At 65.3% G+C, this 54,939-nt stretch carries 58 protein-coding genes (1 of these 58 only partly in view); 35 read left to right on the top strand and 23 right to left on the bottom strand.

Annotated features, from left to right (window positions below; genetic code table 11):
• On the bottom strand, positions 1 to 108 hold the start of the coding sequence (locus CBW66_RS23640) for an NYN domain-containing protein (protein ID WP_086139576.1). Its footprint begins 1,392 nt before the window's first position; only the first 108 of its 1,500 coding nucleotides appear in the window; the start codon lies at positions 106 to 108; its stop codon lies beyond the left edge, outside the window.
• Between the two features lie 111 nt (positions 109 to 219).
• A complete protein-coding gene (locus CBW66_RS23635) occupies positions 220 to 1,359 on the bottom strand; it encodes a dienelactone hydrolase family protein (protein WP_230492270.1) in 1,140 nt (379 codons plus the stop codon).
• A gap of 217 nt (positions 1,360 to 1,576) precedes the next feature.
• On the opposite strand from CBW66_RS23635, the gene CBW66_RS23630 reads away from it, so the two are divergent.
• Positions 1,577 to 1,948: a flagellar basal body protein gene (locus tag CBW66_RS23630; protein WP_086139575.1), complete on the top strand. Its 372-nt coding sequence runs from the start codon at positions 1,577 to 1,579 to the stop codon at positions 1,946 to 1,948.
• A 16-nt stretch (positions 1,949 to 1,964) separates the two neighbouring features.
• Here CBW66_RS23630 and CBW66_RS23625 read toward each other — a convergent pair whose 3' ends face one another.
• A complete protein-coding gene (locus CBW66_RS23625) occupies positions 1,965 to 2,573 on the bottom strand; it encodes a TetR/AcrR family transcriptional regulator (RefSeq protein WP_086139574.1) in 609 nt (202 codons plus the stop codon).
• 140 nt (positions 2,574 to 2,713) lie between these two features.
• Between CBW66_RS23625 and CBW66_RS23620 the strand changes: the two genes are divergently transcribed.
• The 3 genes from CBW66_RS23620 to CBW66_RS23610 are packed head-to-tail and all read left to right on the top strand — an operon-like array spanning position 2,714 to position 5,595.
• Positions 2,714 to 3,775: a sugar phosphate isomerase/epimerase gene (locus CBW66_RS23620; RefSeq protein ID WP_086139573.1), complete on the top strand. Its 1,062-nt coding sequence runs from the start codon at positions 2,714 to 2,716 to the stop codon at positions 3,773 to 3,775.
• 12 nt (positions 3,776 to 3,787) lie between these two features.
• On the top strand, positions 3,788 to 4,672 hold the full coding sequence (locus CBW66_RS23615; protein ID WP_086139572.1) for an alpha/beta fold hydrolase: 885 nt from the start codon (positions 3,788 to 3,790) through the stop codon (positions 4,670 to 4,672).
• Positions 4,669 to 5,595, top strand: coding sequence for an alpha/beta hydrolase (locus CBW66_RS23610; protein ID WP_086139571.1), 927 nt, complete (start codon positions 4,669 to 4,671; stop codon positions 5,593 to 5,595). The genes CBW66_RS23615 and CBW66_RS23610 overlap by 4 nt, the downstream gene beginning before the upstream one ends.
• Positions 5,596 to 5,683: 88 nt before the next feature.
• Here CBW66_RS23610 and CBW66_RS23605 read toward each other — a convergent pair whose 3' ends face one another.
• Positions 5,684 to 6,223, bottom strand: a complete 540-nt coding sequence (locus tag CBW66_RS23605; protein WP_086139570.1) for a molybdopterin-dependent oxidoreductase — start codon at positions 6,221 to 6,223, stop codon at positions 5,684 to 5,686.
• A gap of 27 nt (positions 6,224 to 6,250) precedes the next feature.
• Entirely contained in the window at positions 6,251 to 8,245 is a 1,995-nt protein-coding gene (locus tag CBW66_RS23600; RefSeq protein ID WP_205701175.1) for a TonB-dependent siderophore receptor, read from the bottom strand.
• 282 nt (positions 8,246 to 8,527) lie between these two features.
• On the opposite strand from CBW66_RS23600, the gene CBW66_RS23595 reads away from it, so the two are divergent.
• From CBW66_RS23595 to CBW66_RS23560, 8 genes are all read left to right on the top strand, one after another.
• The gene (locus tag CBW66_RS23595; protein WP_086139594.1) at positions 8,528 to 9,352 is read left to right on the top strand and encodes an IclR family transcriptional regulator; all 825 of its coding nucleotides are present in this window, start codon (positions 8,528 to 8,530) and stop codon (positions 9,350 to 9,352) included.
• A 38-nt stretch (positions 9,353 to 9,390) separates the two neighbouring features.
• Positions 9,391 to 10,545 (top strand): acyl-CoA dehydrogenase family protein, encoded by a 1,155-nt coding sequence (locus CBW66_RS23590; RefSeq protein ID WP_086139569.1) that lies wholly within the window; start codon positions 9,391 to 9,393, stop codon positions 10,543 to 10,545.
• Positions 10,546 to 10,556: 11 nt separating this feature from the next.
• Complete coding sequence (locus tag CBW66_RS23585) at positions 10,557 to 12,095, top strand: class I adenylate-forming enzyme family protein (RefSeq protein ID WP_086139568.1); 1,539 nt, start codon at positions 10,557 to 10,559, stop codon at positions 12,093 to 12,095.
• Positions 12,096 to 12,155: 60 nt separating this feature from the next.
• Entirely contained in the window at positions 12,156 to 13,322 is a 1,167-nt protein-coding gene (locus CBW66_RS23580; RefSeq protein WP_086139567.1) for an ABC transporter substrate-binding protein, read from the top strand.
• 93 nt (positions 13,323 to 13,415) lie between these two features.
• Positions 13,416 to 14,288, top strand: coding sequence for a branched-chain amino acid ABC transporter permease (locus tag CBW66_RS23575; protein WP_086139566.1), 873 nt, complete (start codon positions 13,416 to 13,418; stop codon positions 14,286 to 14,288).
• Positions 14,285 to 15,259, top strand: coding sequence for a branched-chain amino acid ABC transporter permease (locus tag CBW66_RS23570; RefSeq protein ID WP_086139565.1), 975 nt, complete (start codon positions 14,285 to 14,287; stop codon positions 15,257 to 15,259). The genes CBW66_RS23575 and CBW66_RS23570 overlap by 4 nt, the downstream gene beginning before the upstream one ends.
• Positions 15,252 to 15,965, top strand: coding sequence for an ABC transporter ATP-binding protein (locus CBW66_RS23565; protein WP_086139564.1), 714 nt, complete (start codon positions 15,252 to 15,254; stop codon positions 15,963 to 15,965). The genes CBW66_RS23570 and CBW66_RS23565 overlap by 8 nt, the downstream gene beginning before the upstream one ends.
• 4 nt (positions 15,966 to 15,969) lie before the next feature.
• Entirely contained in the window at positions 15,970 to 16,671 is a 702-nt protein-coding gene (locus CBW66_RS23560; protein WP_086139563.1) for an ABC transporter ATP-binding protein, read from the top strand.
• Positions 16,672 to 16,710: 39 nt separating this feature from the next.
• On the opposite strand, the gene CBW66_RS23555 is transcribed toward CBW66_RS23560, so the two are convergent.
• Entirely contained in the window at positions 16,711 to 17,709 is a 999-nt protein-coding gene (locus tag CBW66_RS23555; protein WP_086139562.1) for an HDOD domain-containing protein, read from the bottom strand.
• A 168-nt stretch (positions 17,710 to 17,877) separates the two neighbouring features.
• Here CBW66_RS23555 and CBW66_RS23550 point away from each other — a divergent pair, with 168 nt between their 5' ends.
• Positions 17,878 to 18,462: a DinB family protein gene (locus CBW66_RS23550; protein ID WP_086139561.1), complete on the top strand. Its 585-nt coding sequence runs from the start codon at positions 17,878 to 17,880 to the stop codon at positions 18,460 to 18,462.
• A gap of 1 nt (position 18,463) precedes the next feature.
• Here the strand turns inward: CBW66_RS23550 and CBW66_RS23545 are convergent, their stop codons facing one another.
• On the bottom strand, positions 18,464 to 18,856 hold the full coding sequence (locus CBW66_RS23545) for a VOC family protein (RefSeq protein WP_086139560.1): 393 nt from the start codon (positions 18,854 to 18,856) through the stop codon (positions 18,464 to 18,466).
• An 81-nt stretch (positions 18,857 to 18,937) separates the two neighbouring features.
• Here CBW66_RS23545 and CBW66_RS23540 point away from each other — a divergent pair, with 81 nt between their 5' ends.
• From CBW66_RS23540 to fghA, 7 genes are all read left to right on the top strand, one after another.
• Positions 18,938 to 19,480 (top strand): GNAT family N-acetyltransferase, encoded by a 543-nt coding sequence (locus CBW66_RS23540; RefSeq protein WP_086139559.1) that lies wholly within the window; start codon positions 18,938 to 18,940, stop codon positions 19,478 to 19,480.
• Between the two features lie 80 nt (positions 19,481 to 19,560).
• Positions 19,561 to 21,135, top strand: coding sequence for an oleate hydratase (locus tag CBW66_RS23535; RefSeq protein ID WP_086139558.1), 1,575 nt, complete (start codon positions 19,561 to 19,563; stop codon positions 21,133 to 21,135).
• 126 nt (positions 21,136 to 21,261) lie between these two features.
• Positions 21,262 to 21,513: a hypothetical protein gene (locus CBW66_RS23530; protein ID WP_086139557.1), complete on the top strand. Its 252-nt coding sequence runs from the start codon at positions 21,262 to 21,264 to the stop codon at positions 21,511 to 21,513.
• On the top strand, positions 21,510 to 21,755 hold the full coding sequence (locus CBW66_RS23525) for a hypothetical protein (RefSeq protein WP_086139556.1): 246 nt from the start codon (positions 21,510 to 21,512) through the stop codon (positions 21,753 to 21,755). The genes CBW66_RS23530 and CBW66_RS23525 overlap by 4 nt, the downstream gene beginning before the upstream one ends.
• A 163-nt stretch (positions 21,756 to 21,918) precedes the next feature.
• Complete coding sequence (lepB, locus tag CBW66_RS23520; protein WP_086139555.1) at positions 21,919 to 22,590, top strand: signal peptidase I; 672 nt, start codon at positions 21,919 to 21,921, stop codon at positions 22,588 to 22,590.
• A 48-nt stretch (positions 22,591 to 22,638) separates the two neighbouring features.
• Positions 22,639 to 23,502 carry an NAD-dependent protein deacetylase gene (locus CBW66_RS23515; RefSeq protein ID WP_086139554.1) on the top strand — a complete coding sequence of 288 codons (864 nt, stop codon included), beginning with the start codon at positions 22,639 to 22,641 and terminating at the stop codon, positions 23,500 to 23,502.
• Between the two features lie 56 nt (positions 23,503 to 23,558).
• Positions 23,559 to 24,425 (top strand): S-formylglutathione hydrolase, encoded by an 867-nt coding sequence (fghA, locus tag CBW66_RS23510; protein WP_086139553.1) that lies wholly within the window; start codon positions 23,559 to 23,561, stop codon positions 24,423 to 24,425.
• Positions 24,426 to 24,434: 9 nt separating this feature from the next.
• Here fghA and CBW66_RS23505 read toward each other — a convergent pair whose 3' ends face one another.
• From CBW66_RS23505 to CBW66_RS23490, 4 genes are all read right to left on the bottom strand, one after another.
• Positions 24,435 to 25,100, bottom strand: coding sequence for a dienelactone hydrolase family protein (locus CBW66_RS23505; RefSeq protein WP_086139552.1), 666 nt, complete (start codon positions 25,098 to 25,100; stop codon positions 24,435 to 24,437).
• Positions 25,101 to 25,261: 161 nt separating this feature from the next.
• Complete coding sequence (locus CBW66_RS23500) at positions 25,262 to 27,580, bottom strand: xanthine dehydrogenase family protein molybdopterin-binding subunit (protein WP_086139551.1); 2,319 nt, start codon at positions 27,578 to 27,580, stop codon at positions 25,262 to 25,264.
• On the bottom strand, positions 27,573 to 28,040 hold the full coding sequence (locus CBW66_RS23495) for a (2Fe-2S)-binding protein (protein WP_086139550.1): 468 nt from the start codon (positions 28,038 to 28,040) through the stop codon (positions 27,573 to 27,575). The genes CBW66_RS23500 and CBW66_RS23495 overlap by 8 nt, the downstream gene beginning before the upstream one ends.
• Positions 28,041 to 28,081: 41 nt before the next feature.
• Positions 28,082 to 29,380, bottom strand: coding sequence for a cytochrome c (locus CBW66_RS23490; RefSeq protein ID WP_086139549.1), 1,299 nt, complete (start codon positions 29,378 to 29,380; stop codon positions 28,082 to 28,084).
• Between the two features lie 195 nt (positions 29,381 to 29,575).
• On the opposite strand from CBW66_RS23490, the gene CBW66_RS23485 reads away from it, so the two are divergent.
• The 7 genes from CBW66_RS23485 (at position 29,576) to CBW66_RS23455 (ending at position 35,620) form a co-directional block, all read left to right on the top strand.
• Complete coding sequence (locus tag CBW66_RS23485) at positions 29,576 to 31,228, top strand: Na+/H+ antiporter (protein WP_086139548.1); 1,653 nt, start codon at positions 29,576 to 29,578, stop codon at positions 31,226 to 31,228.
• A gap of 193 nt (positions 31,229 to 31,421) precedes the next feature.
• The gene (locus tag CBW66_RS23480; RefSeq protein WP_230492271.1) at positions 31,422 to 32,003 is read left to right on the top strand and encodes a YfiR family protein; all 582 of its coding nucleotides are present in this window, start codon (positions 31,422 to 31,424) and stop codon (positions 32,001 to 32,003) included.
• An 8-nt stretch (positions 32,004 to 32,011) separates the two neighbouring features.
• A complete protein-coding gene (locus tag CBW66_RS23475) occupies positions 32,012 to 33,271 on the top strand; it encodes a diguanylate cyclase (RefSeq protein WP_170932986.1) in 1,260 nt (419 codons plus the stop codon).
• A gap of 16 nt (positions 33,272 to 33,287) precedes the next feature.
• Positions 33,288 to 33,791 carry an OmpA family protein gene (locus tag CBW66_RS23470; RefSeq protein WP_086139546.1) on the top strand — a complete coding sequence of 168 codons (504 nt, stop codon included), beginning with the start codon at positions 33,288 to 33,290 and terminating at the stop codon, positions 33,789 to 33,791.
• A 2-nt stretch (positions 33,792 to 33,793) separates the two neighbouring features.
• Positions 33,794 to 34,294, top strand: a complete 501-nt coding sequence (locus CBW66_RS23465; RefSeq protein WP_230492272.1) for a gluconokinase — start codon at positions 33,794 to 33,796, stop codon at positions 34,292 to 34,294.
• A 67-nt stretch (positions 34,295 to 34,361) separates the two neighbouring features.
• Positions 34,362 to 34,679 carry a DUF3144 domain-containing protein gene (locus CBW66_RS23460; RefSeq protein ID WP_086139545.1) on the top strand — a complete coding sequence of 106 codons (318 nt, stop codon included), beginning with the start codon at positions 34,362 to 34,364 and terminating at the stop codon, positions 34,677 to 34,679.
• Positions 34,679 to 35,620 carry an acyl-CoA desaturase gene (locus tag CBW66_RS23455; RefSeq protein ID WP_086139544.1) on the top strand — a complete coding sequence of 314 codons (942 nt, stop codon included), beginning with the start codon at positions 34,679 to 34,681 and terminating at the stop codon, positions 35,618 to 35,620. Before CBW66_RS23460 ends, CBW66_RS23455 begins: the two co-directional genes overlap by 1 nt.
• Here the strand turns inward: CBW66_RS23455 and CBW66_RS23450 are convergent.
• The 5 genes from CBW66_RS23450 to CBW66_RS23430 form a co-directional block, all read right to left on the bottom strand.
• A complete protein-coding gene (locus CBW66_RS23450; protein ID WP_086139543.1) occupies positions 35,593 to 36,135 on the bottom strand; it encodes a gamma carbonic anhydrase family protein in 543 nt (180 codons plus the stop codon). The two genes, CBW66_RS23455 and CBW66_RS23450, sit on opposite strands and share 28 nt — an antisense overlap.
• A 35-nt stretch (positions 36,136 to 36,170) precedes the next feature.
• Positions 36,171 to 36,914: a CPBP family intramembrane glutamic endopeptidase gene (locus tag CBW66_RS23445; RefSeq protein ID WP_086139542.1), complete on the bottom strand. Its 744-nt coding sequence runs from the start codon at positions 36,912 to 36,914 to the stop codon at positions 36,171 to 36,173.
• A gap of 84 nt (positions 36,915 to 36,998) precedes the next feature.
• Positions 36,999 to 38,204, bottom strand: coding sequence for a benzoate/H(+) symporter BenE family transporter (locus CBW66_RS23440; protein ID WP_086139541.1), 1,206 nt, complete (start codon positions 38,202 to 38,204; stop codon positions 36,999 to 37,001).
• A gap of 95 nt (positions 38,205 to 38,299) precedes the next feature.
• On the bottom strand, positions 38,300 to 39,775 hold the full coding sequence (locus tag CBW66_RS23435) for a PLP-dependent aminotransferase family protein (RefSeq protein ID WP_086139540.1): 1,476 nt from the start codon (positions 39,773 to 39,775) through the stop codon (positions 38,300 to 38,302).
• Entirely contained in the window at positions 39,772 to 40,722 is a 951-nt protein-coding gene (locus CBW66_RS23430) for a hypothetical protein (RefSeq protein WP_086139539.1), read from the bottom strand. The genes CBW66_RS23435 and CBW66_RS23430 overlap by 4 nt, the downstream gene beginning before the upstream one ends.
• A gap of 149 nt (positions 40,723 to 40,871) precedes the next feature.
• Here CBW66_RS23430 and CBW66_RS23425 point away from each other — a divergent pair, with 149 nt between their 5' ends.
• The gene (locus tag CBW66_RS23425; RefSeq protein WP_086139538.1) at positions 40,872 to 41,336 is read left to right on the top strand and encodes an META domain-containing protein; all 465 of its coding nucleotides are present in this window, start codon (positions 40,872 to 40,874) and stop codon (positions 41,334 to 41,336) included.
• A 19-nt stretch (positions 41,337 to 41,355) separates the two neighbouring features.
• Here the strand turns inward: CBW66_RS23425 and CBW66_RS23420 are convergent, their stop codons facing one another.
• A complete protein-coding gene (locus tag CBW66_RS23420) occupies positions 41,356 to 41,775 on the bottom strand; it encodes a hypothetical protein (RefSeq protein ID WP_086142959.1) in 420 nt (139 codons plus the stop codon).
• A gap of 138 nt (positions 41,776 to 41,913) precedes the next feature.
• On the opposite strand from CBW66_RS23420, the gene CBW66_RS23415 reads away from it, so the two are divergent.
• Positions 41,914 to 42,624 (top strand): HAD-IA family hydrolase, encoded by a 711-nt coding sequence (locus CBW66_RS23415; RefSeq protein ID WP_086139536.1) that lies wholly within the window; start codon positions 41,914 to 41,916, stop codon positions 42,622 to 42,624.
• On the opposite strand, the gene CBW66_RS23410 is transcribed toward CBW66_RS23415, so the two are convergent.
• The 5 genes from CBW66_RS23410 to ssuE all read right to left on the bottom strand — a co-directional run bounded on the left by CBW66_RS23410 (position 42,581) and on the right by ssuE (position 47,050).
• Complete coding sequence (locus CBW66_RS23410; protein ID WP_086139591.1) at positions 42,581 to 43,411, bottom strand: ATP-binding cassette domain-containing protein; 831 nt, start codon at positions 43,409 to 43,411, stop codon at positions 42,581 to 42,583. The genes CBW66_RS23415 and CBW66_RS23410 overlap by 44 nt on opposite strands.
• A 17-nt stretch (positions 43,412 to 43,428) precedes the next feature.
• Entirely contained in the window at positions 43,429 to 44,220 is a 792-nt protein-coding gene (gene ssuC / locus CBW66_RS23405; protein WP_086139535.1) for an aliphatic sulfonate ABC transporter permease SsuC, read from the bottom strand.
• A 1-nt stretch (position 44,221) separates the two neighbouring features.
• Positions 44,222 to 45,382 (bottom strand): FMNH2-dependent alkanesulfonate monooxygenase, encoded by a 1,161-nt coding sequence (gene ssuD, locus CBW66_RS23400; protein WP_086139534.1) that lies wholly within the window; start codon positions 45,380 to 45,382, stop codon positions 44,222 to 44,224.
• 12 nt (positions 45,383 to 45,394) lie between these two features.
• Complete coding sequence (locus tag CBW66_RS23395) at positions 45,395 to 46,330, bottom strand: sulfonate ABC transporter substrate-binding protein (RefSeq protein ID WP_230492274.1); 936 nt, start codon at positions 46,328 to 46,330, stop codon at positions 45,395 to 45,397.
• A 99-nt stretch (positions 46,331 to 46,429) separates the two neighbouring features.
• Positions 46,430 to 47,050, bottom strand: a complete 621-nt coding sequence (gene ssuE, locus CBW66_RS23390) for an NADPH-dependent FMN reductase (protein ID WP_086139533.1) — start codon at positions 47,048 to 47,050, stop codon at positions 46,430 to 46,432.
• A gap of 255 nt (positions 47,051 to 47,305) precedes the next feature.
• On the opposite strand from ssuE, the gene CBW66_RS23385 reads away from it, so the two are divergent.
• The 5 genes from CBW66_RS23385 (at position 47,306) to CBW66_RS23365 (ending at position 52,326) form a co-directional block, all read left to right on the top strand.
• On the top strand, positions 47,306 to 48,520 hold the full coding sequence (locus CBW66_RS23385) for an acyl-CoA dehydrogenase family protein (RefSeq protein WP_086139532.1): 1,215 nt from the start codon (positions 47,306 to 47,308) through the stop codon (positions 48,518 to 48,520).
• 30 nt (positions 48,521 to 48,550) lie between these two features.
• Positions 48,551 to 49,378: a MetQ/NlpA family ABC transporter substrate-binding protein gene (locus CBW66_RS23380; RefSeq protein ID WP_086139589.1), complete on the top strand. Its 828-nt coding sequence runs from the start codon at positions 48,551 to 48,553 to the stop codon at positions 49,376 to 49,378.
• A gap of 3 nt (positions 49,379 to 49,381) precedes the next feature.
• A complete protein-coding gene (locus CBW66_RS23375; protein ID WP_086139531.1) occupies positions 49,382 to 50,773 on the top strand; it encodes an LLM class flavin-dependent oxidoreductase in 1,392 nt (463 codons plus the stop codon).
• Positions 50,774 to 50,855: 82 nt separating this feature from the next.
• Complete coding sequence (gene bla, locus CBW66_RS23370; protein ID WP_086139530.1) at positions 50,856 to 51,758, top strand: subclass B3 metallo-beta-lactamase; 903 nt, start codon at positions 50,856 to 50,858, stop codon at positions 51,756 to 51,758.
• 88 nt (positions 51,759 to 51,846) lie between these two features.
• On the top strand, positions 51,847 to 52,326 hold the full coding sequence (locus CBW66_RS23365) for an META domain-containing protein (protein ID WP_086139529.1): 480 nt from the start codon (positions 51,847 to 51,849) through the stop codon (positions 52,324 to 52,326).
• A gap of 98 nt (positions 52,327 to 52,424) precedes the next feature.
• Here CBW66_RS23365 and epsC read toward each other — a convergent pair whose 3' ends face one another.
• A complete protein-coding gene (epsC, locus tag CBW66_RS23360) occupies positions 52,425 to 53,363 on the bottom strand; it encodes a serine O-acetyltransferase EpsC (RefSeq protein ID WP_086139528.1) in 939 nt (312 codons plus the stop codon).
• A gap of 189 nt (positions 53,364 to 53,552) precedes the next feature.
• On the opposite strand from epsC, the gene CBW66_RS23355 reads away from it, so the two are divergent.
• The gene (locus CBW66_RS23355) at positions 53,553 to 54,728 is read left to right on the top strand and encodes a multidrug effflux MFS transporter (RefSeq protein ID WP_086139527.1); all 1,176 of its coding nucleotides are present in this window, start codon (positions 53,553 to 53,555) and stop codon (positions 54,726 to 54,728) included.
• The last annotated feature ends 211 nt before the right edge of the window (positions 54,729 to 54,939 follow it).

The following is a 54,939-nucleotide window of genomic DNA, read 5'->3' as shown; positions in this document are numbered from 1 at the left end:
GATGGGCTTGATATCGAATTTTTCGTAATTTGCATCTCGCACGCCGAGCGCGACGTTCTCGAAGTCGCAAAACACGGCCATGCTGAGGTTTTCTGGGGATGACGCCATAAGGGTGAATTCTCGCTGATGATAAGGGCGGATGGGGAGCGCAAGGCTTCCCTTTTCCCCTAGTATATTCGCCCATCCCCCGTTTCGGCGACAACTATCGTGCGCGGCGGCCTATTGCGCCCCGCCGGCGGCGCCCGCGCTGGCGCCGCCGACCGGCCAAACAACGCTTTCATCGACCGAATACAGCTGGCACGGCAGGCTGCTGCGGCGCTGGCACGACGCCAGCGCGCGCACGTCGGGGCTTTCGCCCTCCTCGGCCCAGCCCCAGGCCCCGCTGGCCGACAGGGCAAAGGCGCGCGGCGCGGTTTTCTCGAGGAAGTCGCGGTAGGCCGCGCGGCCCTGCTCTTCCAGGTAGGGCACGGCGGCGATATCGTCCTGCGGCGCGAAATGCGTGGCGGGCGGCGATGGCGCATCGGCCACGCGGTAGACCTGGCGCACCGGCATGCCGATCTTCTGCAGGAAGCGTTCGGTGGCCGGCAGCCACACGGCCACCCCGTCGCGGCTGCCCAGGGTCAGGTGGGCATCGCGCTTGAACGGGCCGTAGGCGAGCAGTTGCGCCTGCCCGCCAGATCCCGTGAATGAGCGGAACAGGCGCTGCGCCAGGACCGGCCCGAAGTAGGAATCGTTGGCGCCATACAGCCACAGGCTGGGAATGTGGTTGTAGGCGCCCAGGGTGGCGAAGGTCTTGGCCAGCGCCCCTTGCCAGTCGCAGCCCGGCATGTCGACGCGCAGGCCGCCGGAAAAATTGAGCACGCCGCGCACGCCGGGCACCATCCGGGTGGCCAGCGCCAGCGCCGCCATGCCGCCATACGACTGCCCCGCGACGACGATGCGCTGCGGGTCGACCCAGCTCTGGCGGCGCGCATACGCCAGCGCGGCCAGCATGTCGCGCGCCTGGCCCTGGGCGTTGCCCAGCATGTCGCAGCCGGCATCGCGGTAGGCGCCCGTGGAGCGGGCAAAGCCGGCGCGCATGGGCAGCATCACGGCATAGCCGCGGCGCACGAATTCGGTGGCCATATAGATAAAGCGCTCGCGCTGCTGCAGCCGGGCGGGACCGGCCTGCTTGCCGTGGTTCATCAGCAGCAGCGGGAACGGGCCGGGGCCGGGGGGACGGAACACCGTCGTTTCCAGCGTCTCGCGCAAGCCGTCGCCGGCCGGCACCATGATCACCTGCTCGTTCAGGCGCGCATCGAGCGGTAGCTGCGAGGGAACAAGCTGGGCTTTCAGGGGCAGGCAAGGCAGGCTGAGCAAAAAACCCAGCAAAATGGGGCGAAGCAGGTGGAAAATGACGGACTCCGTGGATGACTTCCCTGCCAGTCTAGACAGTGAAATGCCACAGAACAATATAAAAAAATTACGTGACGCACCTATTTTTTGCGGCAAGCACCTGCGGAAAAAATTGTTGCTTTAGACCACCACACTTTTTCCGCTGGCGGGAGTAAACTGGAAGCCTTCTGAAGGAGTCGCCATGTCCATATCCGCCCTTACCACCGGCACCTCGGGGCTGACCGCCAACCAGCGCGCGCTGGATGTGGCCGCCAACAATATCGCCAATGCAAATACGCCGGGCTTCCAGCCGCAACAAGCCCAGTTCCAGGAAGCCAGCCCGGCCGGCACGGGCGTCACCCTCTCTGTCGAAGGGCGCAAGCTGGCCGCCACGGAAAGCGTCAGCGGCGCCAATGCGACCGCGGCCAAGGCGGCCGAAAGCCGGCCGAACGGCGTCGGCCTGGCGTCGGAGCTGACCGATAACCTGGTCTACAAGGCCGGTTTTAATTTATCGGCGAATGTCGTCAAGGCGGCCGACCAGGCACTGGGCAGCCTGATCGACGTCAAGACTTAAGCACCGTCACTAGCGCTTAGATAGTCTGTTTTTGCATTTCCAGCGCCAATGGCGCCATCGCCGGCGCAATCAGCGCCAGCAGCCGTTCGGCCGGAATGCCGTCGCGCGCCTGCACCGACAAACCGTGCAGCAAGGCCGCATAATAATCACCCAGCGCCTGCACGTCCGCCTCCGCTTTTAACTCTCCCGCCAGCTGCGCCGCGCGCAGGCGCTCGATGACGGCTTGCGTGCGCGCGCGGCGGTGCTGCGCCAGCCAGTCGGCGATGCCCGCGTTTTCCGCGCTCGTGTTCGTGGCGGCCGTGACCACCATGCATCCTTGCGGCTGGCCGCTGCGCGTGTACAGCAGCACGGCTTCTTCCAACATGCGCGCCACCGCGTCGCGCACGTTCAGGCTGGCCGCCAGCGCGTGCACGGCAAACGCGCCTTCTCCCGTTTCGTACAATTCCACGGCTTCGCGGAACAGCTGCTCCTTCGAGCCGAACGCCGCATAGATGCGCGCCGAGGCGATGCCCAGCGCCGCCACCAGGTCGGCCATCGACACCCCCTCGTAGCCGCGCGTCCAGAACGCGTCGCGCGCTTTTGCCAGCGCCAGCGCGCGGTCGAATTCCCTCGGTCTTCCTGCCATTTTGATCCTCTGCTTGCGAAGTGGCGGCCAGTATAACGCCTGGCGCCCGCGGCGCGTTCCCGATTTATTTTGCATCACGGGCTTGACCGCGCCAACAATTTCGCCTATTCTTTGTCAATCGACAAACAATAGGAACCGATATGAAAACCATCCAAGGACCAAGCCTGCACCTGGCACAATTCGCCGCCGACACGGCGCCCTTCAACACCCTGCCCGCCATCGCCGAGTGGGCGGCCGGCATGGGCTTCAAGGCCCTGCAGATTCCCGCCTGGGATGCGCGCCTGTTCGACGTGGCGCAAGCGGCGCACAGCCAGCAATATTGCGACGACCTCGTTGCCATGCTGGCGGGCCACGGCCTCGTCATCAGCGAACTGACGACGCATATCCTGGGCCAGCTGGTGGCCGTGCACCCGGCCTACGACGCGCTGTGCGACAGCTTCGCCCCGGCGCACCTGCACGGCCAGCCGGCCGCGCGCACCGAATGGGCCATCGAACAAGTGAAACTGGCGGCCATGGCCTCGAAACGCCTGGGCCTGACCGACATGGGCACGTTTTCCGGCTCGTTCGCCTGGCCCTACCTGTTCCCCTTCCCGCAGCGCCCGCCCGGCCTGATCGAAGCGGCCTTCGACGAACTGGCGCGCCGCTGGCTGCCCATCCTCGACGTGTGCGAGGAACAGGGCGTCAACCTCTGCTACGAAATCCACCCGAGCGAAGACCTGCATGACGGCATCAGCTTCGAGATGTTTTACGAGCGCGTAGGCCGCCACCCGCGCTGCAAGATGCTGTTCGACCCCAGCCACTTCGTGCTGCAGCAGCTCAATTACCTGGAATTCATCGATATCTACAAGGACCATATCCGCATGTTCCATGTGAAGGATGCGGAATTCAATCCGACGGGGCGGCAAGGCATCTACGGCGGCTACCAGTCGTGGGAAAACCGCGCCGGGCGTTTCCGTTCGCTGGGCGACGGCCAGGTCGATTTCAAGGCCATCTTCTCGAAAATGGCGCAGAACGATTACGCGGGCTGGGCGACGCTGGAATGGGAATGCTGCCTGAAGGACCAGGAGGTGGGCGCGCGCGAAGGCGTGGCCTTCATCAATGCCCACATCATTCCCGTCACCGACAAGATCTTCGACGACTTCGCCGGCGCCCCCGTCAGCGCAGAGCAGATCAATACCCTGCTGGGCATCCAGCATCACTAAACAAGGACAAACATGAACGATTTTACTCAGGCATTCACCCACGACTACGTGCGCCTCGACGGCCAGCGCCTGCATTGCGTGATCGCTGGTCCCGCCACCGGCAAACCCGTGCTCTTGATCCCCGGCTGGCCGCAAACCTGGTACGCCTGGCGCCACGTGATGGCGGCCCTGGCCGCCCAGGGCTACCAGGCCATCGCCATCGACCCGCCGGGCAGCGGCCACTCCAGCCGCCCGGCAGATGGCTACGACACGGGCACCGTGGCGGCCACCCTGCACCGCGCCATGCTGGCCCTGGGCCACGCGCAATACGATGTGGTCGGTCACGACATCGGCATGTGGGTCGGCTATGCGCTGGCCAGCGATTTCCCGCAGGCCGTGACGAAACTGGCGCTGACGGAAGCCGTGATTCCCGGTCTGGCGCCGGCGCCACCGATTTTTGTCGCGCCGTCCGACAACATCTTCCTGTGGCACTTCATGTTCAACCAGGTGCTCGATTTGCCGGAAATGCTCACGGCGGGCAAGGAGCGCGAATACATCCGCTTCATTCTCGACCGCTGGTCGTACCGCCGCGACAAGGTGGCCGTCGACGTGTATGCGGACGCCTACGCCACGCCGGGCGCCCTGCGCGCCGGCTTCGCCTACTACCGCGCCATACCCGAAACCATCCGGCAAAACCTGGAACGGGCGAAAAAGAGCCTGGCCATGCCCGTGCTGGCCATCGGCGCCGACCACGCGACGAATGACGCGCCCCTGCTGACCATGCAGGGCAAGGCGGACATCCTGCAAGGCGCCATCGTCGCCGAATGCGGCCACTTCATCATGGAAGAACAGCCGGAAGCGTTCATCGCCCACCTGCTGCCCTTCCTGGCCGGAGAAAAGTCAGGAAACAACGCATGAGCCTCGATCCGCTGATCGCCGACTGGCTGGAAGAGATAAAGGATGCGCCGCCGCCCGCCTCGCTGGCGGACCTGCGCGCGGCCACGGAAACGGGCTTGCGCCAGCTGCATGGTCCCTTGGAAGACGTCGCGTCGATCAAGGATTACGTGCTGCCGGGCGAGCATGCGCTCACCGTGCGCGCTTACGTGCCGGCCGGTGCGGACACGGAAAAAGCCCTGCCGGCCATCGTCTTCGCGCATGGCGGAGGATGGTGTCTGTGCTCGCTGGACCTGTACGACAACCCGTGCCGCGCGCTGGCCAATGCCACCGGCTGCGTAATTTTTTCCGTCGACTACCGTCTGGCGCCCGAGCACAAGTTTCCCGTGCCGCTCGATGACTTCTACCGGGCAGTCTGTTGGGTCGCCGAACATGGCGCGGCGCTGGGCATCGATGCGAAACGACTGGCCGTGGGCGGCGACAGCGCGGGCGGCAACCTGGCGGCGGCCGCCGCCCTGATGGCGCGCGACCAGGCCGGCCCCGCGCTGGCGCACCAGCTGCTGCTGTACCCGGCGCTCGATTTCGCCTTCGACACGCCGTCTTACCAGCGCTATGCGGAAGGCCATTCGCTGACCCGGGAAGCGATGCGTTTTTGCTGGTCGGCCTACCTGAACGAACCGGCCGATGGCGACAATGCGTACGCGGCGCCATTGCGCGCCGCCTCGCTGAAAGGCTTGCCGCCAGCGACAGTGCTGGTGTGCGAATACGATCCGCTGCATGACGAGGGCGAGACGTATGCGCGGCGCCTGCGCGATGAGGGCGTGGCCGCGCAATGCGTGCAGCTTGACGGCATGATCCATGCGTCCATCCACATGCCGGGCCTGACGCCAGCGGCGCGGGGATTGTTCGACGTGGCGGGACTGGCGATGAAAAAAGCGCTGCGATAGTAGACAGGAAAGGTAAAAAAACGCTGCCGGGGATGGCTCCACGGCAGCGGTTTTCGTCATTGCGTCAATCAGTCACAGCTTCACAGCGTCACTCCACCAGCTTGCGCACCTCGATGGCGTTCAGCCACTTCACATGGCGCGGACCCGTGCGGATATCCTTCGCCGAGATGAGGGCGATCTCGCCATCGCCGTCGTCGAGCGCCTTGCCGTTCTTTTCGTAGTAGACGATCACGCCTTCGCCAGCCGGAGAGTTATACAGCTCGCCCCAGGAAAACACCACCGCATAGCCATCGGTGGCCGTGGCGATGATGGCGATCTTCTTTGCGTCGTTGTGACCGGGCGCATCGAGCGCCGCCTTGTCGAGGATATCGCGCAGGCGCACGCCCTTGTAACTGGTGATGGTTTCGGCCTTGTCGCCGTTGTGGCGCGTGACGGCGATCTCTCCGCCGTTCGCGGGCGGCAACTGGCGCAGGTCGGCCACCTTCAGGGTCAAGGGCGTTGCCACCTTGCCCGTCACGGCCAACGCATGGCTCATGTTGTCGCGCGCAGGCGCGGGAACGGCGGACCACGCGGGCGCCGCGGCCAGCAACGCCACCGAGGTAAAGCCAGCCAATATTTTCTTCAACATGCTGTGTCCTTTCATGACAGTGATAAATCAGAACTGGTATTGCGCATTGGCCAGCCACGTGCGGCCCGCGCTGGGGAAACCCTCGGCCAGCGCGACATTGCGGTCGCCCAGGTTGCTCACGCCCGCTTCCAGGCTCAAGGCCGGCAAGGGCCGGACCACGGCTTTCAGGTTCACGGTGGCAAAGCTTTTCAATTCCAGCGTGTTCGAAACCCAGCGGCCGCTGTTCGCTTCCGCGATGGCCACCACGTCGACCTGGCGCGCCGCGTGCAGCACGGCGTGCGCCGTCAGCTTGTGGCGCGGCACATCCGTCAGGCGGATGGCGCGGTCGCTGATATTTTTCATGTTCGTGTACGTGTAGTTGCCGCCGAAATCGAGCCAGGCGCCGGCGCGGCCGCGCACGCCCAGTTCCACGCCTTTGATGTGCGCCCTGCCCGCATTCCGCATCTGCGCACGCACACCAGCCACATTCGCCACGCTCTGTATCTTGTCCTTTACGTCGCTGTAGAACACGGCGGCATCGAGCGCCAGCCCGCGCACGTTTGCTTGGTAGCCCAGCTCATAATTCATTGCCTCTTCCGCGCGCAAGGCCGGATTTTCGATGTACGTGCCCAGGCGCTGCGAATAGCGGTCCTTCAGGGTCGGCAGGCGCGACTTGCGCGCCACGGTGGCATATACGCGCGACTCTGGCGCCAGCTTGTGGAACAGGCCCGCCTGCAGGTCGTTGGCCGACTGATCGCCCGGCAAGGTATACCCATTGCCGGCGCTGTAGACGGTGTCCGGGCGCAGCGCGTTGCGCGAGGCGCCCAGCGACAGCTCCGTTGCCGCATTGAGGGCGATGCTGTCTTCCGCGCCCAGGGTCCACAGCGCATCCTTGTACCAGGTGGTGCGCACGCCTCTGGCGTCGAGTTCCTGGTGCTCGTCGGCCTTGTAGCTGGCCACAAAACGCAGGCTGTGCGCGGCCAGTCGGAACGATTCAAGTTCCACCGCACCGCCATTCGTGCGGTCGTTATAGATGCTGCGCCCGCCACTGACGCTGCCCTGGCCACTCGTCTTGATGGTGCTGTAGCTGCCATTGGTGAACGAGGTGATTTCATTGTCGTAGCTGTCGTGGTACAGGCGCAGTTTCAGGCGTTCCTGCTGGCCCAGACGGGTCTGCGAGACGACATACACGCTCTCCTTGTTCCAGTAAGGCCACTGCCAGTAGCGCGCGCCCACGGGATTCGTCGATGGCGGCTGGCCCTTTTCGCCATGCTGCTTGTAGTAGCTCAGTGCATACTCGTCGCCGCCCGCCGGCGTGTAGCCGACCTTGAACGACAGCTTGCGGTCCTTGCGATACGCGTTGTTGCGCATGCCGCCGTCTTCCGTGGCCGTGGGGCGGAAATCGGACGACAGGGGAAAACCGTCGCTGTCGATATACGACACGCCCGCCTGCAGATACCACAGGCCCTGGTTCGTTCCCACGTTGGCCGACACCTGGCGCTCGCTGCCCGAGCCGAATCCGACGGAGCTGTCGCCTTCCATCAAAGCCGTCGGTTTGCGCGACACCAGGTTGATGGCGCCGCCCAGGGTATTGCCGCCATACGCCACGGAACTGTAACCCTTGGCCACCTGGATGGCGGCAAGGTCGCTGGTGGTGAAACGGTTGAAATCGACGTAGCCGTCATACGGCACGTAGACGGGAATGCCGTCGATGTACAGCGGCACCTGGCGCGCATCGAAGCCGCGGATGGCGACGGTTTTCTCGTTGCGCGCATTGGTCGACAGCGACACGCCGGACAGCAGGTTCAGGGCGTCGCCCACGTTGTCGCGGTTGAAGCGGCGCATCTCGGCACGGCTCACTTGCGCCCCCACCTGCTGTTCCATTTGGCCTGCCTGCTCGCGCTGGCCGATCACCGTCACCGTGCCCAGCACGAACGGCGCAGGCTCATCTTTGCCTGCTGTCTGCTGCGCCTGCACCGTCTGCGCCGTCTGCGCCAGCGCCAGCGTCACGGCGCCTGCCATTACCTGTTTCACCATCGTCATCTTGTTCTCTTCCGTTATATATCGTCTTATATAGCGATGCTCAAAAAAAGCGACCACCTCTGCGGCGGCCGTCACGCAACAGCGCAATATACAGACGTATATTGCGATGCTCAAGCGACAAGGCGGGAAACCCCTGCGCAAGTCAATTTTCGAGGCAAATTTCATGCACTGTTTCATGCAGTGCAGCATTTCGCTGTGCGAACGAATGTTTCACAAAACGGTTGACACGCGAGATTCGGCTAGGCAAACTGATTTCCACGGAGTTCGAAAATGGATGCAAACATGACAAATATTCAGGCCGCGGCAGATCCGGAAATCATCGTCTTCAGCGACGACGAGGAAGGCAAGGACCGCCAGTTCGTCAACGCGCTGGCGCGCGGCCTGGAAGTGCTGCGGTGCTTTCGACCCGGCGAAGTCTATCTGTCGAACGCCGAGATGGCCAAGCGCACGGGCATTCCGAAACCGACGATTTCGCGCCTCACCTACACCCTCACCAAACTCGGCTATCTCAATTATTCGGACAGCCTGGGCAAGTACCAGCTGGGCGCCGGCGTGCTGGCCCTCGGCTACCGCATGCTGTCGAACCTCGACGTGCGCAAGATGGCGCGCCCACTGATGGAGGAACTGGCCGAACACGCGCAAGCCTCCGTGTCGCTGGGCACGCGCGACCGCCTCAGCATGGTCTACGTGGAAACGTGCCGCAGCAGCGCCAACGTCACGCTGCGCCTCGACGTCGGCTCGCGCATTCCCCTGACGACGACGGCCATGGGCAAGGCCCTGCTGTGCATCCTGCCGCAGGCCGAGCGCGACTATCTGATGGACCATGCGCGCGTGCACGAGACGGAGCGCTGGCCGCGCATCAAGGCCGGCATCGAACAAGGCTTCAGGGATTACCAGGACCGGGGCTTTTGCATCTCGGCCGGCGAGTGGCAGAACGACGTGCATGCCGTGGGCGTGCCCATGCTGGGTGCCGACGGCGAACAGGTGATGGCCTTCAATTGCGGCGGCCCCGCCTTTTTGCTGTCGCGCGAAAAACTCGAAGGTGACCTGGGACCGCGCCTGGTGGCCCTGGTCAAGACAGTGGAAAAAAACCTGGGCCGCGGTTAGACTGCGCGCCCCTTCTCAATGACAGCACGAGGAACCCGATGATACGCGACGAAGAAACCCTGAACATCCTGCTGGGCAGCATCTCCCGCTTCGTGCGCGAAGTGCTGGTGCCGAACGAGGCGCTGGTGGCTGAAACGGACACGATCCCGCCCGCCATCGTGGCGCAGATGCGCGAACTGGGCCTGTTCGGCCTGTCCATCCCGGAAGCCTACGGCGGCCTGGAACTGAGCATGGAAGAGGAAGTGCGGGTCGCCTTTGAAATCGCCCGCACCTCGCCCGCCTTCCGCTCGCTGATCGGCACGAACAACGGCATCGGCTCGCAAGGCATCGTCATTGACGGCACGGAAGCGCAAAAACAATACTATCTGCCCAAGCTGGCGGCCGGCGAGATCATCGGCTCGTTCGCGCTGACGGAAGCGGGATCGGGGTCGGATGCGGCCTCGCTGCGTACGACGGCCGTGCGCGATGGCGACTTTTATATTCTCAACGGCAGCAAGCGCTATATCACCAACGCGCCCGAAGCGAGCATCTTCACCGTCATGGCCCGCACGGACCCCGTCAAGCGCGGCGCCTCGGCCATCTCCGCCTTCATCGTGGAAAAGGATACGCCGGGCCTCTCGCTGGGAAAAATCGACAAGAAAATGGGCCAGCAAGGCGCGCATACCTGCGACGTCATCTTCGAAAACTGCCGCGTACCGGCCGCGAACGTCATCGGCGGCAAGGAAGGCGTGGGTTTTAAAACCGCCATGAAGGTGCTCGACAAGGGCCGGCTGCACATCGCCGCCGTCTGCGTGGGCGCGGCCGAACGCATGCTGGCCGACGCCCTCGCCTACGCGATGGAGCGCCAGCAGTTCGGCCAGCCCATCGCCGAATTCCAGCTGATCCAGGCCATGCTGGCCGACAGCAAGGCCGAGATTTACGCGGCGCGCAGCATGGTGCTCGACGCGGCGCGCCGGCGCGACAACAAGGAAGACATCTCGACGGAAGCGTCGTGCTGCAAACTGTTCGCCTCCGAAATGTGCGGCAGGGTGGCCGACCGCTCCGTGCAGATCCACGGCGGCGCCGGCTACATCAGCGAATACGCGGCCGAGCGCTTCTACCGCGACGTGCGCCTGTTCCGCATCTACGAAGGCACGACGCAGATCCAGCAAATCGTCATCGCCCGCAACATGATCAAGGCAGCGCAAAAGTGAAGGAGGCCGCGATGGACATTCCCGCCCTGCTGGCCCACTTGCCGGCGCGCCTGTCGGCCATCCCCATCTATTGGGCGGCGCGCGCGCCCGACGCGCCCGCGCTGCATGAAGGTGGCCGCAGCTGGACTTACGCCCAGCTGCAGCACGGTGTGACAAGCGCCGCGCAGCTGCTGCGCCAGCTGGACGTGCGCGCCGGCGACCGCCTGATGGTGGTGGGCGAGAACTGCGCGCTGCAGGTGGCGCTGATCTTTGCGGCGGCCAGCATCGACGCGTGGATCGTCAACGTCAATGCCCGCCTGTCGGCGCGCGAGATCGACACTATCGCCGCGCACAGTTCGGCGCGGCGCGTGCTGTTCCTGGCCGGCACCTCGCCGGAAGCGGCCGCGCATGCGGCGCGTCTGGGCGCGGCCAGCGCCACGGTCGACGGCATGGGCGAACTGCTGGCGGGCGAGTTGAACGAGGCGGCCATCGCGGAAGACACGGTGCCCGGCAACGAACAGGTGGCCGCGCTGATCTACACGACGGGCACCACCGGGCAGTCGAAGGGCGTGATGCTCACGCACCGCAATCTGCTGTTCATCGCCGCCGTCTCCAGCACCCTGCGAGGGCTGACCTGCAGCGACCGCGCCTACGGCGTGCTGCCGATTTCGCACGTGTACGGCCTGGCCTCGGTGGCCCTGGGCACCCTGTATGCGGGCGCCGCGCTGTACCTGGTGCCGCGCTTTTCCGTCGACGGCCTGCTGGCCGCATTGAAAGACGAAGGACTGACCATCGTGCAGGGCGTGCCCGCCATGTACGCCAAGCTGCTGCAAACCCTGGGCGGCCCGGACACGCCGCTGCCCACGCGGCTGCGCTTTGCGTATGCGGGCGGCTCGCCGCTGGCGCCGTCGCTCAAGCGCGACGTGGAAAAGCTGCTGGGCACCGCGCTGCACAATGGCTACGGCATGACGGAAAGCGCCCCCACCATCTGCCAGACGCGCCTGGAAACGCCGCGCCGCGACGATTCCGTGGGCATGCCCATCCCCGGCGTGGAAGTGCGCGTGGTCGACGTGGCCGGCCGGGACGTGGCGCCGGGCCAGCCGGGGGAATTATGGATACGCGGGCCGAACATCATGGCCGGCTATTACCGCGAAGCGGCCATGACGGCGGCCACCATGCGCGATGGCGGCTGGCTCAATACGGGCGACATGGCGCGCCAGGACCCGGACGGCGCGCTGTTCATCGTCGGCCGCACCAAGGAACTGATCATCCGCTCCGGCTTCAATGTGTATCCGCTGGAAGTGGAAACGGCCTTGAACGCCCACCCGTCCGTGGTGCAGTCGGCCGTGGTGGGACGCACGCTGGCCGATGGCAACGAGGACGTCATCGCCTACGTGGAGCTGGACCCGCGCCAGCCCGCCAGCGTGGCAGAATTGCAGGCCTGGCTGGCGCAGACCCTGTCGCCGTACAAGTGCCCGTCCGCCATCATCGTCATGGAAGCGCTGCCGGCAGCCGCCACGGGCAAGATTTTAAAGGGGCAGCTGCGGCAAATGGCGCAGAATGCACGATAAGTTGACCATGTAGTAGCAGACCCGACAATAGAAACAAGCCACATCACCGGAGGAGACACGATGAAACGCACCTATACACGCATCGCCATGGCAGCGCTGGTCGCCAGCGCCTGGATGGCACAGGCCAGCGCCGACGAATTCCTGGTCGGCGCGGAAATCCCGCTGACGGGCAACCTGGCGCGGGTCGGCGCCGGCATGCAGGAAGGGATCATGGTCGCGGCCGAAGTCTTCAACAAGACCAACGGCAAGCACACCATCAAGATCGTCACCGTCGACGACGAATCGGCGCCCGCCAAGGCCATCGCCGCCGTGGAAAAGCTGGCCAGCCAGGGCGTGGTGGCCATCACGGGCGGCTACGGCTCGAACAATATCTCGCCCGCCTCGGACACGGCGAATAAACTGGGCCTCGTCTACATCACCTCGGGCGGCGTGGACGACAGCCTGGTGGCCAGCGGGCGCAAGAATTTTTTCCGCATCAATAACACGGCCGGCTACGAAAAAGCCATGCTGGGACTGCTGCAGGATGTGGGCGCCAAGTCCGTCTCCATCGTGTATTCGACCAAGGACGCCACCACGGGCCTGGCCAAGGACGTGGAAAAGGCCCTGGCGGCCAAGGGCGTGAAGGTGACGACGCACTCGTTCGATCCGGCGATCACCGACTTCAAACCCATCATCAACAAGATCAAGCTGCAGGACAAATCGGAAGTGGTGGCCATGGTCGGCTATGAAAACGACTACGTGGGCATCATCCGCGCCGCCCGCGTGCTGAAACCGAAGATCAAGGCCATGGTGGGCGTGTGGTCGCTGGCCACGCCGAAAATGGCGGCCGATTTCCCCGACCTGATGCCGAACGTCTTCGGCACGGCCCTGCTGCCCTTCCCGACCGAATTCAAGACGGCCGACGGCAAGGCCTTCAGCGACGCCTACAAGCAGCTGTACAAGAAGGAGCCCGATTACCTGGGCCAGTTCGGCTATGTGCAGTCGATGCTGCTGTTCGAAGCGATCGCGCGCGCGGCCGACAAGGGCACGCTCAAGAAAGGCGGCGTGGCCGACGAGATGCGCAAGACGGACCGCGAAACCCTGATCGGCCGCGTACAGTTCGCCGCCAACGGCGACAACCAGAATTTCGTGCACCGCATGGCGCAGCACCAGGACAAGAAAGTGGTGATCGTCTGGCCGAAGGAACACGCGACGGGCAAGCTGAACTATCCTGCCCTGCCCTGGTAAGCAGCCTCCCGCTGCACACGCGCGCGCCCGCCGGGCGCGCACCGATGAACGGCAGTTCTGGCCTGCGCCAGGGCCGCCTGACGGGATGAAGACATGACAGAATTAATCTTGCAAGCCCTGTATTCGGGCTTGCTGCAGGGCGGCTCCTACGCCCTGATCGCACTGGGACTGGCGCTGGTGTTCGGCACCATGAAAGTGATCAACCTGGCGCACGGCGAACTGGTGCTGCTGGCCGCCTACATCGCCTACAGCGTGGAGTCCGGCCTGGGCCTGGGGCCGATGTTCGCCATTCCCGTCGCGCTGGTGATCGTCAGCCTGACGTCCGTGGGCGTCTACCTGATCGTCAGCCGCATCAAGAAAGACCGCGAAATCAATTCGCTGATCCTCACCTACGGCATCGGCGTGATCCTCACCAATTTCATTTTGCTCGTCTGGAAGGCCGACATCCGCTCGACCTCGTCGAGCTGGCTGCAGGAAGGCTTCGAGATCGGCCCGTTTTTCAGCATGCGCAGCGAAGTGATTTTCTTCGGCGTCAGCCTGGTGCTGATGGCCGCCCTGTGGCGCTGGCTGTCGACCAGCTGGTATGGCCGCGCCGTGCGCGCCGTGTCCAGCAACCGCGACGCGGCCAAGCTGATGGGCATCGATCCAGGTCGCACGGAACTGGTGTCCTTTCTCGTCGCCGGCATCCTGGCCGCCTTTGCCGGCGTCGCCCTGTTCAGTTATGGCGTGATCCAGCCTGCCTACGGCGGCGCGCTGACGGTGAAGGCCTTTATCATCACGGTACTGGCCGGCATCGGCTCGATTCCCGGCGTGCTGCTTGCCGCCGTGCTGCTGGGCGTGGCCGAAGCCTTGACCGTCACCCTGGCCAGCTCCGCGCTGCAGGAATTGTCGGGCATGGTGCTGTTCCTGCTGGTGCTGTTCATCATGCCGAACGGCCTGTTCGGCGCACAGCGGAGGCGCGGATGAAGCGCTCGACTTTGATTTCCACGGCAATCCTGCTGCTGGCCGCGTATGTCGCCGTGCCGCTGGCCCTGGGCGCCAACCAGTACGTGATGAGCATGGTGGTGGCGGCATTGATCATCGGCGGCGTGGCCATGTCCTGGGCCCTGCTGGGCAACCTGGGCGGCATGGTCAGCTTCGGCCACGCGGCGTTCTTCGGCGTGGGCGCGTATGTCTCCGCACTGGCCAGCGTGAAACTGGGCCTGCCCGTGTTTGCCGCCATGCTGCTGGGCGGCGCGGGCGCCGCCATTGCCGCCGTCATCATGCTGCCCGTGCTGCGGCTGCGCGGGCCGTATTTTGCGCTGGCCATCCTCGCCTACGCGCACATCTTCCGCATCCTGGCCACGGAATGGAGTGCCGTGACGGGCGGCGCGGGCGGCATCAACAATATCCCGGCCTTACCCACCGTCTTCGGCTTCGATCTGGCCAGCAAGACGGGCGCCTACCTGGTGGTGCTGACCCTGGTGGTGGCGTGCGCCCTTGCCTACAGCCGCATCCGCGCCAGCCACTACGGCATCGCCCTGCGCGCCATGCACGACAGCGAGGACGCCACGCGCGTCGTCGGCGTCAACAGCACCTTGCTGAAAGGCGCGATGCTGCTCGTGTCGGCCTTCATGGCGGGCCTGTTCGGCGCCTTCAACGCCCACTACATCAATTTTCTGGAACCCGACTACGCCTTCAACAGCCTGTGGGTGACCTTGCCGATCGTGGCGGCCATCTTCGGCGGCTACCGCACCATCCTCGGCCCCGTGCTGGGCGCCGTGGTGGTCTACCTGGTCGACCAGCTGATCTTCAAGTCGCTGATCCCCACCGGCCACCAGTTGGTGCTGGGCGTGCTGCTGGTGGCGATGATCGTCTTCAGTCCGAACGGCTTGCTGCCGCTGCTGCAAAAATGGCTGAAAAACATGTTCAAAGCGAAGGAGAAACAACATGCTTGAACTCGATAATGTGTCCGTGCGCTTCGGCGGCCTGACGGCCGTCGATGCCGTCACGTTAAAGGTGGGCAGCCACGACGTGATCGGCCTGGTGGGTGCCAACGGCGCCGGCAAGACCACGCTGTTCAATGCCATTTCCGGCCTGGTAAGCCCCACCGGCGGCGGCATCCGCTTCGAGGGACGCGACATCATGGCCACGCCCATGTACCAGCGCGCGCGCCTGGGACTGGGCCGCACCTTCCAGATCCCGCAGCCGATGCATGAATTGACGGTGCGCGAAAACCTCGTCGTGGCGCAGCGCTTCGGCACGGGCAAGGTGGACACGCGCAAGATCGATGAAATCCTCGATTTCACGAGCCTGGCGGACAAGGCGCAGCGCGACGCGGCCAGCGAACTGGCGCTGACGGAATTGAAAGCGCTGGAAGTGGCCAAGGCGCTGGCGACCAATCCGAAACTGCTGCTGCTCGATGAGGTGCTGGCCGGCCTGGAAACGAACGGCAAGCGCCGTTTCATGGGCATGCTCAAGGAGCTGCACGCCGCCTTTGGCGTGGGCATCGTCATGATCGAGCACGATATCGAAACCATCAGCAATCTGTGCCAGCGCGTGGCCGTGCTCAATTTTGGCCAGCTGATCGCCGACGGCACGCCCGATGCCGTCTTCCGCGATCCGGCCGTCATCGAAAGCTATACGGGAGCAGTCCATGCCTGAAACGATGCTGGAGATTAGCAATCTGCGCGCCGGCTATGGCGCCATCAACGTGTTGTGGGATGTGTCGCTGTCGATCCGGAAGGGCAAGCTGACCACCATCATCGGCCCGAACGGGGCCGGCAAGACGACCCTGCTGCGCGCCATCATGGGCCTGCTGCCCGTGGGTGCGGGCAGCATCGCGCTCGACGGTCAGGCCATCAACGGCACGCCCACGTGGAAGATGAGCGACGCGAGGGTCACGATGATACCCGAGGGGCGCATGACGTTTCGCGACATGAGCGTGGAAGAAAACCTGATCATGGGCGCGTTTCCGAAGGAGCACCGCAGCCACATGCCGGCGCGCCTGGCCGAAGCCTACGCCATGTTCCCGCGCCTGCACGAACGGCGCCGCCAGCTGGCCGGCTCGCTCTCCGGCGGCGAGGCGCAGATGCTGGCGATGGCGCGGGGCCTGATGTCGGACCCGTCGCTGTTGATCATCGACGAGCCGTCGCTGGGCCTGGCGCCTCTGGTGGTCAACGAGTTGTTCGAGATCCTCGCGCGCCTGAACGACGGCAAGCGCACCATCATCCTCGTCGAGCAGAACACGGCGCGCGCCGTCGGCGTGGCCGATCACGTCTACCTGATGCAAAGCGGCAAGGTGGCGCTGTCGCAGGCGGCGGTTGATGTCGACCTCGAGCACCTGCATGCGCTGTACTTTGCGCGCTGAGCGACATGCCGTGCACGGGGGTTGAGGGGCCTGCGGCCATCAATCCTCGTCCTCATCCTCGTCGTCGTCGGCCAGTTTGTCAAACACCAGCAGTTCGCTCTTGCCAAGGCCGGTCATCACGAAGGGATCGTCGGCAGGAAAGCGGCCCGTATCGACCAGCATGCGCAGCTTGCTCAAACGGTCGCCCAGCGCCAGCGCTTGCGCCTGCGGATCGGCATCGGCCTGCCCCACCTGCCCGATCGCGCGGGTGACGGAAGCGGGAAACTCCCATAATTCGGCGATCCGTACCGACAAGATGCGCGCTTGCGCAAATACCTGGGCAATGAAGGCATCCGATTGCGGAAAGGCGTCGGGCGCATGCATCTGGTCGATCAGCCGGAAGGCCACCACCAGGCCGACATTGGCCATCAGTCCCGCGAGATAGGCGTCGAAGGCGTTGGCCTGCATGGCCGGCGCGACCAGGTTGGCCGCCAGCGCGCACTTCTCGGACTGGCGCCAGATCAGCGGCGCCGTGCGGATGGTCAAGCCGCCGCTTTGCATGCTGACGATGGGACGGAAGGCGACGCGGGCCAGCAGCATGCGCATGCCGTTTTGCCCGAGCAGCATAATGGCGCCTTCCATGTTGTTGATCGACGGGCTGGCGTTGTAGCGCGAATGGTAGCGCGGCCGGTTCGCTTCGCGGTAGACCTCGGCCACCAGCAGCACATCCTGGGCCAGCTGGGCCGACAGCTTGGCCGCGCTCATGTTTTCATCTTGCAAGGTACGCATCAACTGGGGAATGATGGCCGGAATGCGCGGTATCAGCGCGGCGCCAGCGACCGGTTCACACACCAGGCGCGCCAATGCGTCCAGAATCTGCTGCTCCGCCTCCGCCGGCGCCTGCGCCGAACCGGCGGCCGCCAGCCAGCGGTAGTAAATGGCATCGATTTCGGTGATGGTCGCCGGCTGCCGTGCCATCTCGGGCGCCGCCGCTGCCGTGAGGGTCGCAGCCTTGTTTTTATCGTCGCCGCCGCTCAGTAATTTTCCTATCCAACCCATTTTATTCTTCCAGCCCTATGTGCATCACTATCGCGAAATCCGCCCCGCGATTTTACTTGATGACAGCGGCGCCGGTGCGGCGGGCGTGAGCGCTTTGTCCACCTGCCGCAACATGCTAAAGTGGCATGACATGCCCCCCTGCCCTCCCTGCCCAACAAGCGACCCATCATGAACAATCCACTTGCCCACTACCTCACCAGCCAGGCGTACAACAACGCCTGGGCCAACCACCGCCTGCTGAAAGCTTGCGGGCAGCTGACCCGTGCCGAGTTCCAGGCCACGCGCGTCAGTTTTTTCCCCACCATCCAGTTCACGCTGAACCACATCCTCACATGCGACTGGTTTTATCTCGACGCGCTCGAGCGCGAGCTGCGCGGCGAAGCGCCCCACCCCGACTGCTATATCTTTTTTGCACAGGACGAACCATTTACCGATTGCGCAACCCTGCACGCGGCACAGCGCGCGTCGGATGCGCGCCTGATCGCCCATTGCCGCAGCCTGTGCGACCTTGACCTGGCGCGGCCCGTGACGATCTTGCGCGACACCCCGCAAGTCGACACGCGCCTGCGCCTGCTCGCGCACGTGTTCCAGCACCAGATCCACCACCGGGGGCAGGTGCACGCCATGCTGGCCGGCACGCGCATCGCGCCGCCGCAGCTCGACGAATTCTATTGCGCCGGCGAAGCGGACGAGCGGGCGCAGGATTTTGCGGAGCTGGGCTGGACGGAAGACGAGGTGTGGGGAGAGCGCTGAGTTACTCCTCGCCGTGGCAGCAGACGCACAGCTTGTTGCCGTCGAGGTCGCGGAAGTATGCGCCATAGTAATGGGCGTGGTAATGGGGACGCAAGCCGGGCGGCCCTTCGCACACGGCGCCCAGCGCCAGCACGGCCTGGTGGCAGCGGTCCACCTGCGCGCGGCTGGCCGCCAGCAAGGCCGTCATCTGGCCATTGCCGGGCGTCGCCGGCAAGCCATCATGCGGCGCCGTCAGCACGAACAGGGGACGCGGCGCCTGCCGCGCCATCCAGCCCGCCCAAGGCTTGGCCGGGTCATGAAATTTTTCGATCAAATCGAGTTCTCCCAGCAAGGCCGTATAGAAGGCGTAGGCGCGGGGAAAGTCGTTGGTGCCGAGGCAGAGATGGGACAGCATATCGCTCCTTCATGAAGTCTGGCATGTGCGGCAAAGTGCGCCAGCTGATTATAATGGCGCATCACTTTCGGACCAGATCCCATGCCAGACATCGACCGTCTCCAATTGTCCCCTCCGACCAGCGCCGACCTCTCCGCCTTGCTGGCCTTCGAGCTGGAAAACCGCGCCTATTTTGAATCCTGGGTCACGGCCCGGGCGCCGTCCTACTATAGCCAGGAAGCCATCGCCGCCGCCATCGAGCAGGCGCAGCGCGAGCGCGAGCAAGACCGCGCCTATCAGTATCTGGCCAGGCTGGACGGACAGATCATCGGCAGGGTCAACCTGACTGCCGTCACGCGCCCGTATTTCAACAAGGCGGCGCTCGGTTACCGCATCGGCGAACAATTCGGCGGACGCGGCTACGCCACGCGCGTCGTGGCCCTACTGCTGGAAGAAGCATTCGGTCCACTGGAACTATGGCGCCTGGAAGCGACGGCGCGGCCGCAAAACCTGGGCTCGGTCGCGGTCATGCAGCGCAACGGCTTTCACCAGTATGGGCGCTCGGAAAAAGCCATGCATTTCCAAGGCGCCTGGTCGGACTTGCTGTATTTTGAACGGCGCAACGAGCGCGCCGGCATGGAATAAGACCGAGCAGTTGCTCTATTGTGGGACCGTTTCTCACCCTGATATTATAAAATAGGCAAATATCACATTCAGGGAACAATATGCACAATACAGATAAAAAAGCCTACCTCGTCGGCGGCGGCATCGGCTCGCTGGCCGCGGCCGCCTTCATGATACGCGACGGCGGCATGCAAGGCAGTAACATCACCATCTTCGAAGCGGCGCCCGTGACGGGCGGCAGCCTCGATGGCGGCGGCAATGCCGCGGATGGCTACACCTTGCGCGGCGGGCGCATGCTGACCACCGACAATTACGAATGCACCTGGGACTTGTTCAAGAGCATCCCCTCGCTCGAGCATGCGGGCCAGAGCGTCTACGACGAAACCATCGCCTTCAACGAACGGCATATTCCCCACTCGCGCGCGCGCCTGGTCGACCGCAACCGTTTCAAGGTCGACGTCAGCAGCATGGGCTTTTCCATGCAGGACAGGCTGGAACTGCTGAAGCTGACGGAAGCCGATGAAGACGCCCTGGGCAGCAGCGCCATCACGGACTGGCTCTCACCCGCATTTTTCGACACCAAGTTCTGGTACATGTGGGCCACCACGTTCGCCTTCCAGCCCTGGCACAGCGCCGTCGAGTTCAAGCGCTATCTGCACCGTTTCATGCTGGAGTTTTCGCGCATCGAGACGCTGGCCGGCGTCAAGCGCACCGTCTACAACCAGTACGATTCGCTGGTGCGCCCGCTGGTCGCGTGGCTGCAGGAGCAAGGCGTGAACATCATCATGGATTGCGCGGTAACCGATATCGAAGTGCAGGAATCCGAAGGCCGCCTGAGCGCCACCGCCATTGCCTGCCAGCGCCGCGGCATGGCCGACGTGATTCCTGTCGCTGCCGGCGACCTGGTCTTTTTCCAGAACGCCTCGATGACGGATGCATCGAGCTATGGCAGCATGCACAGCGCGCCGGCCAAGCGCACGAAGAACGACAGCCACGGCTGGCGCCTGTGGGAAAAGCTGGCCGAGGGCCGCCCGCAACTGGGTCGCCCCGCCGCCTTCAACAGCAGCATTCCCGAATCGTACTGGGCCTCGTACACGGTCACCCTGAAAGACAGCGCCTTCTTCGACAGGATGGAACAATTCACTGGCAACAGCGCGGGCACGGGCGGCCTCGTCACCTTCAAGGACAGCAACTGGTTCATGTCCATCGTGCTGGCGCACCAGCCCCATTTCGCGGGCCAGCCCGAGGGCGTGCAAGTGTTCTGGGGTTACGCGCTGCACCCTGACCGCATCGGCAACTTCGTCGCCAAGCCCATGTCCGACTGCAGCGGCGAGGAAATCCTGCGCGAGCTGTGCGGCCATCTGAATTTCGACCTCGACATGATGGCCACGGCCAACTGCATTCCCTGCCGCATGCCTTACATCACCAGCATGTTCATGCCCCGCGCAAAAAGCGACCGCCCGCTGCCCGTGCCGGCCGGCTCCGTCAACCTGGCCTTCGTCAGCCAGTTCGTGGAAATTGCCGACGACGTCGTGTTTACGGTGGAATACTCGGTGCGCGCGGCGCAGACGGCCGTCTACCAGCTGCTCGGCGTGCCGCGCGACGTGCCGGCCATCCACGCGCATGACAAGTCGCTGAAGGTCAAGCTCGATGCCGTCATCAAGGCCTTCACATAAGCATATTTTCCCGCGTCAACGGCGTTTTCATCCCATCGGGCGCGCCTTTGCGACAACGCAAAGCACGGCGATATCGGACTGATAACGTCGAGGTCCGGGAATCTTCCCTACTTTGCCAAGTCCAACATGAAACTGCGTCACCGCCTGTTCGAACATGTGCTGCTGGTGCTGGCCTTGGCCCTCGTCATCTTTGCCGCCGCCATCGTGCTGGCACGCATGACGCAATGGGCGGAAGCGCAGGAATTGCCCGCCTACCTGATACAGGGCATGCATCTGGTCGGCAAGGTGCTGTTTTTCCTGGACGGCTGCATCGTCATCGCCGTCAGCAGCATCCTGGCCGCCAGGCTGTTCCGCCTGCTCACCAAGGAGGATATATGATCAATCTACACTACCTGTTCACGCTACACCATCCGCGCCGCTTCTGGTGCGGCGCCATCGTCATCGCCGTGGTCTCGGCCATCCTGCTGGGCCCCTGGCTCGACAGCGCTCCATGGCTGGTAGCGATCCCCCTCGTCGCCGGTGGCTTGCTGGTGGCGCTGGGCGAACTGTGGGATGAAGTGCATGGCAAGCGTCTGCCAAACGGCAACGACGATACGAAAGCGCCGTGCCGCCATCCCTGATGGCTGGCACGGTGATGCGTGCACGCAACAGCGGTCACGCCATCGGCCCCGCATGCGCTTGATTTAAGACTGGCTTCAGCCTCGCCGTGCATCGTGCATAGGACGCCAGCAGCAATGGCGCCTCCCTTCACCATCACGGGCACAGCCCAGCGAAAGAGCCGACATGAGCACATGGATGCGCGCCAACAAAGGTTTTTTGATGTTTCTCCTGCTGTTCGGCGTGTTCCGCACGGCCGTGGCGGACTGGAATCCCATCCCGTCGGCCTCCATGCGCCCCAATCTGCTCGAGGGCGACGTGGTCTTCGTCAACCGCCTCGCCTTCAACCTGAAAGTGCCGCTCACCGATATCGTGCTGCAGCGCCTCGGTGAACCGCAACGGGGCGACATCGTCACCTTTTCCTCGCCGAAAGACGGCACGCGCTTGATCAAGCGCATCATCGCCCTGCCCGGCGACACGGTGGAAATGCGCAATGAACAGCTGGTCATCAATGGCCAGCCCGCCCAGTACACGGCGCTCGACACGGCGCCCGAAACCATCGCCCACGTGGGCCAGCTGACGGCGCAGCGCATCAGCGAGCGCAACGCGACCGAGCAGCACCGCATCCAGGTCTTGCCGCAAATCGCCGGCGCGGCGCGCAGCTTTGCCCCCGTGACGGTGCCGGCCGACCATTTCCTCATGCTGGGCGATAACCGCGACAACAGCGCCGACTCGCGCTACTTCGGTTTCGTGCCCCGCGCATTGCTGATCGGCAAAGCCGAACGCATCCTCGTCTCGGCCAATATCCAGGAGCATTGGCAGCCGCGGCTGCAGCGTTTCGGCATGAAACTGGAGTAAACCTCGCCCTCGCAACGGCGCCGCGCTTTTCGGTTAGCATGGCGCATCATGCAAAACTTTTCTTCAGCCAGCCAGCAGCCCGCCAGCGCGCACCACACCCTCGAGCAGCTGGCGCAGTTCCTCCAGCGCCATCCTGACGTGCTGTTGCTGACGGGCGCCGGCATCAGCACGGCGTCCGGCATACCCGCTTACCGCGACACGGAAGGCGTGCGGCGCGGCAATGCCCCCGTACAAGGCCCCGATTTTCGCCGCCAGGAAGCCGTGCGCCGCCGCTACTGGGCGCGCAGCATGGTGGGCTGGCCCACGCTGGCGCGCGCCACGCCGAATCCCGGTCACCTGATCATCGCGCAACTGGCACAACATCAGCAGATCGGCGGCCTGGTCACGCAAAACGTGGATGGCCTGCATCAGCAGGCAGGCAGCGCCGCCGTCACGGAGTTGCACGGCAGCATACATGGCGTGATCTGCCTTGATTGCCGGGCACGCCATACGCGCCGATTGATCCAGGATCAGCTCGAACGCGACAATCCCCAGATGTTGGGGGCCACGGCCACGCCGGCGCCCGACGGCGACGCCTTGCTGGAACCGTCCCTGCTGGCCACCTTCCACGTGCCGGCATGCCCCCGCTGCTGCGGCACCCTGCAGCCCGACGTGGTGTTTTTCGGCGATGGCGTACCTGCCGCCTGCACGGCCGAAGCCGAAAGCAAGATGCACGCGGCCAGCGCCCTGCTGGTGGTGGGCTCGTCCGTCATGGTGTATTCGAGCTTTCGCCTGTGCCGCATGGCGGCCGAGACGGGCAAGCCCGTGGCCGCCATCAATATGGGCAAGACGCGCGCCGACCATTTGCTGGCATTCAAGACCGATGCCCCGGCACAAGACATCCTGCCTGCATTAGCGGCCATGCTGGGCTGATCCCGTGCCGGCCCCGCGCCGCTCTGGCTATACTGTGCAATTAACGAGGAGAATTCATGCTGGAACTGTTGAGTGAACACGCCTGTTTTGGCGGCGTACAACGCTTTTATCGCCACGACGCGCAAGCCATCGGCTTGCCCATGCGTTTCTCGGCCTTCATTCCCGACACGGCGCCAGGCGGCGTGGTCGCCACCAAACGCCCTGCCCTGTTTTATCTGGCGGGCCTGACCTGCACGGAAGAAACGTTCATGATCAAGGGCGGCGCGCAGCGCGTGGCGGCCGAGGAAGGCGTGATCCTGATCGCCCCCGACACCAGCCCACGTGGCGCGAACATCGCCGGCGAGACGGACGCCTGGGATTTCGGCGCGGGCGCCGGCTTTTACGTGGACGCCACCGAGGCGCCGTGGAGCAGCCACTACCGCATGTACAGCTATATCCTGGAATTGCGCGCGCTGCTGGAACAGGAACTGGCGATCGATGCGCAACGCACGGGCATTTTCGGTCACTCGATGGGCGGCCATGGCGCGCTGATGCTGGCCTTGCGCAATCCTGCGCTGTTCCGCTCCGTCTCCGCCTTCGCCCCCATCGCCGCGCCGAGCCAATGTCCATGGGGCAAAAAGGCATTCACGGGCTACCTGGGCAGCGACGAGGCCAGCTGGCAGCAGTACGACGCCAGCGCACTGATGCGCGGCCTGCAGGGCCGGCCGCCGCTGTTCCCGGAAGGCATCTTGATCGACCAGGGCCTGGCCGACAAATTCCTGCCCGAGCAACTCTACCCCGAGGTGTTCGAAGCGGCGTGCCGCGACGCGGGCCAGCCCTTGCGGCTGCGCCGCCATGCCGGCTACGACCATGGCTATTACTTCATCGCCAGTTTCATGGAAGAGCACGTGCGCTTCCATGCGCGTACGCTGCGCGCCGCCTGATCTGCCGCCTTACTGCGCCGTGCTGGTATGCCCGTTGAAATGGCGCGTGTACCAGTCCGTAGCCAGCAAGGCCGCCTGGTGGCGCGTGTCGGGGCCGCCGGGGGCGGCGATCTGTTCCAGTTGCTTGTCGCAGCGCAAGGTGGCAAACGCCATGCGGTTCAGGCCGGCCACGTCGGGGTCGCGCCCGCCCACGATCAGCAACGATGGCACGCGCACGTTTTCCAGCGCCGCCTTGCCCGCCATTTCCACCTGGCCATCGCAGACGGCCAGCGCGGCGATTTCCGCACTGCGCCAGGCTGCCAGCTGCATCACGACGGCCGCGCTGGTGCCATAACCATACAGGCCGCAGGGCAAGCGCCGGGTGGACGGGTCCACTTGCAGCCAGCCCAGCGCTTTTTCCAGCTGGCGCGCCAGCAACACGATATCGCTGCGCACGAAATACGCGTGGCCATTGCTGCCGCCGCCAGGCTCGACGCCGCCCTGGTCGAAGCGCAGGGTGGCGATGCCCGCTCGCAGAAAATCCTGGGAGGTGGCATGGCTGGAAGCGCCCAGATAGTCGCTATCGGCGCCCGCGCCGTGGGCAAACAGGACGATGCCCACGGGCCGCTCGGGCATTTCAAGCACGCCGTCCATTTGAAGTTCATCGGCCGTGATGCTGACAAATTGTTCTTGCATGGCTGCCTCCGCTATCGAGCTGACATCAAGCTGCTGTTGCACAGATTTTGCGCTGATCTTGCCGGAACGGGCACCGCCTGCGCGCCCTGAGCGGCAAGCCTCAGTGTACCAGCCTGCGTCCGTTCACGCGCGGCGCGCGTCAAATTTGCCCTGCGCCCGCATCAGACGGCGCCGTGCCGGTCCAGCCCCTTCAGCACGGCTTCCGGGCGGATCGGCAAATGCCGCACGCGCGACGCCACGGCGGCAAAGATGGCGTTGCCGATGGCCGGTGCCACAGCCGTGGTGGGCGGCTCGCCCATGCCCGTCGACGTTGCCGTACTGACAACGAATTCGATGTCGAGTTCGGGCACGTCGGCCATGCGCAGCGGCGTGTAAGTGTTCAGGTTGGTATCCTTGACCTCGCCATTCAGGAAAGCCGTGCCTTCATGCAAGGCCATGCTCACGCCCCACAGGGCGCCCCCTTCCGCCTGCGCCAGCGCGCCGTCGGGGTCGACGATGCTGCCCGCATCGATCACCATGAACAGCTTTTCGACTTTCACCATGCAAGTACTGCGGTCCACTTTCACTCTGGCAACACAGGCCGTCCAGGTGGGCATGTCGCGTTCCTGGCCGAACGTGGCGGCGATGCCCAGGCCCGTGTCGGGCGGCATGACCGTGCCCCAGCCCGCCTTGTCCGCCACCCGCCGCAGCACGTGGGCCAGGCGCGCGGCGCCGCCGACGGCGTTCGGCGCGCTGCCCGCATTGCGCCCCGTCGCCTGCAGCAAGGACAAACGAAACGCCAGCGGATCGACCTTGGCCGCCTGCGCCGCCTCGTCCATGAAACTTTCCACTGCCCAATTCGTCCAGCCCGGCCCCACGGAGCGCAGCCAGCCGGGGCGAAAACTGCTGTTGGCCAGGTCGTTCGACACGGCCCGCACGCGCTGCGCGCCCACCGCATACCAGTGGTCGGCGCCGGCGATGGCGAACGGGTCATACGGATGGCCCTGCTTATCCTTGGCCAGGAAGGCGGGGATCATCGCTTGCGTGGGCCAGCCCGCGCTGGCCTCGTGCACCATCGCCGACACCTTGCCGGCATCATCGAACGCCATGCGCACGTGCTGCACGGACGGCGAACGGGGCGAATCGAAACGGGCATCGTCGGACCGCGTGCAGATCATCTTGACGGGGCGCCCCACGGCTTGCGCCGCCAGCGCGGCCGGCACGCAATAATCGCCATTCAAACGCCGTCCGAAGCCGCCGCCGAGCAGATAAGTATGCAGCATGACACGGCTCTCCGGCACTTTCAACGCCTGCGCCAGCACGGGCAATATCAACGACTGCCATTGATTGCCCGCATGGATATGCCAGACGCCGTCGATTTCCTGCGCCAGCGCATTCACCGGTTCCAGCTGGAAATGCAGCACGGTGCTGGTCGTGTAGTGGCGTTCCAGTTGCAGGCTGGCATCCTTGAACGCTTGCTCCACGCCATCATCGTCGACCACGCGGGCGCCCAGACTCGCATCGGCCAGCTGCTTGCCCGCATAGCTGACGATATCCTGCTCCGCCACGTGGGCCGCCGCGCCGACCCGCCATTTCACCTGCACCAGCTCGGCCGCGCGCATGGCGGCCGCATACGTTTCGGCCACCACCATGACCCAGCCAGGCACCGTGCCGCTGGGGTCCTGCAGCGCCACGCTGCGCAGATAGCCGTTCACTTTCTTTGCCGCCGAGTCGTCGATGGAGACCACCCTGGCACCGTAGCGCGTGGGCGGGATCTTCGGGCGCGCATACAGCATGCCCTCCACGTGCGCATCGATGCCGTACACGGCCGTGCCATTGATTTTCGCGGGGATATCGAGCGCCTGCACCTGCTGGCCGATCAGCCTGCGCTGCTGCGGCGTCTTCAGCACGATGGCTTTCAGTTGCTCGGGCGTGTACTGGCGCGCCAGCTTGCCACGGCGCACGATGTCGCCATAGCCGATCGAGCGTCCCCGGCCATGCACGACGCCCAGCTTGGCGTGGCAGGCGGACACGGGCACGCGCAGCAGGCGCGCGCCCTCTTCCACCAGCGCGAGGCGCCCGGCCGCGCCGGCCCGGCTGAGCGGGTCGAAATTCTGCCAGACGGACCAGCTGCCGCCCGTCACCATCAAGCCCCATTTCGGGTCCGTGTCCACGTAATGCAGGCGTACCTTGCTCCAGTCCGCTTCCAGCTCCTCGGCGACGATGCGCGCCAGGGCGGTGCCGATGTGCTGGCCCATTTCCGCCTTGGCGATATTGACGGTGACGATGCCGTCGCGGTCGATCTCGAACCAGATGGTCGGATCGAACACGGGCGCGGCAGGCTTGAAGGGCGGGGCAGGCGCCGCCTTGCCGGCGGCCGATGAGCTGTCGGCGCGCAGGAAGGCCAGCGTAAATCCCGTGCCGGCGGCGGCGATCAGGAAACCGCGCCGTCCCAGCGCGCTGGGACGGGTCCCTGAATTTTCTTTCGGCAACTTAAACACCGGGCGCCTCCTGCATGCCGGCCGCCAGTTTAATGGCCTTGCGGATCCGCACATACGCCATGCAGCGGCACAGGTTGCCGCTCATGACGGCATCGATATTCGCATCGGTCGGCTGCGGATAGTCTTTCAACAGGGTGGCCGCCTGCATGATCTGGCCCGACTGGCAATAGCCGCACTGGGGCGCCTGCGTGGCAAGCCACGCACGCTGCAGCGGGTGCGTGCCATCGGGCGACAGGCCTTCGATGGTGGTGATGGCGCAGCCGGCCACGGCGGCAATCGGCGTGATGCAGGAGCGCATGGCGCGCCCATCGACGTGCACGGTGCAGGCGCCGCACATGCCGATGCCGCAGCCAAACTTCGTGCCTTTCAGATGGGCTTCATCGCGCAGCACCCACAGCAGCGGTGTTTCGGCATCGGCCTCGGAGCCGAAGGGCTGGCCATTCACGGTCAGGTTATACATAAGTGTTATAGATAAGTGTCATTCATAAGAAATTTTCATATTTACTTGCCGGCGCGAGCGCGCGCCACGGCCGCTTCCAGGTTCGTCCAGGCTGGCTGGCGGCTGCGGCTGCGGCGCAGATAGGCGGCCAGCTGGGCCACGTCGTTGTCCGTCAGCGAGGCGGCAAAGCCCGGCATCAGCACGCCGGACATGGCTTCGTCCTTGCCGATGCCATGCAATATCACCTGGATCAGGTTGGCGGGATCGGGCGCGCTGACGGCGCTGTTCAAGCTCAGTTCCGGGCGCAAGGCCGCGGGTTTTCCATCGCTGTTCGAATGGCACGACGCGCAGGCTGCCACGTACAGGCTGGCGCCACGGTCATTGTCGACCAGGCTGACGCGCTGCGACCGTTCGATGCCGGCTTTCACCACGGCATCCGCATCCACCTTGCGCTGCTCGGCCCCGGCCACGCCGGCAAAATACACGGACAGCGCGCGGATATCGCTATCGGGCGACGCGCCCATGCCTTCATGCACGACGGCCGACATGGGACCTGCCGCCACGCCGTGCAAGGCCGTCGCCCCCGTGCGCAAAAAAGCGTACAGCTCGTCCTGCGTCCACGGCAGGGGCGCCGTGTTGGCGCTGGTCAAGGCCGGCGCATACCAGTGGTCGATGGACGCGCCCAGATAGGCCGAAGCGGCAAGCTCGGCACCGAGCGCATTGCGCGGCGTGTGGCAGGCGGCGCAATGCGCGAGGCCTTCGGCCAGGTAGCGGCCCCGGTTCCAGTCCAGCCCTTGCGCGGCATCAAGCTGATACGTCGCCGGCTTGAAAAACAGCAGCTTCCAGCCCGCCTGCAAGGGCCGCAGGTTCAAGGGGAAAGGCACGCTGTTGGCGGGCGCCACCGCGTACACGGGCGGGCGCGTCATGAAATACGCGTACAGGGCCGTCAGGTCGGCATCCGAGACCAGGTTGAAATGGGTGTACGGAAAGACCGGATACAAATGGGCGCCATCGCGGCCCACGCCTTCGCGCATGGCCCGCTGGAAAGCGGCCAGCGACCAGCGGCCGATGCCCGTCTGCCTGTCGGGCGTGATGTTCGTCGCATGGATCGTGCCGAACGGCGTAGCCAGGCCGTGGCCGCCCGCGTACTCGGCGCCGCCCTTGGCCGTATGGCAGGCGGCGCAATTGCCCATGCCGGCCAAGATGCGGCCCCGCTCCACCGCTTGCGGGGAAAATGCCGTAGCGGCGGGCGGATCGATGGGCGCCAGCGCGGGGCGCCAGTAAACCAGGTAGGCGGCCAGCGCCGCGACGATGAGCAATGCCAGCGACAGCAGCAGGCCGGTGAAGATTTTCTTGAGCAAAACAGGAACCAATGAAAAGTAAAGGCCAGGGTAAAAGCAAGGCGCACGGACCGCCAGCCAATGGCGGCCGCAACAGGGCCACAGTGACAATCTTACCGCGATTGTGACTTGTTGTATGTACGCAATGACACGCAGTCGCCGCCTGCAGGCGGGCTGCGCCTTATAATCAGCGTTTCAGCACGCCGCCGCTTCTTCATGCATACCGTTACTATCATCCTCATCCTCGTGTTGACCGTCGTCCTGTGCGGCTTTCTCGCCCGCTCGCGCTGGGTCAAATTGCCGCTACCGCTGATCCAGATCGCCGGCGGCACGGGATTGGCCGTGTTTGGCGTGCAAGTGCCGCTCGACCCCGACATCTTCTTTTTGCTCTTCATCCCGCCGCTGCTGTTTCTCGATGGCTGGCGCATCCCCAAGGGCGCCTTCTTTTCCGACGCGCGTTCAATCCTGATGCTGGCCATCGGCCTGGTGCTGTTTACCGTGCTGGGCATGGGTTTCTTCATCGACTGGCTCATTCCCAGCGTGCCGCTGGCCGTCGCCTTCGCGCTCGGCGCCATCCTGTCGCCGACGGACCCCGTGGCCGTCTCGGCGATCGCCGCCGGCAACCCGATCCCGCCGCGCCTGATGCACATCCTCGAAGGCGAATCCCTGCTCAACGACGCCTCGGGCCTCGTGTGCTTCACGTTTGCCGTGGGCGCCATGATGACGGGCGGCTTTTCCATCGGCGCCGCCTCGCTCAGTTTCCTGCAGGAAGCGGGCGGCGGCATCGTCATCGGCCTGGGCATCTCCTGGGGCGTGGGCCTGGCAAATAAATGGCTGGTGAGCAAGGTCGGCGAAGAGCCTGGCTTGCAAATCCTCATCAGCATCCTGATCCCGTTCGCCGCCTACCTGGGCGCCGAGCAAATCCACGGCTCCGGCATCCTGGCCGCCGCCACGGCGGGCGTGTCCATGCATTATGCCGACCTGATCGGCCGCCCGCTGGCCGCCACGCGCACCCAGCGCAAGGCCGTGTGGGATACCGTGCAACTGGTCTTGAACGGCGTGATCTTCGTCATGCTGGGCGCGCAACTGCCCGCCACCGTGGCCGGCCTGCCCGCCGCCTCGATGGAAGTGGGCGCCGGCAGCGCCTGGAAGCTGCCGCTGTTCGTCGTCGCCATCACGGTGGGGCTGACCTTCATGCGCTTCCTCTGGGTCTTCATCTCGATGAAACTGACCCTGTTCAAGCACCACAAGAAGGTGGCGGGCGAGCCGAAGGACGCGGCGCTGCTGGCCCGCCCCAGCCTGCGATTGCTGCTGGTGGCGTCGTTCGCGGGCGTGCGCGGCGCGCTGACCCTGGCCGGCATCCTGACCCTGCCGCTGTTCTTGCCCGACGGCACGCGCTTTCCCGCGCGCGACCTCGTCATCTTTCTCGCCATGGGCGTGATTTTACTGTCGCTGCTGCTGGCCAGCGTCACCTTGCCCCTGCTGACCAAGGGCCTCGTATTCGCGCCGCCCGCGCGCCGTTCGACGGAAGAGCGCAATGCCCGCGCCGCTGCCGCCGAAGCGGCCATCGCGCGGTTGGAAAAAGTGTGCGAAGGCATCGACAAGAATGACAAACAGCAAGTCGTCACGGAGGCGGCCAACCGCCTGATCGAAGCCTACCGGCGCCGCCTCGCCTATGGCGAAAGCAGCAACGACGAGGCGATGCGCTTGCAGGAACTGGCCAAAGCCGAACGGGCACTGCGCCTGGAAGCGCTCAATGCCGAGCGCGACGAGCTGTTCCGCCGCCGCATCTCGGGCGAACTGGACGACACCATCCATTTGCGCCTGCTGCGCGAAATCGACTTGCTGGAAGCGACACTGGAAGAATAGCAACACTTCAGCGCGCCACGGCAGTGTTGATAAGTAATTCTCATGGCAAAGAATGCAAGTTTTCACATTCGTGTTTATAATGCAAGGTTTATGGCGTCATGCCGTGATTTACTTTCAACACGGACTTCCGTACAGTCTGTGTTGCTGAGTAACGATTTGAATAGCCACCGACCTGCATAAAGACACCGACGCCGTGCCCTCCTCCCCCCGCCACCGGCAGCGCCTTGCGCTGCCTGCCCCGCTCGCCGTCGCGCTGCTGGCCACCTTGCTCGCCTGCGCTGCGCTGGCGCCGTACGCGGCATGGGCGCAAACGGGCGCGGCGGCCGACGCCAGGCGTCCCGCCGAAGTGGCCCAGGTGTTGTTTGGCATCGTCAGTTATGTGCGCTGGCCCGTGGCGCGCCAGGAAGTGCGCGTCTGCATGCTCGGTGCGCCCCACTACGGCGCGGCCATCGTCGATACGCCTGCCTCGAGCCTGGGCCCGCGCATCCGCGTGAAAAGCCCGGCGGCGGCAAGCGCGGCCAGCGAATGCGACGTCGTCTACCTGGGCAGCCTGCCCGAGGGCGAACGCGAGCATCTGCTGGCGCAGATCATCGGCAAGCCGATTTTATCGGTTGCCGAACCGGGCACGTCCTGCACCGTGGGCATCATGTTCTGCCTGCGCCTGAACGAGGCCCAGATCGGTTTTGACGTCAACCTCGACGCCATCGCCCGCAGCGGCCTGCGCGTGCATCCGAACGCCTTGCAAATTGCGCGTCGCAAGGGACCGCCGCCATGAGCGCCCGCATGAGCAACAAGCCTGCCCGCCCCCCCCGCCCCACGCTCGACAGCGTGCTGCGGCGCGCCCACCTGAGCGTGTCGCTGATCGCCGTGCTGGCGGCAGGCCTGACCCTGACGGCCGTGGCGCTGCTGGCCCTGCGCGTGTATTCGGACCAGAACCTGCGCCTGGTGGCCCGCTCGATGAGCTACACGGTGGAGGGGGCCGTCGTCTTTGGCGACTCCCTGGCCGCCAGGGAAGCGCTGGCCCTGATCGGCGTCAATGAAGATATCGACCAGGCGCAGGTGAGCGACAAGGCCGGCAAGGTGCTGGCCCGCTGGGAACGGGGCGAACATGGCACGCGCTACTATATCGAACGGGCGCTGACGGGCTGGATGCTGCCCGATTCGCTGACCTTCCCCGTCATGCGCAATGAGCAGGCGATCGGCAGCATCACCCTGGTGCCGCACAGCCGCAGCCTGCTGCCCTTCCTGCTCAGCGGCCTGACCTGCCTGCTCGCTTGCCTCGTGCTAAGCCTGGCCGTCGCCGTGCGCCTGTCGCGCAGCATGGAAACGGAGATCACATCGCCCCTGCGCCACCTGGCGGAAACGGCCCACCGCGTACGGCGCGACCGCTCGTTCGAACTGCGCGTGCCGCCCGCCAATATTGCCGAGCTGAACCAGATCAATGACGACTTCAACGCCCTGCTCGACGAACTGGAAGCGTGGCAAAGCCACCTGCAGAAGGAACACGCCTCGCTGTCGCACCGCGCCAACCACGACAGCCTGACGGGCCTGTCGAACCGCGCCTTCATGGAAGCGGAACTGGAACGCGCCATCCTCGAAGCGCGGGTCGGCAATGGCAAGGTGGCCGTGCTGTTCCTCGACAGCGACCGGTTCAAGTACATCAACGACACCTTCGGCCATGCCTCGGGCGACCGCGTGCTGGTGACGATCGCCGCGCGCATCAAGCAGCAATTGCGCGAGGGCGACCTGGTGGCGCGCCTGGGCGGCGACGAATTCGCCATCGTGCTCAAGCCGCTGCGCCACAGCAGCGACGCCATGCACATCGCCGACAACATTATCGCCGCCATGGCGCAAGCCATAGAACTGCCCACCGGCAACAGCATCGTCAGCTCGCTGACCATCGGCGTGGCCGTCTTCCCCGATCACGCCATCGACGCCATCTCGCTGGTCGGCGCGGCGGACGAAGCCATGTACCGCGCGAAGCAGGCGCAGCGTGGCACGCGCCAGGTGGCGCGCCTGCCGCAACCCCATATTCATCCCTGAACCAAGGAGCAACACCATGCAATTCATCTACAAGCAATTACGCCGCGGCTTACTCGGCCTATTCATGCTGGGCCTGCTGGCCGCCTGCCAGAGCACGCCAGAGACCAAACCGCTGTTCAGCCCCGAGCAAGTCGCCACCCTGAAGGAGCAAGGCTTCAACCAGACCGACGAAGGCTGGGAACTGAGCTTTACCGACAAGCTGCTGTTCGAATTCGACGCCGCCAAGCTGACGCCGCCGAGCCGCATGGCCATCCAGAAAATCAGCGCCGCCCTGCTGAAAGTGGGCATTACCCACATGCGCGTGGAAGGCCACACCGATAACGAAGGCACGGAAGCGTACAACAACAAGCTGTCGCTGGCGCGCGCCAACGTGGTGGCCGATGCCATGAGCGCATCGGGCATTCCACTCGATAACATCATGGTCAAGGGCCTGGGCATGAGCAAACCGGTGGCCTCGAATGCCAGCAAGACGGGCAAGGCGGAAAACCGCCGCGTCACCGTCATCGTCTCGGCGCCTTGACCATGGGCGTGCCCGCCGTGCGCTGGGTCGTGATGGGCGTGTCCGGCTGCGGCAAGAGCGCCGTCGGCAGCCTGCTGGCCGACGCCTTGCACCTGCCCTACGTGGAAGGCGACGACGTACATTCCCCGGAAAACGTGGCCAAGATGGCCGCCGGCATCGCGCTCGACGATGCCGACCGGGCCGGCTGGCTGGCCGCCCTGCGCGAGCGCATCGCCATGGCCCGCGCGCAAGGCAGCGGCCTCGTCGTCTCCTGCTCGGCCCTGAAACGCGCCTACCGCGACGTGCTGCGCGAAGGCGACCCGGCCCTGCGCTTTGCCCACCTGGACGGCCCGCGCGCCGTGCTGGCAGGCCGCTTGCAGCGCCCCGGCCATTTCATGCCGGCCAGCCTGCTCGACAGCCAGCTGGCCACCCTGCAGCCCTTGCAGGCCGATGAAGCGGGCCTCGTGCTCGATATCCGCCAGCCGCTGGCCGTGCTCGTCGAACAGATCCTGCAAGCAGCCTGACAGGCGCGCGGCTGGACAGCCCGCGGCCCCCTGTGTAGACTGGCGCGCACTTTCATGAAGGATTTTTATGAGCACACCAACGACAAAACCAGCAGCGGGCCCGGAATTCTGGGAACGCGCCGACCAGGTCATCGCCCTGGCCAATGAACAATGCATGCACAGCGGCGGCAATGAAGTGGCCACTTCGCTGCTGTACGCGGCTGCCCGCTTCAACGCCTTCCTCGTCGCCAGCAAGAGCAACGACGTGGCCAAGATGCAGCAGGAAAAGGAAGGCGCCGTGGCCTTCTTCACGGAACAGTACAAGCGCATGCTGACCGACAACTTCAACGATTACATCACCAACTTCGACAAGTACACGCAACCGTCGTCGGCCCCCAAGGGCTGATGTCCGCAGCCAGCCTGGACGGCCACCGCGCCCGCGCCACCCACGCGGGCAGCGTGCTCGACGGCGTGGTGCGCTACGCGCCACTGCAATCGCTGTGGCTGCTAGCCATGCTGGCCGGCGCCGCGACGGGCGCCCTGTGCTTCTTCAGCTGGGCCGGCCTGCTGCTGTTTGCGGCCGGCACGGCCATCGTCCTGCTGTTCGGCCATTCGCTGGGCAGCCACCGAAAACTGATACACGACAGTTTTGCATGCCCACAATGGCTGGAATATGTGTTCGTCTACCTGGGCGTGCTGGTAGGCCTCAGCGGCCCGCTGGGCCTGCTTCGCCAGCACGAGCTGCGCGACTACGCCCAGCGCCTGCCCGCTTGCCATCCCTATTTGCGCCACGGCGCCGGTTTCTGGCGCGATGCCTGGTGGCAATTACACTGCCGCCTGGACCTTGCCCACCCGCCGCACATCGCCATCGAGCCGCGCATCGCACACGACCGCTTTTACCGTTTCCTGGAAAGCACCTGGATGCTGCAGCAACTGCCGTGGGCCGTGCTGTGCTTCGCCTGGGGCGGCTGGGGTTTTGTCTGCTGGGGCGTGTGCGCGCGCGTCAGCGCCGGCGTGCTCGGCCACTGGCTGATCGGCTACTTCGCCCACAACCATGGCCAGATGCATTTTCATGTCGACGGCGCCGCCGTGCAAGGCAAAAATATCCGCCTGACGTCGCTGCTGACCATGGGCGAATGCTGGCACAACAACCATCACGCGTATCCGGGCTCGGCCAGGCTGGGCCTGCTGCCGGGCGAATGGGACCCGGGCTGGTGGGCGCTGCTGCTGTTGCGCCGCCTGGGCCTCGTCTCCGCCCTGCGCCTGCCCGGGGACCTGGCGCCGCGGCCGGAACTGCGCCGCCTTGATCGCGCTGGCGCTCAGGCGTCGTCGCCACCGGCCAGGTAATTGTTCTTGACGCGCACATAGTGCTCGGCCGAATAGCGCAGGTAGGCGATCTCCGCTTCCGTTAGAGGGCGCACCTTGGCGGCGGGACGGCCCACGTACAGGTGGCCGCTTTCCAGTACCTTGCCCGGCGACACCAGGCTGCCCGCGCCCAGCATCACGTGCTTTTCCACCACCACGTCATCCATGACGATGCTGCCCATGCCGATCAGGCATTCGTCGCCAATCGTGCAGCCATGCAAGATCACGGAATGGCCGATGGTCACGTATTTGCCGATGGTCAAGGGCGAACCATCGGGCTTGGCCGCATTCCTGTGCGACACGTGGCCCATGGAAAAGTCCTGGATATTACTGCCCTCGCCGATGACGATGCGGTTGACGTCGCCGCGCAGCACGCTGTTGCACCAGATCGAGCAGTCGTCGCCGATCTGCACGTCGCCGATCACTTGCGCCGTGTCATGCAGGTAGACGCGCTCGCCCACGACGGGGCGGGTATTCAGGTAGGAACTTATGGGCATTGTCTTCTCGTTTCTTTAATATTAAACAACAGGGTTCACACCCAGCCGGCGGCCAGCGCAAAAATCGCCAGGCCATGCGCCAGGGATGCGCCCAGCAAGCCGGCACGGCAATATACCAGCCCCGCCACCACGCCCTCGATCACGGTGAAGACGAGGATGGGTGCACCCACCTGCGTGACGGTGGTGGCAAGGAAGGCGTGGCACAGGCCAAACAGCAGGCCCGACACCAGCGCCGCGCGCCAGGCCGGCAGCCAGGCGCGCAATTGCTGCTGCAGCAAGCCGCGAAACAGCAATTCCTCGTAACAGTTGGCCGCCAGCGCAAAGCCCAGCAGCAAGGGCAGCGCGGATGGCGCGACGGGCGCCAGCGACGGCAAGCCGAACGCGGCTTTCAAGCGCGTCGCCAGCCCGACAATCAGGCAAGCGCCTCCCGCGCCCAGCAGCACGGACAGGGCCGGCCGCATGCCCAGCCAGCGGATCTGGCGGCGCGCCTCGGCCTCCAGCCAGCACGCGCTTGCCACCAGCCCCAGCGACATGGTGCCCAGCGCCAGCAAGACCGGCGGCGGCGCCGTGAAGCGCAAGCCGCCCGCCGCCACCTGCCAGTAGCCGTGCGCCGTCATCGCGTCGCGCGCCAGCACGAAAAACAGGATGTGCACGAGCACGCGCAGCAGCGGCACCGTCCGCTGCCCGCCACGTGGCATGGCCAGCAGCAAGGCGCCGCAGACGAGGAAGGCGGGCGTGATCGCCAGCAGATACTGCGCCAGGGAAGTCAGGTCGTCCATCGTTCACATCGGGAAAGTACGGTGCCAACGGGCACGGGCGCAGCAATTGTATGCGGCAGCTGGCAACATGGGCAACCTGTCTTGCTATGCCGCCTTGCGCCAGCCATGCATCAGCGCATGCGCGGCCAGACCCGCAGCCAAGCCCCACAGGGCGCCGCCCACGCCCAGCAGGGTCACGTTGGCGGCCGTCGCCAGGAAAGTAATCAAGGCCGTTTCGCGCATGCGCACGTCCGCCATCGCCTGCGCCAGGCTGTTGCCGATGGCGCCCAGCAGGGCCAGGCCCGCCAGCGCCGTGATGAAACCGCGCGGCAAGACCATGAACAGGCTCGCCAGGGTGACGCCAAAGATGCCCACGAGGATGTACAGCACGCCGCAAGCCAGGCCCGCGACATAGCGCTTCGACGGGTCCGCATGGGCATCCTTGCCCGTGCAGATGGCGGCCGTGATGGCGGCCACGTTGAACGCGTGCGCGCCGAACGGCGCCATCAGCAGCGAACCGAGGCCCGTCACCGTCAGGATGGGATTGGCGCTGACCTGGTAACCGTCATTGCGCAGCACCAGCATGCCGGGCATGTATTGCCCCGTCAGCGTAATCAGGAACAGCGGCAGCGCCACGCCCAGCAGCGACGCCACGGAAAAGCGCGGCATCTCGAACACGGGCGCGGCCAGGGCCAGTTCGATACCTTGCGCATCGATGCGCCCCTGCGCCAGCAGCAGGACCAGACCGATCAGCATGATGCCCACCACGGCAAAACGTGCCGTGAACCGGCGCAGCACGGCGTACGACAGCAGCAAGACCGCGACCAGCACGGGATCGGCGCTGGCGCCGCCGAACGCGTTGACGCCAAACTGCAGCAAGATGCCGGCAAGCAATCCCGCCGCGATGCCGCCCGGTATCAGCCGCACCAGGCGCTCGAAGGCGCCGGACATGCCCAGCAAAATGAAGGCGATGGCGGACACGATATAGGCGCCGATCACCTCGGCATACGGCGTATGCGGCATGACGGTGGCCAGGAAGGCCACGCCGGGCGTGGACCAGGCGGTGATGATGGGCGCGCGGTAGCGGTAGCTGAGCCAGATGCCCGTCACGCCCACGCCGATGCTCAGCGACCAGACCCAGGATGCCGTCTGCGCCGCGCTCAGCTGGGCCAGCTGGGCCGCCTGGAACACCAGCACGAAGGTGCCGCCATAGTTGACGAGGACGGAGATGAAGGCCGCCATGGCGGGCGATGCCAGGTCGCGCCAGCGCGCCCGGTCGGCCAGAGCGGCCGTTGTGGTGGTGGTTGTCATGTCTATGCCCCTGTCATTGAAAGGAAGCATGGTAAGGGTCGCATGGACTGCCCAGGCAGGCCAATTTATTCACATGTAACAGACCACTTGAGCAATCACCCCAGTGCGCGGGCCAGGCGGACGATGCCGCTGTCGATCTCGTGCGGCGTGAGCGCCGCAAAGCCCAGCAGCCAGCCACCGCGCTGCGGCGGCGTCGCATACAGGCGGCTCAGGCCCGGCAGCACGATGCCTGCCTGGGCCGCCAGGCGTAGCGTTTCCAGCTCGGCCCTGCCCTCATGCAGCAGGCACGGCAGTTGCAAGCCGCCCGGCGGCAGCTGGGCCGTGACGACATGCGGCAAGTGTCGCTGCACGGCTTGTGCCATCGCATCGCGGCGCACGGCGTAGACCTTGCGCATGGCGCGCACATGGGCCGCAAAATGGCCGTCGGCGATGAAACGGGCCAAGGTCAGCTGGTCCAGTTGCGGCGTGTGGCCATCGAGGATGCTGCGCGCATAGGTCATCGGCTGGACCAGCGCGGGCGGCAGCACCATGTAGCCGATGCGCAGGCCCGGATACAGCGACTTGGCGAAAGTGCCCAGGTAAATCGTGCGCTGCTGCGTGTCGAGCCCCTGCACGCACGCCGTCGGCAAGCCTGCATAGTGGAACTGGCTGTCGTAATCGTCCTCGATGATCCAGCCCTGGCGCTCGGCCGCCCAGGCAGTCAGGGCCAGGCGGCGCTCGAGCGCCAGGGTGGCGCCCGTCGGATACTGGTGCGAGGGCGTGACGTAGATCGTGTTCGCCCCGCTGCGGTCCGCGCGCAGGTGGTCGATGGACAAGCCATCGGCATCGACGGGCACGGGCACGACCTGCAATTGCGCCATCTCGAAGGCCTTGCGCGCGCCGAAATAGCCGGGGTCTTCCATCAGGATGGGGCCATGCGCGTCGGCCAGCACCTGCGCGCACAGGTACAGGGCCTGGCGCGTGCTGCTCAGCACCAGCACCCGATCGGCCGTGGCGCGCGCGCCGCGCTCCAGGTTGACATAGTCGGCGATGGCCTGGCGCAGCGGCAGCGCGCCTTGCGGATCGCCGTGCAGCAGCACCTCGGCATGGTGTTCGCCGGCGGCCTGGCGCCGCAGGCGCTCCCACACGTCGAGCGGAAAGGCCCTCGTTTCCGGCAAGCCCGTGGCAAACGCCTGCACGCTGCGCCGGTCGGCCACGCCGCCGCTGGCGAGAATCTGCGCGCCGCGCGCACTGAGCGCCACCGGCTGCGCGGACAAGGGCGAGAGCGTCATCGCGGGCTTGCCCAGCAGGCTCGCGCCTATCGTCGGCGAGACAAAACTGCCCGACCCCGCCTGGCGCCGCACATAGCCATCGAGGCGCAGCTGCGCGTACGCCATTTCCACGGTGTCGCGCGACACGCCCAGCGATTGCGCCAGCGCGCGCGTGGCCGGCAGGCGCAGGCCGGGCGCCAGTACGCCATCGAGTATCAATTGGCGCAGCGCGCGCTGCACCCGTACACGCAAGTCGAGCGCCGCCAGTCCGGGAGCGGCGATGCGCATTTTCAGGGTGTCGAGCTCGAACTGCGGCGTCATATGGCCTTGGCGCGGGCGGCATCCACGGCGGCCATGCTGCTGGCCAGCGAAAAGCCGTGCTGCTGCAGCACCGCCACCAGCTGTTCGCCGGCGCAGCCCAGGCGCAGGTTTTCCGCCACCCAGTCCTGCCAGGCGGCGCCGATCTCCGGCATCGGTTCGGGCGCCAGCGCAAGTCCGAGTATGCATTCGGCCAGCAAGCCGTTGATGCGCTTCGTGTCGATCAGGTGCTGCACCACGGCGTGGCCGGACTGCGGATACGGGTGCAGGGTGCAGCGGCCGAAGGCGGCCAGGCGCTGCGCGTGCATGGCATCGAGGTTGACGGATTCGCCGGCGCCGGCGCCAGGGTTGGCCGCGTCAGGCCGGGCCACGTCAGGCCGGGTGCCGAACACCAGGTGCATCTGCGTATCCTCGGTTGCCCTGGCGCGGCACAGGGCCGCCAGGTCGTAATAGCCCGACGCCGGCGGGTCCTGCGCCAGCGATTCCATCACGGGCAGCCAGCGCAGCTCATGGTACAAGCGCGCCTGCCGCACGTCGAGGAAGGACAATGGCCCGAAGGCGACGATCTGCTGCGCGTCCAGCAGCAAGCCATACATGACGGCCGCGTAACCGCCCATGGACTGGCCGAGGGTGGTGATAGTACTTGGCGCAATGCGGCGCACGAGATCGCGCAAGGCTTGCGCCGTTTCGTCGACATGATTTCCCAGCCCCGCGATGCGGCGGTGATACCAGGCATTGCCCGAATCGCGCACGAGGATCTTGTTCAGCGGCTGCCCGCTGGCCTGCTCCAGCTTTCTCAGGCGCCCATAAAAATCGAAGGCGGGACGCGTGGTCCACGAGACGAAGCCGAAGGCGATGACCAGCGGCGCGCCGGGCACGATGCGGTCGACCAGCACGTCGTCGCCAGTGGTGGCGACCAGTCGGTTATCCAGCGCTTGCGCTTGCAGCATCGGCCCGGCTCCCGGTAAAAGTTGAAAACGGCACAAAGCATGAGTGTAATGCCAAGGCTGGCAAAATGGAAACAATCGCCTCTGCGGTACGCCGGTCGGCGCGCAAAACCTGCTAGTGTGCAGGCATTCCATCTTCACAGGAGACTTCCATGCTGCATCGCCTGAAATACCTATCCCTTGCCGCCGCCATCGCCATGGCCAGCGGCTGCGCCACCACGTCTGGCAGCGCCGGCAACGCCACCGCGGACACCGGCCTGGCCCCGACGTACAGCCTGACGAACACCTACTGGAAGCTGACAGAGCTCGATGGCGCCCCCGTGACGATGGCGCCAGGGCAGGAGCGCGAAGTGCGCATCACCCTCACCGACGATGGCAAGGTCCATGGTTTTACGGGCTGCAATCAGGTCATGGGCGGTTACACGCTCGCCGGCACGGCCCTGCGCTTCACGCAGCTGGCCGGCACCCGCATGGCCTGTCCGCCGCCGTTGATGCAGCTGGAAAGCGCCGTATTGGCCAACTTGAACAGCGTGACGGGCTACCGTTTCGATGGCGAATACCTGATACTGCTCAAGGATGGCGCGCCCGTGGCGCGGTTTGAATCGGTGTACCTATAGGCTGTCATCCGACAGCAGCTCAGATGACCTTGAAGATTTCCAGCCCCCGCTGATTACGCAAACAGTACACCTGTTCAGATTGAAATGAGACAACAAATTTGCAGGGGCTCGATTCGACCAGGCATGCAACGACCTCGCGCAAAGTGCTGCTGCAAGCATCGTATTCATCGCTGTTGTAGCGGAAATTGATCCTGTATTCCACCCGCCAGTCCTGCGGCGACGGCAAAAATTCGGCAAGCACGCCTTCAGGGCTGGCGCTTCCAATACCTTGCTCGATGCCCCTGATGCGGACATAAAAACTCAGGCCCGATTCGGGGAACCAGCCATTGAAGCCCCTGTCGGTCGGCTTGAACTCCTGCGCCCCGCAGCGCGTCAGAACGCCGGTCAACACTTCCTGCTCCAGTTGCGCATCCGCTTCCAACGAAAACTCGATTGCCACTATCTGTCCTTGTCCGTATCAGTATCTTGCCGGCCACAATGACCGATGCGCTGAATGTAGCACAGCACGCATATTGCGCTTTCACTTTACAATGGACACTTCCAAAAAAGCCTCGACCCACCCGCCTGGAAGGAAGCCATGTCCGCACTGCCCTCGCCGTCGTCTCCATCAATGCCATCGGCCGCCGGCCGCTACCGGGCTTTTCTGTTCGACATGGACGGCACCGTCATCAATTCCATCGCCGCCGCCGAGCGTATCTGGGGCACGTGGGCGCAGCGCCAGGGCCTCGACGTGGCGGCCTTTCTGCCCACCATCCACGGCGCGCGCTCGGTCGACACCATCGCCAGGCTGCGCTTGCCCGGCGTCGATGCGCAGCGCGAATCGCAGGGCATCACGGATGCGGAAATCGTCGATGTGGAAGGGATTATCGAAATCGCGGGCGCGCTGCGTTTTTTGACGTCGCTGCCGCCCGCGCAATGGGCCATCGTCACCTCGGCGCCACGCGCGCTGGCCACGGCGCGCCTGAAGGCGGCCGGCATGCCGATACCGGCCATCATGGTGACGGCGGAAGACGTCAAGGCGGGTAAACCAAAGCCCGATTGCTACCTGCTGGCGGCGGAAAAACTGGGCGTGGCGCCGGCCGACTGCCTGGTCTTTGAAGACGCATCGGTCGGCATCGAAGCGGGCGAAGCGGCCGGCGCGAAGGTCATCGTCGTCACCGCCACGCATGCGCACCCGCTGGCCACGCGCCACCCGGCCATCGCCAGCTACGAGGGCCTCGTGGCGTCCGTCGATGGCGACGGCTTTATTGTCCTGGCCGAGACGGCTGCAGCACGCGCGACAAGATAGCCTGCTCGAGCGCGGCGAAAGCCGCAGTGCCGCGCTGGCGCGGGCGTGGCAAGTCGACCAGCACGTCCAGCGCAATCCGCCCCTCCTCGATCAAGAGCACGCGGTCGGCCAGCGCCACGGCTTCGGCCACGTCGTGCGTCACCAGCACGGCCGTGAAACCGCGCGCCAGCCACAGCGACTCGATCAGCTGCTGCATCTCGATGCGCGTCAGGGCGTCGAGCGCGCCCAGCGGTTCGTCCAGCAGCAGCAGTTGCGGCTCGTGCACGAGGGCGCGGGCCAGTGCCACGCGCTGCTTCTGCCCGCCCGACAGGGCCGACGGCCAGTCGTCCGCCCGCTCGGCCAAGCCCACCGTCCACAGCGAGGCGGCCGCCGCGCCGACGGAACGGGGCAGGCCCAGGGCCACGTTGTCGAGCACCGTCTTCCAGGGCAGCAGCCGCGACTCCTGGAACATGATGCGGATGTCGGGCGCCCCGACGCCGCTGCCGATGGCGATGCTGCCGTCATCGACGCTTTCCAGTCCCGCGATCGAACGCAGCAAGGTGCTCTTGCCGCAGCCGCTGCGTCCCACGATGGCGACAAATTCGCCCGCTTCCAGCTGCAGGTCGACGTTGCTCAGCACGGGGCGGCTGGTGTAGGATTTGCTCAGGTTCGTCAGTTCCAGGGGAACGCCACGCCGTTGCAAAGGAGCGCACGGTGCCGCCTTCGCCTGCGGCGGCGCGCTGGCCGGGTCGTATTGCACGAAATGCGACAAAAAATCCGTTTCGATCTGGATGGGGGCGAGCAGCATGGTGTCCTCTTCAATCATTAGCGGTAGGCGGGATTCCAGCGCAGGCAGTGGCGCTCCAGCCGGCGCGAGAACACATCGGCCAGCTTGCCCAGCAAGGCGTACAGCAAGATCCCCACCAGTACCACGTCCGTTTGCAAAAATTCACGCGCATTCATGGTCATGTAACCGATGCCGGCCTGCGCCGAGATGGTTTCGGCGACGATCAGCAGCACCCACACGAGCCCCAGCGAAAAGCGCACGCCGACCAGGATGGACGGCATGGCGGCCGGCAGGATCACGTCGCGGTACAAAGGCCAGCCGGACAAGCCATAGCTTTTCGCCATTTCGATCAAGCCCTGGTCGGCCGAGCGGATGCCGTGGAAGGTGTTCAGGTAGACGGGAAAGAACACGCCGACGGCCAGCAAAAAGAGTTTCGCCGTCTCGTCGATGCCGAACCACAGGATCACCAGCGGGATCAGGGCCAATGCCGGGATGTTGCGCACCATTTGCAAAGTCGTGTCGAGCAGGGTTTCCGCGTGGCGGAAGCTGCCCGTCAATAGTCCCAGCAGCAAGCCCAGTCCCGCGCCGACGGCGAAACCCACCGCCGCGCGCCACAAGCTCGTTTTCAGGTGCAGCCACAGCTCGCCCGAGGCGGCCAAATGCCAGAAAGCCTTCGCCACGGCCCACGGCTCGGGCAGGATGCGGCTCGACAGCCAGCCCCACTGCGCCGCCAGCTGCCAGGCCAGCAGCAGCGCCACGGGCAAGGCCCATGGCGCCAAGGCATTGCGCCACGGCGCGACGCTTGTCTGTTTTGTGGTGCCGGCCGCCATCTCAGGCTGCCTTTTTCTGCGGCGCGGCCGGCACGATATTGCTGGCCATGACTTCGCCGAAAGGGCCGCTCAAGGATTGCTCGCCCACGGCCTTGCCCTTGCCCAGCAGCGGAAACACCAGTTCGGCGAAACGGTACGACTCTTCCAGGTGCGGATAACCGGAGAAAATGAAGGTATCGACGCCCAGGTCCGCGTATTCCTGCATGCGCGCCACCACGGTCGGACCGTCACCGACCAGGGCCGTGCCCGCGCCGCCGCGCACCAGGCCCACGCCGGCCCACAGGTTGGGCGACACTTCGAGCTTGTCGCGCCGCCCGCCGTGCAGGGCCGCCATCCGTTGCTGGCCCACGGAATCCATTTTGGAAAAGGCCGCCTGCGCCTTGGCGATGATGTCGTCGTCCAGGTGGCTGATCAGTTCATCGGCCGCGCGCCAGGCCGCTTCGTTCGTCTCGCGCACGATCACGTGCAATCGGATGCCAAACCGGACTGTGCGGCCTTTTTTTGCCGCGCGCGCGCGGATGTCGGCGATTTTCTCGGCGACTGCGGCGGGCGGCTCGCCCCACGTCAGGTACACGTCCATCTGCTCGGCCGCCAGTTCGTGCGCGGGCTCGGACGAGCCGCCGAAATACAGCGGCGGATACGGTTTCTGCACGGGCGGATACAGGGTTTTCGCGCCTTTGACCTGGATATGCTTGCCCTCGAAATCGTAGCCGGCCGCGCCGCCCTCGCCCGCCAGGGTGGCGCGCCACACCTTGATGAATTCATCGGAAATCTCGTAGCGCTTGGCGTGGTCGGCAAACAGGCCGTCCGCTTCCAGCTCGCCCTGGTCGCCGCCCGTGACGACGTTGATCAGGAGACGCCCGTTCGACAGGCGGTCGAAGGTGGACGCCATGCGCACCGCCAGGCCGGGCGTGGACAGGCCGGGCCGCACGGCGACCAGAAATTTGAGCTTTTGCGTCACGCTGATCAGCGACGACGCCACCACCCACGCGTCTTCGCAGGAGCGGCCCGTGGGCAGCAGCACGCCGTCGTAGCCGAGCGTGTCGGCCGCCACCGCCACCTGGCGCAGATAATCGGCATCGACGGGGCGCGCGCCCTGCGCGGTGCCCAGGTAACGGCTGTCGCCGTGGGTGGGGATAAACCAGAAGACATTCAATGACATGGTATTGGTTCCTTATTTTGCGCTGGTGGCCAGCTGGCGCGCCGGCAGCAGCGCATCCTTGACGACGATCGGCTTCGGGATCAGCTTCAGGCTGGAAAACGCATCGGCCACCCTTTGCTGCGAGGCGATGACGTCGACCGACACGGGTTTGACGCCATACGCATAGCGCGTAGCGGCCAGCGCCACGACATCCTTGCCCAGCCCCGTCTGCGCCGACAGGATCGCCGCCACTTCCTCCGGGTGGTTGCGGCCCCAGTCATCGACCTTGGCGACTTCGTCGAGCACGATGCGCAGGATCTCGGGATGCTTTTCCGCATACGTGCGCGAGGCGAGATAAAACTGGTAGTTCGCCACCAGGCCCTTGCCGTCGGCCAGCACGCGGGCGCCCAGCTGCTTTTCGGCGGCCGCCAGGAACGGATCCCAGATGGCCCAGGCATCGACGCTGCCCCGTTCAAAAGCGGCGCGCGCATCGGCCGGCGGCAGGAACACGGGCTGGATGTCGGCGTACGCAATACCCGCCTTTTCCAGCGCTTTCAACAACAGGTAATGCACGTTCGAGCCCTTGTTCAGGGCGATTTTCTTGCCCTTCAAGTCGGCCAGGGTGCGCAGGCCGGAGCCCTTGGGCACGACGATGGCTTCGCTGGCGGGCGACGCCGGCTCATTGCCGACATACACCAGGTTGGCGCCCGCCGCCTGCGCAAAGATCGGCGGCGCCTCGCCCACGGTGCCGAAATCGATGCTGCCCACGTTCAAGCCCTCGAGCAGCACGGGGCCGGCCGGGAACTCCGTCCATTGCACGCCCACGCCCTGCCCCGCCAGGCGCTTTTCCAAAGTGCCGCGTCCCTTCAGCAAGGTCAATGTGCCGTATTTCTGGTAGCCAATACGTACCTGCACCTGCACTTCCCCCTTGGCCTGCGCCTGTGCCGCGGCCGGCATGCCGGCCGCCATCACGCCGGCAGCGGCGGCAAACAGCAGACCCAGAGTGGTACGGCGCGAAAGGCGTTGTGCGTGGCGGTGTGTCATGGTGCTTCCTTGGTCGGTGAATAATCAGGCGGCTTGATAGCGGGCGGCGTAAGGCTGGTCTTGCAGCGAACGCACGGGGTGAGGGACTTCTGCCGGCGCGGACGGACGCTGCCCCTGCAGCACGAACAGGCCGCTGGACAGTTCCTCGATGCCGGCCTGCACGCGCGCGGCGATCGGCGCATCCAGGCTCAAGCCCCGCTCTTCGTGCCACGCCAGCTGCTGCGCATTCGCATAGATGCTGGTGAAGACCTGCCTGGCACCCAGCGCATGCAGCACGGGGCGCAGGGCATAGTCGAGCGCCAGGGTGTGGGCGTGGCCGCCGCCCGTGGCCAGCGGCAGCACCAGCTTGCCGGCCAGGCCGTCTTGCGGCAGCAGGTCGAGGAAGGCTTTCAGCAAGCCGGTATACGACGCCTTGTAGATGGGCGTGGCCACTACGATGGCGTCGGCGTCGGCCACGGCGCGCACGGCGCGGGCGATCGCCGCGTCGTCGTAGTCGGCCAGCAGCAGGGCGCGCGCCGGCAAGTCGCGCACATGCAGCTGGGCGTAGCTATGGCCCTGCAGCGCCAGTTGTTCGCCGATGTGCAGCAGCAAACGGCTGGAACTCGATGGGAGTTGCGGGCTGCCGCCCAATAACAAGATGCTCATGTGATGCCCGTCCCTGTACGTGATGGTGTGATTTGGCTACCTGGATGCTTGCAGCCTATCGCCATCAGCGGCCCGATAAAACGAATGCTTTCGCGCTTCGATATGCGTTTTTTGTCTATCCGGGCCTGACGCCCCGCAAGCGAAGGCGCTCCTCTCCGCATGGCTTTTTCCGCATATCCATGCGCGGTTTTCTTCGTGTACGGCGCGCGCCCGGCGGTGCAATATCGGCGTCATCGTCTTTCCGGAATATCACTCATGTCCAGCGCTTTTCTCCATGCCACCCGCCCCGACGCATTTGCAGCGGAACCCCTGCAGGACGCCATCCGCATCGCCACAACGCTGGCCGCGCGCCTGGCCGAAACGGCCAATGCCCGCGACCAGGCCGGCGGCCACGCGGCGCAGGAACGCGAATGGCTGCGCGATTCAGGTCTGCTCACTTTGTCGATTCCCGTGGAATTCGGCGGCCAGGGCGCGTCGTGGCCCCTCGTGTACCAGGTGATCCGCATCCTGGCGCGGGCCGACAGCGCGCTGGCGCATGTCTTCGGCTTCCACCATCTGCAACTGGCGGGCCTGCAGCTGTATGGCAGCGCGCAGCAGCAGCGCCGCCTGCTTGCCTTGACCGTCGACGAGCGTCTGTTCTGGGGCAATGCCTTGAATCCCCTCGACAAACGGGTCACGGCCAGCGACAGCGGCGACGGCTACGTCCTCGACGGCATCAAGAGCTTTTCGTCCGGTTCCGTCGGCTCCGACTGGCTGACCGTCTCCGCCTGGCACGCGCCCACGCAGACGGCGCTGATCGCCGCCCTGCCCACGCGCCAGGATGGCGTGACCGTGCAGGCGGACTGGGACGCGTTCGGCCAGCGCCAGACGGATAGCGGCAATGTCCACTTTGAAGGAGTCGCCCTGGCGCGCGAGCTGGTGCTGCAGGCGCCCGCGCAGGCCGCCACGCCGCAAGCCACCGTGCGCTCGCAGATCGCGCAGCTGATCATGACCAATCTGTACCTGGGCATCGCCGAAGGCGCGTTCGAGGCGGCGCGCCGCTACACGGACGAGCAGGCGAAAGCCTGGTTTGCCTCGGGCGTGGCGCAAGCCACGGATGACCCTTTGGTGCAGCACCGCTACGGCCAGCTGTGGCTCTTGCTGCGCCCCGCGCAAGTGCTGGCCGACGCGGCGGCGCAGGAACTGGAAAAGGTCTTCCGCAAGGGCGCGCTGGTGACGGCGCGCGAACGGGGCTTGCTGGCCGTGGCTGTCGCAGAAGCCAAATGCCTGTCGCACAAGGCGGGCCTTGAAATCAGCAGCCAGATGTTCGAACTGACGGGCGCGCGCTCCACCTCGGCCCAATACGGCTTCGACCGCTACTGGCGCAACGTGCGCGTGCATACCCTGCACGACCCCATCGACTACAAGCTGCGCGACCTGGGACGCTTTGCCTTGAACGACACGCTGCCCGAGCCGACGGCGTATTCGTAATTTACCCACCCTGGAGCCATCATGACCATCCTGACCATCACCCGCCGCAGCATCGTCCTCAGCGCCCTGACCCTGGCCCTGGCAGCCAGCTTCGCCCAAGCGAAAGACCCGAAAGACATCACCATCGGCACCAGCGCCGGGCCGTATGCGGACCAGATCAAGCTGGGCATCAAGCCTATCCTGGAAAAACAGGGCTACAAGGTCAAGCTGGTGGAATTCAACGACTATATCCAGCCGAACTTCGCGCTGGCCGAAGGTTCGCTCGACGCCAACGTCTTCCAGCACATCGTCTACCTGAAGAAATTCGCGCTGGAGCACAAGCTGGCCCTGACGGACCTGATCACGATACCCACGGCGCCGATCGCCATCTACAGCAAGAAGCACAAGACCCTGGACGACGTGAAGGAAGGCACGACCGTGGGCTTGCCGAACGATCCGACCAACCAGGCGCGCGCGCTGGTGCTGCTCGACCAGCTGGGCTGGATCAAGCTGCGCCCCAGCTTCGACCCCGTGCGCGCGTCGGAGAAGGATATCGCCGTCAACACGAAGAAAATCAAGCTGCTGCCGCTGGAAGCGGCGCAGCTGCCACGCTCGCTGGGCGACACCGATTACTCCTTCATCAATGGCAATTACGCGCTGGCGTCGGGGCTGAAGCTGACGGAGGCGCTGGTGGCCGAGAAGATCTCGCCCAACTACATCAACCTGGTGGCCATCCGCACGGCCGACAAGGACAAGCAGTTCGCCAAGGACCTGGCGGCCGCCTACCGCTCGCGCGAATTCCTCGACATCACCAATAAACACTTTGCCGGCTATTCGAAACCCGATTACCAGCAAGCCTTGCAGACGGCAGCCAAATAAGCCATGGCCAAGACGATACGCTTCAACGCCTTCCAGATGAATACCGTCGGCCACCAGTCGCCGGGCCTGTGGACGCATGCGCGCGACCGCAGCCACCGCTACACCGATCCCGAACACTGGACGGAACTGGCGCGCCTGCTGGAAGCGGGCCTGTTCGACGCGGTTTTTCTCGCCGACGTGCTGGGCGTGTATGACGTGTACCGGGGCAGCCTCGATGCGGCCATGGAACACGGCGTGCAGGTGCCGCTGAACGACCCGCTGGCCCTCGTGCCCATCATGGCGCAGACGACCACGCACCTGGGTTTCGGCGTCACCTGCGCCCTCACCTACGAGCATCCGTACACGTTCGCGCGGCGCATTTCCACGCTCGACCACCTGACGGGTGGGCGCATCGGCTGGAATATCGTCACCGGCTATCTCGATAGCGCGGCGCGCAACCTGGGCTTGAACCAGCAGTTGGGCCACGACGAACGCTACGACCTGGCCGACGAGTACCTGGAAGTCGTCTACAAACTGTGGGAAAAGAGCTGGGACGACGACGCCGTCGTCAACGACAAGGCGCGCGCAATCTACGCCGATCCGGCCAAGGTCCATCCGATCAACCATGCCGGGCGCCACTACCAGGTGCCCGGCATCCATCTGTGCGAGCCATCGCCGCAGCGCACGCCGCTGCTGTACCAGGCGGGCACCTCGCCGCGCGGCACGCGCTTCGCGGCGCGCCACGCGGAAGCGACGTTTGTCAGCGGTCCCAGCAAGACGGTCGTCAAGCGCTACGCCGATGACTTGCGCGCCGCCGTGCGGCAAAGCGGGCGCGATGGCGAGGCGCTGCTGATCTACGCGCAGGCGCTGGTCATCACGGGCGCCACGGAAGCGGAAGCGCGCGCCAAGCATGCCGACTATCTGCGCCACGTGAATATCGAGGCGGCGCTCGTGCTGCTGTCGGGCTGGACGGGCGTCGATTTCAGCCGCTATCCGCTCGACGCCACCGTCGACTACATCGATTCCCCGGCCGGCCGCTCGGCGCTGGCCTCGTTCACTCAGGCCGACCCGGACCGCACCTGGACGGTGCGCGAAGCGGCCGAATACATCGGCCTGGGCGGGCGCGGCCCCGTGCTGGTCGGCGACGCGCGCCAGGTGGCCGACCAGCTGGAAGCGTGGCTGGACGAGACGGGCATCGACGGCTTCAATCTCGCCTTCGCCGTGGCCCACGACAGCATGGCCGACGTGGTGGCCCACATCGTGCCGGAACTGCAGCGGCGCGGCCGCTACCGCACCCGCTACGAGGAAGGCAGCTTGCGCCACAAGGTCTTTGGCCAGGGCCCGCGCCTGCCGGCCGGTCACCCGGGCCGCCAGGTCAGCATCGCGCCCAGCCAGGAAGCGCTGGCGGCGGCCTGACGCGGCGGGGCCGGAGCGAATTTGCGTCCGCCCCCGTTCCATGTCAGCATATGCCACCCTGGCATCACTGATAAGGACCGCAATGCCCCCCACACTCTCACGCGCGCTGGCACTGGCCGCGCTGCTGGCAGGCGCCGACACGCTGGCGCAGGCCCAGGCGCCAGTCACGCCGCCGACGCCGGGCTGCGAAGCCTGCGCCGCCTGGAACGCCGACCAGGCGCCGTTCCCCATCTTCGGCAATACCTATTATGTGGGCGTGAAAGGCCTCAGTTCCGTGCTCATCACCTCGCCGCAAGGTCACGTGCTGATCGACGGCGGCTTGCCGGAGTCGGCGCCGAAGATCATCGCCAATATCGGCGCGCTGGGTTTTCGCATCGAGGACGTCAAGCTGATCCTCAATTCGCACGGCCATATCGACCATGCGGGCGGCCTGGCCGAGCTGCAGCGGCGCAGCGATGCGCTGGTGGCCGCCAGCCCGTCGGCCGCGCTGGACCTGGCGTCGGGCGAAGTGGGACCGGACGACCCGCAATACCACGCGCTGCCCAAGTACCCGCCCGTGAAGGACATGCGTTTGGCGCGCGACGGCGGCCAGTTCAATGTCGGCCCGATCCAACTGACGGCGCACGCCACGCCGGGCCACACGCCCGGGGGCCTGAGCTGGACGTGGCAATCGTGCGACGGCCCCCGCTGCCTGAACATGGTCTACGCGGACAGCCTCAACGCCGTCTCGCGCCCAGGCTTCAAGTTCAGCGCCAGCAGCGAGTATCCGAACGCGGTGGCCGACCTGCGCCACAGCTTCGAGACCCTGGAAAAGCTGCCTTGCGACGTGCTCATTTCGGCGCATCCGGACGCGTCGCAGCTGTGGGAACGGCTGGAAGCGAGTGCCACGGCCGGCAGCGAAGCCTTTGTCGATCCGCAGGCCTGCCGCGCCTACGCGGCCGCGGCGCGCACCTTGCTTGAGGCGCGGCTGGAGCAGGAGCGGTAGAATTGCCAGTGAGCTTGTCAACCGTGCACGCTGGCGCGGCGCGTATCTGCTAATCTGGCGGCTATCACGTTATTAATCAGGAAATACCATGTTCAAACTCGCCAGACTGATTCCCCTCGCCGCCATCGTCGCCATCACGGCCGGCTGCGCGCAAACGCCGGTGCGCAGCGACGCTGCCGCCGCCGCGCCGGGCGCCACCTCGCCCGCCAAGCCGGCGCCGAAGCTGACGGGCACGCAGTGGAAGCTGAAGGAATTGAAGGGCAAGCCGGTGGTGCGCAAGGCGCCCGAGCAGCGCGAAGTGACCCTGCAGCTGGCCGATGGCCGTGCCGGTGGCCACAGCGGCTGCAACCAGATGATGGGCGGCTACACCAGCGATGGCGTCAGCACCCTGAGCTTCGGACAGATGGCAGGCACCATGATGATGTGCCAGCAGCAGGACATGGACCTCGAGCACCTGCTCATGACCACCCTGGGCGAAGTCAATGGCTACCGCTACGCCGACCAGGACTTGCTGCTGCTGAAGGATGGCGTGCCCGTGGCCCGCTATGAAGCGCTGACGGTGAAGTAAGGTTTTGCAAAGCCAGGCGCCACGCCCGGCTTGAAGCGTGCCTGAAAAACGTTCAGGGCAAGGCGCAACGCCGCCATGGACGTTTTCTCGGCCACGCTTCAATCATTGCGCATCTGCGCCTGCGATACATTGCTGTTCGCCGGCACGCTCTGCGTCAGCCACACATTCCCCCCGATAGTCGATCCCGCACCGATGGTGATGCGCCCCAGCACGGTCGCGCCCGCGTAGATCACCACGTCGTCCTCGACGATGGGGTGGCGCGGCGTGCCCTTGATCAGCGCGCCGGAAGCATCGGCAGGAAAACGCTTGGCGCCCAGGGTGACAGCCTGGTACAGGCGCACGCGCTGGCCGATGATGGCCGTCTCGCCGATCACCACGCCGGTGCCATGGTCGATGAAGAACGACGCGCCGATGTGCGCGCCGGGGTGGATGTCGATGCCCGTCAGGGTGTGCGCGATGTCGGCGATCAGGCGCGCCAGGAACGGCGCACCGAGCGCGTGCAGCTGGTGCGCCAGGCGGTGGTACAAGATGGCGATGGTGCCCGGATAGCACAGCATGATCTCGGCCACCGAGGTGGCGGCCGGGTCGCCCGCGTAGGCGGCCTGCACATCCGATACCAGCAGGGCGCGGATCTCGGGCAGGCTGGCGGCGAAGGCGCGCGTGATGTCGCGCGCCTGCCGCGCCAGCGCCGCATCGTCGCTGGCGCCGCTCTGTTCATCGCCAGCTGGTATGGAAAACAGCAAGCCGCGCCGCACCTGTTCGCTGAGGCGGTTCAGGGTCGTGTTCAGCGTGTCGCCGACAAAATAGTCGATGCTTTCATCGGTCAGATTCGGCCGCCCGTAATGCGTGGGGAACAGGGCCGCCGACAGGCCGTTGACGATGGTGGCGAGGGCTTCGCGCGAAGGCAGTTCGCGCACCCTGCCGTTGTGGCGGATCTTGTGCTTGTCTTCGCGCGAGCTGCGCAGGGCCTGGATCACGGGCCCCAGGTTCCACTGGGCCGTGTCGTCGGCGGGCGCCGCGGGATCAATGCTGTGCATGGCGTATCACTTCCAAAAAACGGCAAACAAGCCGGGTCGCCCCAGCTTAACGGCGACGGCAAACGGTGCAAACGAAGAATTCCAAGGTTGCATATGCGAAAAACGCATATGGATGGCAAACCGCCGCGGCGCCGGACCCGATTCCCGCCGCTAGCGTAAAATGACGGACTAACAAAAACACTCTTCAACATGACTAAATTATTAACCTGGATTTTGGCGGGCCTGGCAATGGTCGGACCGCTTGCAATTGACACCTATCTGCCGTCTTTCCCCGCCATCACCCAAGATTTCAATGCCAGCCCCCTGCTGGTGCAGCAGACCCTGAGCTTTTTCCTGTTCACGTTCGCCTTCATGATGCTGTTTTACGGCACCCTGTCCGACTCGTTCGGCCGCCGTCCCGTGATTCTCGTCTCGCTGGTGCTGTATGTGATCGCCTCCGTGGGCGCCGCGCTGGCGCCGTCGCTGGGCTGGCTGCTGGCCTGGCGCGTGCTGCAGGGCCTCTCGGCAGGCGCCGGTTCCGTGATCGGCCGCGCCATCGTGCAAGACCGCTATGCGGGTGCCGCCGCGCAAAAAATCCTCTCGCATATCATGATGGTATTCGCGCTGGCGCCGGCCATCGCGCCCGTGCTGGGCGGCTGGCTGCAGGTCAGCCTGGGCTGGCGCTGGATTTTCTGGTTCCTGACGGCCTTCGGCGTGCTGATGTTCGCCGTCGTCTGGCGCGCGCTGCCGGAAAGCCTGCCGAAGGAGCAGCGCCACGCCTTCCACCTGGGCGACATCGCCATCAACTACTGGAAAGTGCTGTGCCACCGCCAGTTCCTGCTGCTGTCGACGGCCATCGGCGCCGCCTTTGGCGGCTTCGCCCTGTACATCGGCTCGGCCGCCTACTTCATCATCAACATCCTGCACCTGCCGGAAACGGCGTTTGCCTGGCTGTTCATTCCCCTGATCAGCGGCATGGTGTTCGGTTCGGCCCTGTCGGCGAAAATCGCCCACCGCACCAGCCAGCGCCAGATGATCTGGGCCGGCTTCATCTTGATGCTGGTCGCCGCGCTGGCCAACATCGGCTACAACTATGTGTTTGCCGCCGAAGTGCCATGGGCCGTGCTGCCGCTGTTCTTCTACTCGTTCGCCCTGTCGATCGCCATGCCGCCGATGACCCTGATGGCCCTGAACCACTTCCCCAACAACAGCGGCCTGGCGTCGTCGATGCAATCGTTCATCCAGATGCTGCTGTTCGCGCTGGTGTCGGGCCTGGTGGCGCCGCTGCTGTTCGACAGCGCCCTGAATCTGGCATATGGCGTGATGGCGGGACTGCTGGTGAGTTTGGTTTGCTGGGTGTTTGCGCAGGGTAACGCAAAAGCGTAGGTCGGACTAGGTGGGGCCGCAATCCGACAACATGGTTGGCGGGTGACGTCGGATTACGCGCAAGCGCTAATCCGACCTTGTATTATTCCCCTCATGCCGTTCGTGGTATTGCGAACGGTATCGACCGCTGTCAAAATCTTGATAGGCATATCAAGACCGGGTAACTGGATGCCGTATCCGCCCTTAGGCCCCGAGCCAGCTCCGTAGATCT

It is taken from the genome of Janthinobacterium sp. GW456P, from assembly GCF_002127655.1.
Lineage (GTDB): Bacteria > Pseudomonadota > Gammaproteobacteria > Burkholderiales > Burkholderiaceae_D > Janthinobacterium.
The sequence above is the reverse complement of the archived record's forward strand: the minus strand, read 5'-3'. Positions and strand labels throughout refer to the sequence as shown.

Excerpts from the sequence above, each read along its gene's own strand:
- CBW66_RS23555 (WP_086139562.1), bottom strand. The coding sequence starts at position 17,709 with ATGGGTTGGATAGGAAAATTACTGAGCGGCGGCGACGATAAAAACAAG.
- CBW66_RS23570 (WP_086139565.1), top strand. The coding sequence starts at position 14,285 with ATGAAGCGCTCGACTTTGATTTCCACGGCAATCCTGCTGCTGGCCGCG.
- CBW66_RS23365 (WP_086139529.1), top strand. The coding sequence starts at position 51,847 with ATGTTCAAACTCGCCAGACTGATTCCCCTCGCCGCCATCGTCGCCATC.
- CBW66_RS23525 (WP_086139556.1), top strand. The coding sequence starts at position 21,510 with ATGATCAATCTACACTACCTGTTCACGCTACACCATCCGCGCCGCTTC.
- CBW66_RS23465 (WP_230492272.1), top strand. The coding sequence starts at position 33,794 with ATGGGCGTGCCCGCCGTGCGCTGGGTCGTGATGGGCGTGTCCGGCTGC.
- ssuD (WP_086139534.1), bottom strand. The coding sequence starts at position 45,382 with ATGTCATTGAATGTCTTCTGGTTTATCCCCACCCACGGCGACAGCCGT.
- bla (WP_086139530.1), top strand. The coding sequence starts at position 50,856 with ATGCCCCCCACACTCTCACGCGCGCTGGCACTGGCCGCGCTGCTGGCA.
- CBW66_RS23530 (WP_086139557.1), top strand. The coding sequence starts at position 21,262 with ATGAAACTGCGTCACCGCCTGTTCGAACATGTGCTGCTGGTGCTGGCC.
- CBW66_RS23630 (WP_086139575.1), top strand. The coding sequence starts at position 1,577 with ATGTCCATATCCGCCCTTACCACCGGCACCTCGGGGCTGACCGCCAAC.
- lepB (WP_086139555.1), top strand. The coding sequence starts at position 21,919 with ATGAGCACATGGATGCGCGCCAACAAAGGTTTTTTGATGTTTCTCCTG.
- epsC (WP_086139528.1), bottom strand. The coding sequence starts at position 53,363 with ATGCACAGCATTGATCCCGCGGCGCCCGCCGACGACACGGCCCAGTGG.
- CBW66_RS23425 (WP_086139538.1), top strand. The coding sequence starts at position 40,872 with ATGCTGCATCGCCTGAAATACCTATCCCTTGCCGCCGCCATCGCCATG.
- CBW66_RS23455 (WP_086139544.1), top strand. The coding sequence starts at position 34,679 with ATGTCCGCAGCCAGCCTGGACGGCCACCGCGCCCGCGCCACCCACGCG.
- CBW66_RS23580 (WP_086139567.1), top strand. The coding sequence starts at position 12,156 with ATGAAACGCACCTATACACGCATCGCCATGGCAGCGCTGGTCGCCAGC.
- CBW66_RS23560 (WP_086139563.1), top strand. The coding sequence starts at position 15,970 with ATGCTGGAGATTAGCAATCTGCGCGCCGGCTATGGCGCCATCAACGTG.
- CBW66_RS23575 (WP_086139566.1), top strand. The coding sequence starts at position 13,416 with ATGACAGAATTAATCTTGCAAGCCCTGTATTCGGGCTTGCTGCAGGGC.
- CBW66_RS23470 (WP_086139546.1), top strand. The coding sequence starts at position 33,288 with ATGCAATTCATCTACAAGCAATTACGCCGCGGCTTACTCGGCCTATTC.
- CBW66_RS23485 (WP_086139548.1), top strand. The coding sequence starts at position 29,576 with ATGCATACCGTTACTATCATCCTCATCCTCGTGTTGACCGTCGTCCTG.
- CBW66_RS23615 (WP_086139572.1), top strand. The coding sequence starts at position 3,788 with ATGAACGATTTTACTCAGGCATTCACCCACGACTACGTGCGCCTCGAC.
- CBW66_RS23515 (WP_086139554.1), top strand. The coding sequence starts at position 22,639 with ATGCAAAACTTTTCTTCAGCCAGCCAGCAGCCCGCCAGCGCGCACCAC.
- CBW66_RS23375 (WP_086139531.1), top strand. The coding sequence starts at position 49,382 with ATGGCCAAGACGATACGCTTCAACGCCTTCCAGATGAATACCGTCGGC.
- CBW66_RS23550 (WP_086139561.1), top strand. The coding sequence starts at position 17,878 with ATGAACAATCCACTTGCCCACTACCTCACCAGCCAGGCGTACAACAAC.
- CBW66_RS23590 (WP_086139569.1), top strand. The coding sequence starts at position 9,391 with ATGATACGCGACGAAGAAACCCTGAACATCCTGCTGGGCAGCATCTCC.
- CBW66_RS23610 (WP_086139571.1), top strand. The coding sequence starts at position 4,669 with ATGAGCCTCGATCCGCTGATCGCCGACTGGCTGGAAGAGATAAAGGAT.
- CBW66_RS23595 (WP_086139594.1), top strand. The coding sequence starts at position 8,528 with ATGACAAATATTCAGGCCGCGGCAGATCCGGAAATCATCGTCTTCAGC.
- CBW66_RS23385 (WP_086139532.1), top strand. The coding sequence starts at position 47,306 with ATGTCCAGCGCTTTTCTCCATGCCACCCGCCCCGACGCATTTGCAGCG.
- CBW66_RS23495 (WP_086139550.1), bottom strand. The coding sequence starts at position 28,040 with ATGTATAACCTGACCGTGAATGGCCAGCCCTTCGGCTCCGAGGCCGAT.
- CBW66_RS23540 (WP_086139559.1), top strand. The coding sequence starts at position 18,938 with ATGCCAGACATCGACCGTCTCCAATTGTCCCCTCCGACCAGCGCCGAC.
- CBW66_RS23395 (WP_230492274.1), bottom strand. The coding sequence starts at position 46,330 with ATGGCGGCCGGCATGCCGGCCGCGGCACAGGCGCAGGCCAAGGGGGAA.
- CBW66_RS23605 (WP_086139570.1), bottom strand. The coding sequence starts at position 6,223 with ATGTTGAAGAAAATATTGGCTGGCTTTACCTCGGTGGCGTTGCTGGCC.
- CBW66_RS23505 (WP_086139552.1), bottom strand. The coding sequence starts at position 25,100 with ATGCAAGAACAATTTGTCAGCATCACGGCCGATGAACTTCAAATGGAC.
- CBW66_RS23620 (WP_086139573.1), top strand. The coding sequence starts at position 2,714 with ATGAAAACCATCCAAGGACCAAGCCTGCACCTGGCACAATTCGCCGCC.
- CBW66_RS23625 (WP_086139574.1), bottom strand. The coding sequence starts at position 2,573 with ATGGCAGGAAGACCGAGGGAATTCGACCGCGCGCTGGCGCTGGCAAAA.
- CBW66_RS23535 (WP_086139558.1), top strand. The coding sequence starts at position 19,561 with ATGCACAATACAGATAAAAAAGCCTACCTCGTCGGCGGCGGCATCGGC.
- CBW66_RS23415 (WP_086139536.1), top strand. The coding sequence starts at position 41,914 with ATGTCCGCACTGCCCTCGCCGTCGTCTCCATCAATGCCATCGGCCGCC.
- CBW66_RS23435 (WP_086139540.1), bottom strand. The coding sequence starts at position 39,775 with ATGACGCCGCAGTTCGAGCTCGACACCCTGAAAATGCGCATCGCCGCT.
- CBW66_RS23600 (WP_205701175.1), bottom strand. The coding sequence starts at position 8,245 with ATGACGATGGTGAAACAGGTAATGGCAGGCGCCGTGACGCTGGCGCTG.
- CBW66_RS23585 (WP_086139568.1), top strand. The coding sequence starts at position 10,557 with ATGGACATTCCCGCCCTGCTGGCCCACTTGCCGGCGCGCCTGTCGGCC.
- CBW66_RS23450 (WP_086139543.1), bottom strand. The coding sequence starts at position 36,135 with ATGCCCATAAGTTCCTACCTGAATACCCGCCCCGTCGTGGGCGAGCGC.
- CBW66_RS23355 (WP_086139527.1), top strand. The coding sequence starts at position 53,553 with ATGACTAAATTATTAACCTGGATTTTGGCGGGCCTGGCAATGGTCGGA.
- CBW66_RS23410 (WP_086139591.1), bottom strand. The coding sequence starts at position 43,411 with ATGCTGCTCGCCCCCATCCAGATCGAAACGGATTTTTTGTCGCATTTC.
- CBW66_RS23430 (WP_086139539.1), bottom strand. The coding sequence starts at position 40,722 with ATGCTGCAAGCGCAAGCGCTGGATAACCGACTGGTCGCCACCACTGGC.
- CBW66_RS23445 (WP_086139542.1), bottom strand. The coding sequence starts at position 36,914 with ATGGACGACCTGACTTCCCTGGCGCAGTATCTGCTGGCGATCACGCCC.
- CBW66_RS23440 (WP_086139541.1), bottom strand. The coding sequence starts at position 38,204 with ATGACAACCACCACCACAACGGCCGCTCTGGCCGACCGGGCGCGCTGG.
- CBW66_RS23460 (WP_086139545.1), top strand. The coding sequence starts at position 34,362 with ATGAGCACACCAACGACAAAACCAGCAGCGGGCCCGGAATTCTGGGAA.
- ssuE (WP_086139533.1), bottom strand. The coding sequence starts at position 47,050 with ATGAGCATCTTGTTATTGGGCGGCAGCCCGCAACTCCCATCGAGTTCC.
- ssuC (WP_086139535.1), bottom strand. The coding sequence starts at position 44,220 with ATGGCGGCCGGCACCACAAAACAGACAAGCGTCGCGCCGTGGCGCAAT.
- fghA (WP_086139553.1), top strand. The coding sequence starts at position 23,559 with ATGCTGGAACTGTTGAGTGAACACGCCTGTTTTGGCGGCGTACAACGC.
- CBW66_RS23475 (WP_170932986.1), top strand. The coding sequence starts at position 32,012 with ATGAGCAACAAGCCTGCCCGCCCCCCCCGCCCCACGCTCGACAGCGTG.
- CBW66_RS23545 (WP_086139560.1), bottom strand. The coding sequence starts at position 18,856 with ATGCTGTCCCATCTCTGCCTCGGCACCAACGACTTTCCCCGCGCCTAC.
- CBW66_RS23565 (WP_086139564.1), top strand. The coding sequence starts at position 15,252 with ATGCTTGAACTCGATAATGTGTCCGTGCGCTTCGGCGGCCTGACGGCC.